This window comes from Chryseobacterium sp. BIGb0232 (assembly GCF_024810195.1).
GTDB lineage: Bacteria > Bacteroidota > Bacteroidia > Flavobacteriales > Weeksellaceae > Chryseobacterium > Chryseobacterium pennae.
Genome location: NZ_JANUEH010000001.1, coordinates 115,343 through 173,013 on the forward strand (window position 1 = coordinate 115,343; position 57,671 = coordinate 173,013).

General features: G+C 34.9%; 57 protein-coding genes and 1 tRNA gene (1 of these 58 cut by a window edge). 15 read left to right on the forward strand and 43 right to left on the reverse strand.

Annotated features, from left to right (window positions below; translation table 11 throughout):
• Positions 1-38 precede the first annotated feature (38 nt).
• Positions 39-1,562, forward strand: a complete 1,524-nt coding sequence (locus tag M2372_RS00520) for a hypothetical protein (protein ID WP_123318814.1) — start codon at positions 39-41, stop codon at positions 1,560-1,562.
• Between the two features lie 198 nt (positions 1,563-1,760).
• Here the strand turns inward: M2372_RS00520 and M2372_RS00525 are convergent, their stop codons facing one another.
• The 10 genes from M2372_RS00525 to M2372_RS00570 all read right to left on the reverse strand — a co-directional run bounded on the left by M2372_RS00525 (position 1,761) and on the right by M2372_RS00570 (position 12,309).
• Complete coding sequence (locus tag M2372_RS00525; RefSeq protein ID WP_185018740.1) at positions 1,761-1,934, reverse strand: bacteriocin-like protein; 174 nt, start codon at positions 1,932-1,934, stop codon at positions 1,761-1,763.
• Positions 1,935-2,051: 117 nt separating this feature from the next.
• A complete protein-coding gene (locus tag M2372_RS00530; protein WP_123318813.1) occupies positions 2,052-2,702 on the reverse strand; it encodes an NAD(P)H-dependent oxidoreductase in 651 nt (216 codons plus the stop codon).
• A 77-nt stretch (positions 2,703-2,779) separates the two neighbouring features.
• Positions 2,780-3,604, reverse strand: a complete 825-nt coding sequence (locus M2372_RS00535; RefSeq protein WP_123318812.1) for a helix-turn-helix domain-containing protein — start codon at positions 3,602-3,604, stop codon at positions 2,780-2,782.
• A 67-nt stretch (positions 3,605-3,671) separates the two neighbouring features.
• Positions 3,672-3,965: an SH3 domain-containing protein gene (locus tag M2372_RS00540; protein WP_185018738.1), complete on the reverse strand. Its 294-nt coding sequence runs from the start codon at positions 3,963-3,965 to the stop codon at positions 3,672-3,674.
• Positions 3,966-4,861: 896 nt separating this feature from the next.
• Positions 4,862-5,278 (reverse strand): hypothetical protein, encoded by a 417-nt coding sequence (locus M2372_RS00545; protein WP_123318809.1) that lies wholly within the window; start codon positions 5,276-5,278, stop codon positions 4,862-4,864.
• A gap of 226 nt (positions 5,279-5,504) precedes the next feature.
• Positions 5,505-6,197: a hypothetical protein gene (locus M2372_RS00550; protein WP_123318808.1), complete on the reverse strand. Its 693-nt coding sequence runs from the start codon at positions 6,195-6,197 to the stop codon at positions 5,505-5,507.
• Positions 6,194-7,135 carry a hypothetical protein gene (locus tag M2372_RS00555; RefSeq protein WP_123318807.1) on the reverse strand — a complete coding sequence of 314 codons (942 nt, stop codon included), beginning with the start codon at positions 7,133-7,135 and terminating at the stop codon, positions 6,194-6,196. Before M2372_RS00555 ends, M2372_RS00550 begins: the two co-directional genes overlap by 4 nt.
• A gap of 212 nt (positions 7,136-7,347) precedes the next feature.
• Positions 7,348-7,419, reverse strand: a tRNA-Arg gene (locus M2372_RS00560).
• A 75-nt stretch (positions 7,420-7,494) separates the two neighbouring features.
• Positions 7,495-9,273, reverse strand: coding sequence for a TonB-dependent receptor (locus M2372_RS00565; RefSeq protein ID WP_123318806.1), 1,779 nt, complete (start codon positions 9,271-9,273; stop codon positions 7,495-7,497).
• A gap of 72 nt (positions 9,274-9,345) precedes the next feature.
• Complete coding sequence (locus M2372_RS00570) at positions 9,346-12,309, reverse strand: tetratricopeptide repeat protein (RefSeq protein WP_123318805.1); 2,964 nt, start codon at positions 12,307-12,309, stop codon at positions 9,346-9,348.
• A 258-nt stretch (positions 12,310-12,567) separates the two neighbouring features.
• Here M2372_RS00570 and M2372_RS00575 point away from each other — a divergent pair, with 258 nt between their 5' ends.
• The 3 genes from M2372_RS00575 to M2372_RS00585 all read left to right on the forward strand — a co-directional run bounded on the left by M2372_RS00575 (position 12,568) and on the right by M2372_RS00585 (position 17,063).
• The gene (locus M2372_RS00575) at positions 12,568-14,808 is read left to right on the forward strand and encodes a CocE/NonD family hydrolase (protein ID WP_123319100.1); all 2,241 of its coding nucleotides are present in this window, start codon (positions 12,568-12,570) and stop codon (positions 14,806-14,808) included.
• Positions 14,809-14,912: 104 nt separating this feature from the next.
• The gene (locus tag M2372_RS00580; protein ID WP_115972205.1) at positions 14,913-16,595 is read left to right on the forward strand and encodes an APC family permease; all 1,683 of its coding nucleotides are present in this window, start codon (positions 14,913-14,915) and stop codon (positions 16,593-16,595) included.
• A gap of 132 nt (positions 16,596-16,727) precedes the next feature.
• Positions 16,728-17,063 carry a DUF962 domain-containing protein gene (locus tag M2372_RS00585; protein WP_123318804.1) on the forward strand — a complete coding sequence of 112 codons (336 nt, stop codon included), beginning with the start codon at positions 16,728-16,730 and terminating at the stop codon, positions 17,061-17,063.
• Positions 17,064-17,298: 235 nt separating this feature from the next.
• Here M2372_RS00585 and M2372_RS00590 read toward each other — a convergent pair whose 3' ends face one another.
• Genes M2372_RS00590 through M2372_RS00600 form a run of 3 tightly spaced genes read right to left on the reverse strand, consistent with a single transcriptional unit; the run spans position 17,299 to position 19,052 of the window.
• Complete coding sequence (locus M2372_RS00590) at positions 17,299-17,763, reverse strand: hypothetical protein (RefSeq protein WP_123318803.1); 465 nt, start codon at positions 17,761-17,763, stop codon at positions 17,299-17,301.
• 24 nt (positions 17,764-17,787) lie between these two features.
• Positions 17,788-18,249, reverse strand: coding sequence for a lipocalin family protein (locus M2372_RS00595; protein WP_115972202.1), 462 nt, complete (start codon positions 18,247-18,249; stop codon positions 17,788-17,790).
• On the reverse strand, positions 18,246-19,052 hold the full coding sequence (locus tag M2372_RS00600) for a hypothetical protein (RefSeq protein WP_123318802.1): 807 nt from the start codon (positions 19,050-19,052) through the stop codon (positions 18,246-18,248). The genes M2372_RS00595 and M2372_RS00600 overlap by 4 nt, the downstream gene beginning before the upstream one ends.
• A gap of 278 nt (positions 19,053-19,330) precedes the next feature.
• On the opposite strand from M2372_RS00600, the gene M2372_RS00605 reads away from it, so the two are divergent.
• Complete coding sequence (locus M2372_RS00605) at positions 19,331-19,942, forward strand: DUF4377 domain-containing protein (RefSeq protein ID WP_228455663.1); 612 nt, start codon at positions 19,331-19,333, stop codon at positions 19,940-19,942.
• A gap of 206 nt (positions 19,943-20,148) precedes the next feature.
• Here M2372_RS00605 and M2372_RS00610 read toward each other — a convergent pair whose 3' ends face one another.
• Both M2372_RS00610 and M2372_RS00615 read right to left on the reverse strand, forming a co-directional pair.
• The gene (locus tag M2372_RS00610) at positions 20,149-21,087 is read right to left on the reverse strand and encodes an SPFH domain-containing protein (RefSeq protein ID WP_123318801.1); all 939 of its coding nucleotides are present in this window, start codon (positions 21,085-21,087) and stop codon (positions 20,149-20,151) included.
• A 160-nt stretch (positions 21,088-21,247) separates the two neighbouring features.
• The gene (locus M2372_RS00615; protein WP_115972225.1) at positions 21,248-22,603 is read right to left on the reverse strand and encodes a deoxyguanosinetriphosphate triphosphohydrolase; all 1,356 of its coding nucleotides are present in this window, start codon (positions 22,601-22,603) and stop codon (positions 21,248-21,250) included.
• Between the two features lie 160 nt (positions 22,604-22,763).
• Here M2372_RS00615 and M2372_RS00620 point away from each other — a divergent pair, with 160 nt between their 5' ends.
• From M2372_RS00620 to M2372_RS00630, 3 genes are all read left to right on the forward strand, one after another.
• Positions 22,764-23,390 (forward strand): bifunctional 2-polyprenyl-6-hydroxyphenol methylase/3-demethylubiquinol 3-O-methyltransferase UbiG, encoded by a 627-nt coding sequence (locus M2372_RS00620; RefSeq protein WP_123318800.1) that lies wholly within the window; start codon positions 22,764-22,766, stop codon positions 23,388-23,390.
• 194 nt (positions 23,391-23,584) lie between these two features.
• Positions 23,585-24,319, forward strand: coding sequence for a DNA-formamidopyrimidine glycosylase family protein (locus M2372_RS00625; RefSeq protein ID WP_123318799.1), 735 nt, complete (start codon positions 23,585-23,587; stop codon positions 24,317-24,319).
• Between the two features lie 575 nt (positions 24,320-24,894).
• Positions 24,895-25,551: a glycosyltransferase family 32 protein gene (locus tag M2372_RS00630; protein ID WP_123318798.1), complete on the forward strand. Its 657-nt coding sequence runs from the start codon at positions 24,895-24,897 to the stop codon at positions 25,549-25,551.
• Here the strand turns inward: M2372_RS00630 and M2372_RS00635 are convergent.
• Positions 25,548-25,883, reverse strand: a complete 336-nt coding sequence (locus M2372_RS00635) for a multidrug efflux SMR transporter (protein ID WP_123318797.1) — start codon at positions 25,881-25,883, stop codon at positions 25,548-25,550. The two genes, M2372_RS00630 and M2372_RS00635, sit on opposite strands and share 4 nt — an antisense overlap.
• 1,003 nt (positions 25,884-26,886) lie before the next feature.
• On the opposite strand from M2372_RS00635, the gene M2372_RS00640 reads away from it, so the two are divergent.
• The 4 genes from M2372_RS00640 to M2372_RS00655 all read left to right on the forward strand — a co-directional run bounded on the left by M2372_RS00640 (position 26,887) and on the right by M2372_RS00655 (position 29,056).
• Complete coding sequence (locus M2372_RS00640; RefSeq protein ID WP_123318796.1) at positions 26,887-27,606, forward strand: AAA family ATPase; 720 nt, start codon at positions 26,887-26,889, stop codon at positions 27,604-27,606.
• A complete protein-coding gene (locus tag M2372_RS00645; protein ID WP_123318795.1) occupies positions 27,603-28,352 on the forward strand; it encodes a YggS family pyridoxal phosphate-dependent enzyme in 750 nt (249 codons plus the stop codon). The genes M2372_RS00640 and M2372_RS00645 overlap by 4 nt, the downstream gene beginning before the upstream one ends.
• 6 nt (positions 28,353-28,358) lie before the next feature.
• Positions 28,359-28,790 carry a hypothetical protein gene (locus M2372_RS00650; RefSeq protein ID WP_123318794.1) on the forward strand — a complete coding sequence of 144 codons (432 nt, stop codon included), beginning with the start codon at positions 28,359-28,361 and terminating at the stop codon, positions 28,788-28,790.
• A gap of 92 nt (positions 28,791-28,882) precedes the next feature.
• Positions 28,883-29,056 (forward strand): hypothetical protein, encoded by a 174-nt coding sequence (locus tag M2372_RS00655; RefSeq protein WP_185018736.1) that lies wholly within the window; start codon positions 28,883-28,885, stop codon positions 29,054-29,056.
• Between the two features lie 68 nt (positions 29,057-29,124).
• Here M2372_RS00655 and M2372_RS00660 read toward each other — a convergent pair whose 3' ends face one another.
• Positions 29,125-32,676: a T9SS type A sorting domain-containing protein gene (locus M2372_RS00660; RefSeq protein ID WP_123318793.1), complete on the reverse strand. Its 3,552-nt coding sequence runs from the start codon at positions 32,674-32,676 to the stop codon at positions 29,125-29,127.
• 248 nt (positions 32,677-32,924) lie between these two features.
• Between M2372_RS00660 and M2372_RS00665 the strand changes: the two genes are divergently transcribed.
• From M2372_RS00665 to M2372_RS00675, 3 genes are all read left to right on the forward strand, one after another.
• Entirely contained in the window at positions 32,925-33,332 is a 408-nt protein-coding gene (locus M2372_RS00665) for a helix-turn-helix domain-containing protein (protein WP_115972190.1), read from the forward strand.
• A 586-nt stretch (positions 33,333-33,918) separates the two neighbouring features.
• Positions 33,919-34,557, forward strand: a complete 639-nt coding sequence (locus tag M2372_RS00670) for a Crp/Fnr family transcriptional regulator (protein ID WP_123318792.1) — start codon at positions 33,919-33,921, stop codon at positions 34,555-34,557.
• 78 nt (positions 34,558-34,635) lie between these two features.
• On the forward strand, positions 34,636-34,887 hold the full coding sequence (locus M2372_RS00675; RefSeq protein ID WP_123318791.1) for a hexameric tyrosine-coordinated heme protein: 252 nt from the start codon (positions 34,636-34,638) through the stop codon (positions 34,885-34,887).
• A 91-nt stretch (positions 34,888-34,978) separates the two neighbouring features.
• Here the strand turns inward: M2372_RS00675 and gcvP are convergent, their stop codons facing one another.
• The 26 genes from gcvP to M2372_RS00805 form a co-directional block, all read right to left on the reverse strand.
• The gene (gcvP, locus tag M2372_RS00680) at positions 34,979-37,837 is read right to left on the reverse strand and encodes an aminomethyl-transferring glycine dehydrogenase (RefSeq protein ID WP_123318790.1); all 2,859 of its coding nucleotides are present in this window, start codon (positions 37,835-37,837) and stop codon (positions 34,979-34,981) included.
• 611 nt (positions 37,838-38,448) lie between these two features.
• Complete coding sequence (locus M2372_RS00685; RefSeq protein ID WP_123318789.1) at positions 38,449-39,096, reverse strand: J domain-containing protein; 648 nt, start codon at positions 39,094-39,096, stop codon at positions 38,449-38,451.
• 447 nt (positions 39,097-39,543) lie between these two features.
• Positions 39,544-40,191 carry an alpha/beta hydrolase gene (locus M2372_RS00690; RefSeq protein WP_123318788.1) on the reverse strand — a complete coding sequence of 216 codons (648 nt, stop codon included), beginning with the start codon at positions 40,189-40,191 and terminating at the stop codon, positions 39,544-39,546.
• Between the two features lie 171 nt (positions 40,192-40,362).
• Positions 40,363-40,620, reverse strand: coding sequence for a hypothetical protein (locus M2372_RS00695; protein WP_123318787.1), 258 nt, complete (start codon positions 40,618-40,620; stop codon positions 40,363-40,365).
• Positions 40,621-40,711: 91 nt separating this feature from the next.
• Positions 40,712-41,044 carry a hypothetical protein gene (locus M2372_RS00700; protein ID WP_123318786.1) on the reverse strand — a complete coding sequence of 111 codons (333 nt, stop codon included), beginning with the start codon at positions 41,042-41,044 and terminating at the stop codon, positions 40,712-40,714.
• 11 nt (positions 41,045-41,055) lie between these two features.
• A complete protein-coding gene (locus M2372_RS00705) occupies positions 41,056-41,610 on the reverse strand; it encodes an RNA polymerase sigma factor (RefSeq protein WP_228455662.1) in 555 nt (184 codons plus the stop codon).
• An 827-nt stretch (positions 41,611-42,437) separates the two neighbouring features.
• Positions 42,438-44,444: a S9 family peptidase gene (locus M2372_RS00710; RefSeq protein WP_123318784.1), complete on the reverse strand. Its 2,007-nt coding sequence runs from the start codon at positions 44,442-44,444 to the stop codon at positions 42,438-42,440.
• Between the two features lie 171 nt (positions 44,445-44,615).
• Entirely contained in the window at positions 44,616-45,071 is a 456-nt protein-coding gene (locus tag M2372_RS00715) for a hypothetical protein (RefSeq protein WP_115972182.1), read from the reverse strand.
• Positions 45,072-45,146: 75 nt separating this feature from the next.
• A complete protein-coding gene (locus M2372_RS00720; RefSeq protein ID WP_123318783.1) occupies positions 45,147-45,605 on the reverse strand; it encodes an SRPBCC domain-containing protein in 459 nt (152 codons plus the stop codon).
• Between the two features lie 47 nt (positions 45,606-45,652).
• The gene (locus tag M2372_RS00725; protein ID WP_115972180.1) at positions 45,653-46,081 is read right to left on the reverse strand and encodes an SRPBCC domain-containing protein; all 429 of its coding nucleotides are present in this window, start codon (positions 46,079-46,081) and stop codon (positions 45,653-45,655) included.
• 68 nt (positions 46,082-46,149) lie between these two features.
• Positions 46,150-46,983: an SDR family oxidoreductase gene (locus tag M2372_RS00730; protein WP_123318782.1), complete on the reverse strand. Its 834-nt coding sequence runs from the start codon at positions 46,981-46,983 to the stop codon at positions 46,150-46,152.
• 48 nt (positions 46,984-47,031) lie between these two features.
• A complete protein-coding gene (locus M2372_RS00735; RefSeq protein ID WP_123318781.1) occupies positions 47,032-47,898 on the reverse strand; it encodes a VOC family protein in 867 nt (288 codons plus the stop codon).
• A gap of 244 nt (positions 47,899-48,142) precedes the next feature.
• Positions 48,143-48,400 carry a DNA-directed RNA polymerase subunit alpha C-terminal domain-containing protein gene (locus M2372_RS00740; protein WP_165852265.1) on the reverse strand — a complete coding sequence of 86 codons (258 nt, stop codon included), beginning with the start codon at positions 48,398-48,400 and terminating at the stop codon, positions 48,143-48,145.
• A 17-nt stretch (positions 48,401-48,417) separates the two neighbouring features.
• Positions 48,418-48,831 (reverse strand): SRPBCC family protein, encoded by a 414-nt coding sequence (locus M2372_RS00745; protein ID WP_123318780.1) that lies wholly within the window; start codon positions 48,829-48,831, stop codon positions 48,418-48,420.
• 74 nt (positions 48,832-48,905) lie between these two features.
• Positions 48,906-49,337, reverse strand: a complete 432-nt coding sequence (locus tag M2372_RS00750; RefSeq protein ID WP_123318779.1) for a VOC family protein — start codon at positions 49,335-49,337, stop codon at positions 48,906-48,908.
• Between the two features lie 103 nt (positions 49,338-49,440).
• Positions 49,441-50,226 (reverse strand): alpha/beta fold hydrolase, encoded by a 786-nt coding sequence (locus M2372_RS00755; RefSeq protein WP_115972175.1) that lies wholly within the window; start codon positions 50,224-50,226, stop codon positions 49,441-49,443.
• A 3-nt stretch (positions 50,227-50,229) separates the two neighbouring features.
• Positions 50,230-50,754, reverse strand: a complete 525-nt coding sequence (locus tag M2372_RS00760; protein WP_123318778.1) for a DinB family protein — start codon at positions 50,752-50,754, stop codon at positions 50,230-50,232.
• A gap of 195 nt (positions 50,755-50,949) precedes the next feature.
• Positions 50,950-51,411, reverse strand: coding sequence for a hypothetical protein (locus M2372_RS00765; protein ID WP_115972173.1), 462 nt, complete (start codon positions 51,409-51,411; stop codon positions 50,950-50,952).
• A gap of 28 nt (positions 51,412-51,439) precedes the next feature.
• Complete coding sequence (locus tag M2372_RS00770; protein WP_123318777.1) at positions 51,440-51,850, reverse strand: VOC family protein; 411 nt, start codon at positions 51,848-51,850, stop codon at positions 51,440-51,442.
• Between the two features lie 77 nt (positions 51,851-51,927).
• Positions 51,928-52,518, reverse strand: a complete 591-nt coding sequence (locus tag M2372_RS00775) for a Crp/Fnr family transcriptional regulator (protein ID WP_123318776.1) — start codon at positions 52,516-52,518, stop codon at positions 51,928-51,930.
• A gap of 306 nt (positions 52,519-52,824) precedes the next feature.
• Entirely contained in the window at positions 52,825-54,036 is a 1,212-nt protein-coding gene (locus M2372_RS00780) for a DUF763 domain-containing protein (protein WP_123318775.1), read from the reverse strand.
• An 84-nt stretch (positions 54,037-54,120) separates the two neighbouring features.
• Positions 54,121-55,251 carry an NAD(P)/FAD-dependent oxidoreductase gene (locus M2372_RS00785; RefSeq protein WP_123318774.1) on the reverse strand — a complete coding sequence of 377 codons (1,131 nt, stop codon included), beginning with the start codon at positions 55,249-55,251 and terminating at the stop codon, positions 54,121-54,123.
• A gap of 49 nt (positions 55,252-55,300) precedes the next feature.
• Positions 55,301-56,134, reverse strand: coding sequence for an AraC family transcriptional regulator (locus tag M2372_RS00790; RefSeq protein ID WP_123318773.1), 834 nt, complete (start codon positions 56,132-56,134; stop codon positions 55,301-55,303).
• Positions 56,135-56,165: 31 nt separating this feature from the next.
• The gene (locus M2372_RS00795) at positions 56,166-56,570 is read right to left on the reverse strand and encodes a glyoxalase superfamily protein (protein ID WP_123318772.1); all 405 of its coding nucleotides are present in this window, start codon (positions 56,568-56,570) and stop codon (positions 56,166-56,168) included.
• 101 nt (positions 56,571-56,671) lie between these two features.
• A complete protein-coding gene (locus M2372_RS00800; RefSeq protein ID WP_123318771.1) occupies positions 56,672-57,019 on the reverse strand; it encodes a VOC family protein in 348 nt (115 codons plus the stop codon).
• Positions 57,020-57,174: 155 nt separating this feature from the next.
• Positions 57,175-57,671: the end of a serine hydrolase gene (locus M2372_RS00805; protein WP_123318770.1), read on the reverse strand. 1,156 nt of this gene lie beyond the right edge of the window; only the last 497 of its 1,653 coding nucleotides appear in the window; its start codon lies off the right edge, out of view; it ends in the stop codon at positions 57,175-57,177.

The window sequence follows — 57,671 nt, forward strand, 5'->3', positions numbered from 1 at the left end:
GTATTAAATCCTCCAACAATAACCAAAATCAATTTAAAATGGGGAAAGAATTTATACTCTCAACATCTGAAAAAAAGACCAATATAGAAAACTATCCCAGTTTAAAAAACTGCCTGACAGACATTAAAGGTTTCAAAAACAGACTGCTTCCTGTCATAAAGCTGGATGGTAGCGTAGTTGCCGAAAAGTGGAAAGATATTCCCTTCACATTCATACTTCATAATGACGATGTGAGCCGCATAGATTTTCAGTTGGTAGACGGCAAATATCAACTGATTACTCCACTTACCAAAAAGATGTTGGATCAATATCAAAGAGTGAAAAGACTCGAAAAACGCGAATATCTACAAACATGGGCGGAAGATTATATTGAATATCCTAGCTATGAACGGGTGGATAAGTACACCAACGACGGGCACCTCATTCAATCAGGTTCGGATAGGTATCACCCTAATGATCGTGCTGTCTATGATTATGAAATGATCAACGGAACATCTATGCCTGTTACGAAAACTGTACAATATTATCTTGGCAATAGAAAATGGCAGAGCTTGGAGTTTTTCAGGTATCATTATGATGCCAATGGCTTTCTGAAAGAAATTACCCTGCATATTCCGACATGTGAAGTAAAGATAAACGAAAAGATACTGTATAAAAAAAATAGTAAAGGATTCACAGTATCCAAGAAGATGGCTAAACATCTTATCCCCATAAAAAAAATCAATTCTTACAGCAAACAAAAATCTTTCTCCGCTGTATTTAACAAAAATAAAGCTGATTGGAATGTTAAAGTAGACTATTGGTCTATACATGGCATACAAGATGAAAATGTCACGGCTGATGTGGGAGAAGTAATCAAAAAGTTTGCTTTTGAACATTTTTACAATTCATATAGCGGCATCAATTATAACTTTACAAAAGAAAGACGTGATGGAATACATGTTAAGATCAGCGAAAAAGAAGGATTACCCGATATGTTTGAGTTCACTCTTAATTGTCTTGAAAAGAATGACATCTGCTCTAAAAATTATATTGAAAAAAGCGATGATAAAGTTATTTTAGATTGGGGCAACGGAAAATTTACTTTTGAGCATTTTGGGTATATAATAAAGATAACGAAAGAACAGTATTTTCGTTCTAAACGGTTTTCCATCTCGGGGCAATATACATTGCAACAAGCCGTCATGATGCTGGTGACTCAAAGCTACCTGTGGTGGCATGATTTTGAACAGAAAAGAATTCTCGATGGTTTAATGCATCCGTATGGCAGTGATCCTATATTGCTAAATTTCAAAAATAGTAAAACCAAAAATGGTATTCACCGCATTATAGAGGCAATATCAATAGATCGTGAAGGAGATGAAGAGGATGGAGAGCCCTTCGACAAATTGTGGATAGGGGAACAGGCAGCCTGGGAAAAGGATGATGAAACTCCACTTGATCCTGACGGGCAAAAAATGAAATTTGTAGCACAGTTTTACCGTTACCACTTGTTCGGAACACTATATCTGTTTTATTCGGAGAAACACCAGATAATATCTCAGATATTTCAGGATACTTAATCAATCCTGTCCCGCCCTAAAATAAGTTGATCTATATATTTTTATCATACAAAAAGACTACACTTTAGTATAGAAGCACCAGATAAAATCCAAAAAAAATCCGAAGAAACAAAAATGTTCTCCGGATTAAATATTGTTTAATATGTGTCAACCTATTTTAGGACAACTCATATAATCAGAATATTCTGAAAAAGTTAGTTAGAAATTTCTTATGACAGGAACACATCCGCAAGCACAGTCCCAAATGTCCTGCTCTGGAATACATTCATAAATAGAAGCACACATATAGATATATCCCACTCTGCAATAAGTTGGACCTGCTCCTTTGATAGACTTCATACTGTCTCTTGTGATTTTCTTAAGATTTTTCATAATTGTTTATTAGTTTGTTAGTTTTTAGAACATATCGTTCTCATTTCCAAATATAACTAAATAAAACTAATTTCAAAATATTAATATATTTTATTACCAATAAAGTTGGTTTGTTCATTATTGAGTACCTATTGTTTTTTGTGATTGTGGCATTTCTTTTTCTATTTCCTCTTGCATTTTATCATTAGGTTTGCTAATGGCAAAAGCATCAACTATTGCCGTTTTCCATACTTCTATAATCTCTGCAGTTGCACGGTCAGCACGGTCAAAGAAGAAATGCTGCTTAATGTCGAAGCCGCAATACGTATAGACACCTGTATCCAAGGTAAGCTTTAAGGCATTATTCATTCCTATTTCCTGATATTCTGCTTTTGCTTTTCCATGCGAATTGATAATATAAGCTGCTTTGCCAGCCAACAGTCCTTTTTGTACACCATTGTCATAACGATAGGCAAATCCATAGCTAAATACCCGGTCAATATACCCTTTCATAATGCCCGGCATACCCGTCCACCATATCGGATAAATAAACGTTACTACTTCCGCCCAGGCAATATATTCCTGCTCAGTTCTGATAGCTTCACTAACAATGCCTTTGCGTTGTCCGGCAATATCTTCAAGGGATAACACCGGATCAAAATTAATCTGGTACAAATCCCTGATGACAACTTCATGCTTTTGTTGCAGTAATGTTTCTTCAACCGTTTGTTTAAATAGATGATTTAAACTTGCCTTATTAGGATGAGCATAAATAATAAGATGTTTCATTTTGTTTGTTTTTAAGTAATTGAACAAAACAAAAGTAGGATGATCACAAACGGGAAAATTGTAAGAAAACGAAAAGTCTATTCAGCTGAAGCCTGGCAAATATCTTGCTGGAACCTTACAAAATGTTTAGGAGAAAGATTGATGAAATGCTTAAAATCGTGGATAAGCTGGCTTTGGTCATAATATCCGCATTGATCTACAACTTCAAACCAATCCACATTCTTCGATGACAAAAGAACTTGTTCTATTTGTCTGATTGCTTTTACAAAACGTTTGTATCGGCTGACTTCTTTGGCACTATATCCAAAATGCTTTTTGTGCATCAATTGTACATTCCTTTCAGTTTGTCCAGTTTCTTCTGCAATAGATTTGATTGGATTTAGGGTATCGTCTTTAAAATTGGCCAACAAATTGGAGGTAGGGTCCTGCAATTTTAAATAGGGTCTGCAAAAATCGAGAATACAATCTACCTTATCTGAAATGTTTGGGATGTCATTTAATTGATGCCATAAATAGGTAAAACAATTTTCTTCCATTGCTTCATCAGGATGTATTGGCAGGTGGTCAGAAAGAAATGCTTGGCCAAAAAAACGATAAAAAGCATCATCTTTGAAATTAGCCACTAAAATTTGCGCTCCGGGGGTAAGCGTATATTCAAAAGCAGACTTTATAGGACCAAGGACGATACACTTATCTACTCCAATTTCGCTTTGTGCACTGGAAACCAACCGTACTTTAGTCCCGAAATTAAACACCATAATAGTCTGAAAAGATGGCAGCAAAGTTTTGGTTATTGAATTTGTTGAATTGTTCCTGGCAAAATAGAAATGAGAAAACACCGTCTCAAATTCTTTTGGAACAGGCAGTCTATAATGATGATAGGTTTGGTCGTCTGATTTCATTATTTATACACCATCAATTTAGGAAAAAATAGACCAAATTAGATCTCACATCACCATTTTTCAAATTTTACTTTGATTTTACCCTGCTGTTATGAATATACCCTTCTTTTCCATCTTTAGTCTTTACTAAAAACCAATCTCCGGTATTATCCAAAACCTCAATATGCTCTCCATATTTTACTTTTTGTAGAATCTCTGAGGACGTGTTTTTATCTTTTCTTAGGTTTGTGTAACCATCTGGGTCAATTATAGTGGCTGAAGACGGGGTAGCTGTTTCTTCAGAATTAATTATATATCCTTTTAATGCATTTTGAATATTTTGATTAAAATATTTTTTTTCAAATACATTAAGTTTTATCAATAGTTCTTCCCCAAAAAGAGGACTAATATCTATGAAATTTATTGTTTTATTTTGCCATGCAGTATATAAGCTTGGCGAAAAAATACACTCTTCAGTACTAAATTTAGATATTCTTCTTTTAAAAGACTCACTAAATTCTTTTTCTTTATCTGGGAAGAGAAATAATTGCCCATTCTTTAAATCAATTTCACCTCAATTGTCCTTAAAAAAATATTTTTTCACCAAAAATTCGTCTAATTGTGGAAAAATTGAATTTAATAAGGTTGTTTCATGATATTTAGCTCCTTGTTGTATAAAAAATAATGGATTCTCTATAAAAAATTTTGTAAGTTTCTCATCATATAATTCAACGCCATTATAGACTACATCATTATCTTTGGAAAGTTCGGATAAGATGTAAAATGCATTTACATCTGACAATTGAACCATTCTGATAGTCAATAATTGAGAGACTAATGTTGATTTAAATTCATCATCTTCAGTTTTTGTCTTTTTTAAAAATTTTATAAATTTAGTCCTAAAACTTTTGTCTAATAAATCTTTAATTTCTATATCTTCAATATACTGATTATTGTATTGATATTTTCTGAGGTCTATATCATTTTTTTGAAAAATTGTATTATCAATAGTAATACCATCTATTAATTTTTCATTAGTATTTTGAGATTATTTCAGCAGATTGAATGCCTTCTTTATAGCTCTTTTTTTGGCAGCTAAATATTGAAAAGACACAAATTAATAAACTGATTAAAGATTTCATACTTGATAACTATTTGTAATACTATCCTTTAGTAATTTCATGGGCAATATTTGGATTGGAAGTATCATAAACTAAAATTTTACCATTTTATTTGTTTGCATTTTTTGAATTTATTAAAGTTTTTTAATAAACTTTATCACTTATATGCTTCCTTTTTCAAAATATATGTTTCCTTTTTTCCATCTGTAAAACGTTCATCAATGTATGGACATTTCCAAAAATATTTACTACCATCAAAAGTAATTATTCCAAAATCTTTGGTTTCTTCCAAAAACACTTGATTTTCAGTATTATCAAGTGCTGTCGAAAAATTCAAATGTATAGCAGCTTCTTTCTTTTCCTTTATTTCTAATTTATAAAATTCATAAAGTTGGAATCCTGCCGCCTTATAAGTAACCGAATCTTTTGAGATTTCTAATGTAATTTCATGGATATCTCTCCAGTCTTCACTATCTTCATTTAGGCTTAATGAATATTTACCATACCAATTTTTAGAAATGGAATTAACTTGTAAATTCAAATTATCCTCTTTTGAAGTTGTGTTATGTACCATAGAGTTTAACTCATCAATACTTATCACAATTTCTTCTCCTTCTTCGATTTTTTTTTCTCCTATATATTCCCATCTTTTTTTAACATCATCAAATAGATAATATTTTTTGATAAATGGAAAAATGTAATTATTTTTTTTAACATACTGAGGATCAATACATTCAGATAACCTGTAATAATCATTTGTCTAGTCCTGATAATCTGTATCAGATTTTCAGGACTAGTCATTATGCTAATTTTCTTGCTATTACGCTTTCAATATACGGTTGTATATTTTGAATTGTTTGTTTTGTAATTGGGTAAACTGAGCAAAAGCCTGAACATAAATATTCAATTGGGGATATTCGTTTTTTATATGTGTTATATAAATTCCAGTCTAACTCTGGATAGTTTTTCTCCGTTTCTTGCATTGCCCAAATATCATAATGCCCGATAATACCTTGACTATCCCAATCATTTAGCTCAAAATATGAATTATCAATATCTGTCACTACATTACTTAAAACATTTATACAAAATCCTACACATGTTGCAATTTCAGGCAATCCTGATAAACTCATATATCTTCCATCATTTCCATACGTTGAGTTATCAAAAATAAATCCATAGGTTAAAGTACTCTTCTCACAAATCATTTGGCAATGCCATAAAAATGATCCAACATCTGAGTCATCTTCAGTATCAAAATTATCAAGTACTTTATAAATCAAATTTGGAGTTAATTTTCCTGTATAATTTTCAATAACCGGTGGCATATTACCAGGAAAATGAACCATATAGTCACTTTTTCGATACCTAATAAAAATTACAGCGTGCTTTGCTTTTCCATCATTATCTAACTGTACACCAATTGACACAAAAGCATTTGGAAGATCTTTTTCATTGTATTTTACTAATTGGTTTTCAAAATCTAAACTCATATCTTCCCTGTGTTACTTCGTGATCTAAATGTTTTTACTAAATCTTCATAATGTGGCAGAAGACCAACCTCTCTATTTATAATAGGCTTTAATGTCATTAAAATAGTTCTAATAACTCCTTTTTTAGTAAAATGATTATTGTACAAACGTAATATCTTAATAATTTCTTCGTTCAAAGTTTCATCATCATTGATAATATCCACAATGTGTTTATATATTAAACCATATTTTTCTAATGAATCATCCATTGTAATCCTTTCATGTAGATTTTTATAATAATGATAATTTTCTTCCCTCAAATAACTATCAATATACCTATATTCAATATCTGTTTCTGTTTTTGCAATTTTACGTACAGATAAAAAAACTTTACTATATAATCGATCGTTCAGATTTTTAGCTTCTGGCCGTTCACATTCTACTTTAAATTGCTTACCTAATGTTTTGTTCTCAATATGAACGTTCGCATTTACCCTTCCACCAACTTCAAACAATTCGCCTTCTATAAATTCAATTGAAAATTTTCTATCAAACTTTTGTTTTGATTTACGAAACTTTTTCTCTTTAAATATTTGAGTAATATCACGGTATGACTCTTCTTCTTTTTTTATATAGACACCATATTCAAGCCCATTCATGATGATTTTTTCCTGTATCCTTTTAAAAGCATCGACTTTTTTAGGTTCACTTACTTGAAGGGATAGGATATTATCTATATCTCTGGACACTTGCTCATCAGGATAGATGAGACTTGTTTCTATGCATCCGTTATCCAGCATAAGCTTGATTTCGGATGTATTTTCGTATGTTTTTGCAAAATCAACCATCGAGTCAATGAATACTTTCAAAGCATCTGCAGCCTCAATGGTAATATTGCTAAGATCTAAATCATTGCCTTGGGAATCCCTAATGATTTTTATTTTAAGTTCATTGCTCATTATATGGTAATTTTGAAAGGGTTAGAAAAACACTCTCATCAGAAGGAGTCCTACTCCGGATAAATTTCGTTTTCATTATTATTAGTTTATGGACAAATATACACTTATTTACAAAATGAAAATTACGGAAATCCGTAATTAGATAAAAACTCACTACTGTGTACAAAACAGTGTATATACCAATAAAAAAGCCCCTTAAAAAGGAGCTTTTGTGACCGCAGAAGGATTCGAACCCTCACTGTTGGAGCCGAAATCCAAAGTTCTATCCATTAAACTATGCAGCCGTATTCATTAGTAATAAATGATAAGTAATGAGTAATACTTAAATTACTTATCATTTATTGCTGATTACTTATGATTTAGAACGTAATCTTCACACCACCCAGAATCTGTGGACCTAAGACTTTATAAGCCTTGTAGGTTTGGTATTTTGAGCTTAGAAGATTATTTCCGAGTGCGAAAATACTGAAATTTTTGTGAATTTTATACTCTGCAGAAAGATTTAAATCGGCATAACCACCAACTTTATCGTTCGTATTTTCTAATAAACGGTAAATCACCCCATTAGGAGCTGAAGCATCTGCAATTCCTTCAATGGAAAAAGAGTTCGTTGTTCTGTCGCTTGCGAAAATCCCTTTGAAACCTAGCAATAATTTCTTGTCAAGCATAGTATATTTAGCGCCAATACTTGCGTTCACTAATGGAACGTTGTAGATATTATCGTAATTCTTCAAGTTATATTTTGTAAACCTTACTTCCCCGTCAATCATTAAGTTTTCTAATGGGAAATACTGTACACTTCCTTTAATATCACTTACATTTCCATCATCATAGATCGCTGAGAATGTATTGGCATAGTCGTAAGCAGCACGGTTCAGTGTGTAGTTATTATCAAAAAGGCTGTTTGCTCTGAAGAACATGATGTCTTTCATCTTTCCGAAACCGGCAGAGATGTCATATTTCAGTGTTTCGTCAATATCACCTCTCAATCCTACATAAAAATGATATTTTGTTTCTGTAGGCTTTAAATACTGGTCAGAAAGCACATAAGGATTCTCCTGAAGAAGATCTCCGTAAGTGTTAAGTTTAAGACCTCCATCTACCCCACCATAGAATTTAAATTCTTTGGCAGCAGCCACCTGGAACTCAGCTTGTGGAAACCAGTACGTTTTATTGTTCTTCACCTGATCCATTAGTCTGTTTGAGTTCTTAGCATTCAGGAAAGAAAATCCTGATCCTAGCATCAAATAAGACTCTCCTTTTCTGAAAGTCACTTTTGGAGTTAAGCTGGTATTAAAGAAATTGGAAGAGTTCTTGTCTATCATTTCAAAATCTGTTTTCACAGCTTCTAACCCTACCCCTAAATCTGCATTCAGATTGATCCCTGATTTTCCTAACTCAACAGCATGCTTAGAGAAGTTAGCCAAAATAGAAACCTGGTTTTCCTGAGCATCAAAATGATCTTTCAGGAAGGATGATTTCACTCTTACATCATTCAGAATTTCATTGGAATAAAAATCATAGTATCCATTTACTTTGAACTGATTGACTTTTTGCTTTAAATCAACATCTGCTGATGGTGCTAAAGCATAAACCCCATAATAGTTATAGTTATTCAATCCATATTCAGCATTGATATTGAATTTCCCTTTATCTCCATAAGAGTTAAGGAAAGCACCTATCGTTGCGGATGTTTGTTTTGATTTCCAGTCGTAATCATTTTTAAGACCACTTGTAGACAGCAAATGTACATCTGCTCCTACTTCGAACTTATTTTGAAGGGTTTTGGATACATTTCCATCCAACAGAATCTTCCCATAATTTCCCATTCCAAACTGGACATAGTTATTCTGAGCGGTCCCGTCAAATTTCGGAGCCACATCCTCTCCCTGAATGGTAGAAGTTTTGAAATCAGAAACTGCAGGAACATCTGTAATGGTATATCTTACAGGAGTCTGGGATTTCTCTTCCGGCGGATAGTTTTTAATCGTTTCCACGGAAGTCTTCTTTTTCTCGATCTTCTTCACTTCCGGTTCTCTCTTTTTGTTAAGAACCAGTTTTTCCTCTTTGATCTGGGAAAACGCAAACTGCGAAACCCCTAAAAATATGATGGATAATAATTGAATTTTTCTGTTCATTACTACTTCTTGTATTTATGTATCCATGTAAAATGTACTAATGACTGTTTACATGAACAGGATACTGCATTTTTACTTTTTAATCTGATTTTTAACTTCTTTCGCTTCTGCTACGATATCCGGGAAGCTCTTATAATTGGCAATAATCTGGTCACAAGTATAACTTGCCTGGTAATTATCTTTTAAGCCAATATAGTTTTTAGCCATCATTACCAATGCTTTTGCACCCCAATATTCTTCTGATGCATAATTATTCGCAAGCTTAAAGATCGTTTCATTAGAAGATTTGAAAGCTTTTCCTTTATTCTGATAATAAGCTTTTGCATACAGAGCTTCAGCAGCTACCGAAGTATTAGATGATTTTTCAAGAGATGTATAAGCTGTTTGGGCATCTTTATCTTTTCCTGAATTCATCAGACTTCTTGCTTTGATTACTTTTGCGGTTTCTATTACTGCTGCTGAGTTTTTGGAGTTTGCAATGACTGCATTGGCCAGTTTTTCTGCTTCAGAAAAATTCTTTTCACCTGCATACAGCTTCATCAGCTCAACATTCGCATAATTTTTAATGCTGATATTGGAAGAATTTTTAATTCCTTCAAGATATTTTTTAGCTTCAGCAGTATTCCCCTGTGTAATAAAGATCTGTGCTAAACGGGTTTGAGCATCATCCTGATAATCATTCTGAACTCCGGCTACCTCTTGTAAAACAAGTAAAGCTTTCGTTGAGTTATTGGTTTGATAATAACTTTCTCCCAATTCATATTTAGCCTGATAAAGACCTTCTCCCGTTGGATTCTGCGTTAGATATTTCTCATAATAAGAAATTGCATTTTTGTAGTCTTTCTTCGCGAACAACTGTTTTCCGGTAGACAGGTTGATCTCATCAATTTCAGAAGCATCAACATTTACTCCAATAGTTCTTGCAAAATTTTCATAGCCTGCAACATCACCGTTTTTCGTGAAAACTGGTTTTGCAGCCTGAACGATCTTTTGAGCATACGCTGTATTTTTATACTGCTCTCCCAACGATTTCAGTTCAGAAAGAGCTTTATCATTCTGGTTCTGATCAATATAATTTTGTACTCTGTAAATAGAAGCATTAGCGATCAGGTCTTTGTCTGAAGATGTTTTAATAACTTTTCCAAAATAATCATTGGAATTCGCAAAGTCATCCTGAGCCGCATAAGCCGTTCCTATTTCATACTGTGCATCATCATAATATTCAGAATCCGGATATTTAGATAATAAGTTTTTCAGATTTGTAATCTTCGCCTGAGTATCTCCTTTAAATCCTAAAGCCATCGCTTTCTGATATACCGTATAATCTGTAGCATCTGCATTTTTATCGTAGATCGCAATCGCTTCGTTCAGGTCATTATTCGCATAGTGAATATCTGCCAGACGAAGTTCTGCATCATTTTTAAATTCAGGTTTAGGATTGGCTAGGTACTGCTTGAAATAAGTAGCAGCCTGATCGAATTTTTTGGATTTAAAATAAGCATATCCTAAATCATAAGGCAGCTGCTGCTTTTCCGGGAAGCTTTCATTAAGAAGCTTTTCATAACGGGCAATCGCAGACGGATAATTTCCTTTCTGGTAATATACCTGAGCTAACCAATATAAAGCTCTGCTGTTAAATTCTTTATTGATATTAAATCCTAGACTTCTCAGGAAATACTTCTCCGCTTCATCATAATTCCCTTTATTGAATTCTTCTGTTCCCAATAAATAAGAAACTTCCTGATCCACTTTATTGATGTCCGGTGTTGAACTTTGTAAGCGGTCAATAGCATTCAATGTTTCCTTATAGTTTCCGGAATACAGATATGATTTCACCAATAGAGACCTCATTTCTGAAGCATTGGAAGCATTCTGGTTATCATTGATGTAGCTTTGAAGAACAGTAGAAGGATTTTCAAACGGGTTTCCGATATCGTATCCTAATTTCGCATACTGTTCGTGTGCCAGCTTTTTCACTTTTGCATCGTAATCCATCTGATAAGAAGAACGGAATGCAGAAAGAGCTTCCTGCTTTTTATCAACCGCTAAATAAGCATTTCCCAATTGATAGTAAGCATTCTGTGCCAACGCTGAATTGCTGTTAACAAGCTGGTTATAATAAGAAACCGCTTCATCATACTTTTTCAGCTGAGCAGCAACAAATCCCATTTCGTAAAGATCATTTTCAGAAGGGTTCTGCTGTACATTCAGATAATCTTTCAAATGCGGATAGGCTGAACTGTAATCCCCTTTCATGAAGTAACTTTCCCCAATGATCTTGTGTACTTCTGCTTTATAAGATTCTGAAATATTTTCGTTCAATAAAGCATTTCCTTCAGATATAGCCTTATCATAGTTTTTATCATTGTAATACATCTGTACATAATACGGACGTACCAGTTTCGAGAACTTATCCTGATCCTTTATGGAATCAAAATACTGGAAAGCCTTATCATTTTGTCTGTTGCTGTAATACAGGTGACCAAGCATATAAGCAATTTCTCCTTTCTGAGACTGATCTGCTGTTGTATAAGCTTCTTCCAGAGCATCAGTGGCCCCTTTAGAATCACCCATCATAAACTTGGCATAGCCCAATTTCAAAATATACTGGGTATTCTCCTCTTTTGATAACTGATATTGGTTTACCTTTTTCAAAGTTTCCAATGCTTTGTCAAAATCTTTTTTAGCCAGATAATAGTCAGCTAAAGGAAGATTAGCCTGTGCAAAATAAGCAGAATTAGGATATTCTTTCATGAAAGCAGTCAATCCTTCTTCAGCATGATTTTTCTGAAGAATCACACCGATCACATTATCAAAAAACTGAGCCGCCTCCTTCTTTGAACGGGACAAATTCTGATTGTAGAAATATTGTCTTGCGTATTCGTATTGGGAGGCGTTGTATATTTTAGTCTGATAAAGATTTTCAGCTAGATTGAATCTATAATTTTCTTTCTGGGTAAAATATTGGGACTGTTGAGCATCGGAGATTCCGAAGTAAATGACCGCAGCCGCTAAAAGTATTTTTTTTGATTTCATTCTTCTCGATATAAGAAAATTAGTCTAAATAAGTTAACGAAAATATTAAAAACTTATTGTTTAAGCAAGTTTTAACAGATTTAATGCCATAAAGCAAAGAATTCACAACAGTAAAAAACATTTCACTATCGCATGATAAAAATTCTTAATTTCGTCTGATAAAATGTAAACAATTTCAGTAAACAGTTATCAAAAATACATTTTCGACCTGATACTTTTTCAACAGCAGCTAAAAACATACCATAAATGCACTACAATATGAAATTTAAGATACTTTTAGCATTAATTTTTGTCAACCTGATACAGGCTCAAAAATTTTATTTTCCGCAAACCGCTGTAACCGACTCTGTTGTTTTCGAAAAACATATACCCGGTCTTGCTCTGCAAGTAATTTCACAACTTCAGACAACGAAGAACAAACCTAAGAACAATGTAGACCTTTTAGACGACCTTTCCCGTCTGCAGGTTGTTGCTAAAGACTACAAAGGCTCCATTATTACTTTAGCGGAGCACCGAAAGGAATTTGCGGAAAACAATATGGCGGGTTACAAATCTCTGGCTTACGAAGTCTACAGTATGGCCAAGCTGAATGAATTGAAAAACAAAATGCCTTTTCCAAAAGCATTCCAGGCTGCTTTCAATAAAAAATACGAAAGTATGGACGAAAAAATAATCCCAAGAGTCAGTATTGTTCTCAAAGGAGATGTAAAGAACTTCAGAAAACTACTGAAAACAATAATGGATAAACAAAAAGGGAAAGACAGTATTGGATATGGCTCTGCCCTTGCCTTATGCAAAACTTATCTGAACTATAAAGTATTTTCAAGTATTCAGCCGTACGTTTCACAGGCGATCGCTGCAAAAGATAAGGAGAACTTCATCATTGAAACCCAGGATCTAAAAACAAAGGCCGGAAGTACCCTGACCATTACTATTGTCAGAAAAAAGGAAAATAAATCACCACTTCCTGTTATCCTCGCCAACAACATCTATGCAGGTCCATTTGACGACTATTTTGGAAAGAGAGCGGCTATCTATAATTATGTAGGCGCCGTAGTCAATACCCGGGGTAAGAGAAACAGCAATGACATCAACAACCCTTTTGAGCATGAATCACAGGATATCTATGAGGTAATAGACTGGATAAGCAAGCAACCATGGAGCAATGGTAAAATAGGTATGATCGGTGGAAGTTATCTGGGTTTCAGTCAATGGGCTGCCGTAAAGAAACTGCATCCGGCACTGAAAACGATTGTCCCTCAGGTTGCTGTAGGAATCGGGATAGATTATCCGGCACAGAATAATGTATTCATGAGCTATATGCTGCAATGGATACAATATGTTACAAACAATAAATATACTGATGAAGCAGACTTCAATAATGCTGCAAAATGGGATTCCATCAATACTGCATGGTATAAAAGCGGAAGATCATTCAGATCTCTGGACACTATCAGTGGAAAGCCCAACAAGATATTCCAAAGATGGCTGGATCATCCGGGATATGACCAATACTGGCAAAAAATGGTTCCTTATAAAGAGGATTTTGCCAGGATCAATATTCCTGTATTAACGACTACAGGATATTATGACGATGATCAGATTGGTGCTCTTTATTATTTCAAACAACATTACCAGTACAATAAAGATGCTGATCACTATCTGGTAATAGGTCCTTATGATCATAGAGCAGCACAAAGTTTCGGGACGACCTATGTGAATGGTAACCCTATTGATCCCGTTGCCAGAATAAGCATTGATGAGCTTGCCTTCTCATGGTTTGACTATATTCTTAAAGATGGAAAAAAACCAGAGCTCTTAAAAGACAGGGTTAATTTCCAGGTGATGAATACCAATACATGGAAACATGTTCCTACTCTTGACAGAATGCATACCTCTACTCTTAAATTCTATCTGAAAGACCATAAGAACAGCGCATCTGTTTTTACAAAACCCGAAAGTCCTGACTTTACCAAACAAACTGTTGATTTCAAAAGCAGAGATGATAAAGATCTTTATTACAAGATAAGTAAAACAGACAGTGCAAAGGTTAATAATCTCATTCATTTTGAGAGTGAACCTCTTGATAAGGATATTATCATCAGCGGAAACCTGTCAGGATTGCTTAATATATCCATCAATAAAAAGGATATGGATACTGATATCTATCTGTATCAGGTACAGCCAAACGGAAAACTTTCTTTACTGTCTACCCATAAGACAAGAGCCAGTTATTCAAAAAACAATGAGGTCCGTCAGCTTCTTGAACCGAACAAGATGGAGCAAATCCCTATCAGACAATCGATGTTTACCAGTAAAAAGGTTGAAAAAGGAAGTAAACTGCTTTTATTTGTAGGCATTGGCAAAAGTCCGAACTGGCAGATCAACTATGGAACGGGTAAAGATGTAAGTGAAGAAACCATACAGGATTCCGGGGAACCGCTGGAAATAAAATGGTATAATGACAGCTATGTGGAAATACCTGTTTATAAAGACTAAAGGCTTTTCGTTAAGTATTTTTACTTAAATGTTCTTAACGACTGTTAACATCAAAATAAAAAATCATTACATTTGTTTTTTTCAAATCAAATATAGTTTATTGAATGAGTCAACTTTTTAGAAGGAAAGTCTATTCGGATACAGATACTTCAACAGGACTTTTAAGGGTATTAGGTGTATGGGACATCGTATTTTTTGGTATTGCGGCAATTATAGGAGCTGGAAGTTTCAGCAGTTTGGGAGAAGCCGTTTTCAGAGGGGGGCCCGGTGTTATACTTCTATATTTGATATGTGGCTTTGCCTGTGGTTTTACCGCTTTATGCTATGCTGAGTTTGCCAGCAGGATTCCTACAGCAGGATCTGCCTATACGTATGCTTATGCCAGTTTTGGGGAATTGATTGCCTGGATTATTGGCTGGGCACTGATTATGGAATATTCTTTTGGAAATATTTACGTAGCTTTTTCATGGTCTGATTATTTCACCAGCTTTTTAGGGCGTATCGGAATGCATATTCCTGATTATCTGACCTGCAGTTATACAGAAGCTAAAAAGGCTTTTTTGAATGGCTCTGAGAATAAAGAACTTTTAAATGCATGGAAATCCGCACCGCTTATTGGGAATCTGAAATTCATCGTTGACGTTCCTGCATTGGTCATCAATGGCTTAATTACATGGCTCTGTTATGTTGGAGTAAAGGAAAGTAAAAACTTCAACAACTCCCTTGTTATCTTAAAACTGGGAGTAATTATATTAGTTATTTTAGTAGGTTTCGCTTATATCAATACAGACAACTGGACACCAATAAGTCCTACAACAGGTACTCCATCCTTTATGCCTAATGGGTTTACAGGAGTTATGAGTGCTGTTTCAGGAGTTTTCTTTGCTTATATTGGTTTTGATGCCTTAAGTGTTCTTTCTGAAGAAACAAAAGATCCTCAAAAGACCTTACCAAAAGGAATGATCATCTCTCTTGTATTATGTACAGTGATCTATATTGCTCTTACTTTGGTATTAACAGGGATGGTAGATTACAAAAAGTTTGACGGTGTGGGAGACCCGCTTTCATTCATTTTTGAAAAAACCAATGCCAATGTAGCCTGGATGGAACTTGTGGTTTCTTTTGTAGCGATTGTTGCCATCACCACGGTATTATTGGTTTTCCAGATGGGACAGCCAAGAATCTGGTATGCGATGAGCCGTGACGGATTGATGCCTCAGAAGTTCCTTAAGATTCACCCAAAATACAAAACGCCATCTTTTGCAACTATTGTTACAGGGATTGTGGTAGGAATTCCTATCTTATTTACAGATAAAACTTTCATCCTTGATTTTACAAGTATTGGAACTATATTCGCATTTGTTTTGGTTTGTGCCGGAGTTTTAACTCTTCCTGCTAAAGAAAAAATAAAAGGCAGATTCCACCTTCCTTATGTCAACGGTAAAATTATTTTCCCGGTTATTTTCATTGGTGGACTGATTGCTTTCTACTATTGGCAACCTGAGTTTTTCCAAACATTGATGAATTGGAGTGATCCTAAAGACGGTGAGTTCAGAGCCTCTATTTTCTTCTTTATTATTATTAACCTAATCTTATGTGTGGTTACTTTTATCAAGAACCTTTCTCTTATTCCATTAATAGGATTAAGCTCTTGTTTATACCTTCTTACCGGAATGAGCCATGAAAACTGGTTCTGGTTTGGGATGTGGTTCCTGATTGGAATGTTTATTTACTTCTTCTACGGTTATAAAAACAGTAAACTTGGAAAGGAGCTAAAGAATAGCTAAGACAATACATACAACGTTAAAAAAGGCAAAATAGCACAATGAGCTATTTTGCCTTTTTCTTTTTTATTGCTTATTTAAAAATCGGCAGAATTATTGCTACAAATTCAACAGAAACAATAAACTAATGCCACTATGTCTGAAAGAATCAAAACATACAAGGAATTTTATCAGTTTTATCTCACGGAACACAGTAAAACGGGAACCCGAATTTTCCATTTTATTGGTACATTGCTCATATTTGTTGTCATAGGATATGTGATCAGTTCAGGAAAAGAAAGATTTCTATGGTACATTCCGATTGTTGGATATGGGTTTGCCTGGTTTAGCCATGCCGTGATTGAAAGGAATAAGCCTGCCACTTTTAAATATCCGTTGTGGTCACTGATCTCGGATTTCAAGCTTTTCTTTGAATTATTAATCGGCAGACAAAAATTTACAGGAACTGATAATCAAGTACAGAATCCGTAACGATACACCATTCTATTTTTGCTTCCAACATCATGTTTTTTTAATTATTAAGAGGAATTAAAATGGGAAGAATACTAATATTACAGCCTCCCTTTAAGGATAGTATACCATTCTGAATGTACAGAGTGAAATAAAGAATCTCAATTATGAATGAGATCCCTCCTTTGTCGGAAATCGAAGATTCGACGTAGTCAATGACAAATACCCTGTCACTCAAAAACACTTAACATTCAGGTTAAATTTCTTCAGATGAAGTTGAATTTTTCGGTGCAATCATTCTCCCAATCCAATACCCTAAGGATGGTAGAATAAAAGACAATACGAGTGGCAATACAAGGGAAAAACCGGTTCTTTCCAGTTTTACAATCAGCGGAAATAAATAACCGTTATAGGCTATTAAAGCTAAGGTAAAAATAAAATTATCATTCCCCATTGACAAAAGATTAAAATTATTTCCAAACTGATCAAACAACCCGGACATTGCAAAGAAAACAACGTTTACAAAAAACATCCACAAGACAGATCTATACGTCATTTTTTGTTTTGCGTTAACGTATCCGGCAAGAATTAAAAAAAACGACATAGCTGCAGAAATCGAATAATCCACAATGGTAATAACCTCTTCACTACTCCCCTTTCCAAAGAAATAAATGGCATATAACAATAAGTTGACCAGATAGATTACTGTAACAAAATTCATAGGATTTCAATTAAATTTTTAGATTCAATACTGTTTTTCAAGAATATCATAATGAATGGTATTCGTCACTTTTTCCGCTAATGCATCTCCGTCAAGCTTAACAAAAACCGGTTTATAGTCCGAAAATGTCATGGTTTTATCTTTATTGAAAGTCACAACAACTTCTTCAAGAATATTTTTATCATCTACATAAAACTGGACCCTGTTGTCCACAATCTTCCAAAAAGAAAGCCTTGGTTCTGATGGGGTACAATCTCCTACTTTTCCTCCTATATAGTTATACACAGCAAAACCATCTTCTCTTATAGCATAGTTACGCATCAGTCTGCAGTTATCAAACTCTTTCACCACCTTCTTCTTCCCTTCATAAAACCCAGCTTCTTTCAGCTTCCAAAAGCCTACAACATCTTCCTTCTTAAGTTTCTGTGCGCTTACCAAAGCGCTAAGAACCAAAGCAGATGAAAACAACAGTTTCTTCTTCATCATTTTTTCTTTTTCTTTTTAACATTAGGGGTCTTGGGAGCTTTATCCATTTCTTCTCCCACTTCAATAAGTCCCATAGATAACATAGAAGCCGGATCACCATGTTTCTCTCCTTCCTTCCAGATTTCAAAAGCTTTTTCCCGAAGTCCTAAGAGGTGATAATAAGCTCCAAGAACATTATATCCTTCCGGTTCTCCAAGGTCTGTTATTTTTTTGGAAAGCTCTATCAGCTCCGGATGGGGCTTGAGCTTTTTATCTTTGATTTTTTCAAGGTCACCAAAGAATCCGGGAGTATATTCCATCATCTTTAATCCAAAGGCATTGAGGCATGCTTTGGCTAACCCCTGATTACAAAAGTCTTCACTAATCCTGGTATAATCGTTAGCATTGGAGAACAACGCATCCAATCCAGACATATTCTTCGTCTTATCATAATACCCTGCCAATAAAACTGCTCTTTTCTGAGATTCTACAGGATTCACTCTGTTATTAACCTCAGTACTGTCTTTTTTACGAACCCAGACTCCGTTTTTAACCCAGTCTGAAATACCGATTAGTTTATCTTTTTTGATTTTAAAAACAAATACATCTTTATCTGGAATCACAATTAAGCTATCATTTCTTGTAAAATAATAACTGCTTTTAAACCCATCCACTATTTTACCATTCCCGTCAAAATTGAAACTTTTATAAAAAGTCTCGTTTCCCTGTTCTTCAAAATATCCCTGCAATGCATTATCTACCTTTTGGGCATATGCATTACCAGTTATAAAAACAGCAGAAATTAATACTAGTAATTTTCTCATCAATTCAAATTCTTTCTTACACTCTAAATACCTCAATTATATCTTTAAGTTTATCATAAAACAAGATTCAATTCAGGAGCTTTTTCCTGTCTATAATTTACTGGCATCCAATATCTCGTACCTGAATTTCATTATATTTAACATATCATTCTTCCTGTCTTCACTTATTAGAGTCCTCAAATTAAATGATTAAAAAATGAAAAAACAATCCCGGAAATCCGCTAATTCCAGAAAATTTCGGCATGGTAATTGTGAGGTAAGGTTTTAAAATCAAGTTTATGAAAAGTATAGCAACAATTCTAAAAGGGGCAGCACCCGCATTAGCATTATTCGCAATGACGCAGTGTACAACAACAGCTGGAGTATCTTCCGGAGATGAAAAAACTTTCATCGTAGGGCCACAAACAGCAGACTGTACAGGAGTAGCTCCTATGAAATGTTTGCAGGTAAAAGAAAAGGCTTCAGAAGACTGGACTAATTTTTACACAAACATCGAAGGATTTACTTATGAACCAGGGTATGAATATGTTTTAAAGGTAAAAACAGAAAAAATTGCAAACCCGCCAGCTGACGCTTCTTCAATAAAATATACATTGATAAAGCAGGTTTCTAAAACTAAGAAAGATGCAGCAGCAGGTGAAAAAACACTTATCATAGGAGCACAAACCGTAGACTGTTCTGCAGGAGCAGGTCGTATGAAATGCCTGCAGGTAAAAGAAAACGCTTCTGAAAACTGGAGTAATTTCTACAGCAACATTGAAGGCTTCACTTATGAACCGGGTTACGAATATGTTTTAAAAGTGAAAACAGAAAAAATAGATAATCCACCGGCAGATGCTTCTTCAATAAAATACACATTGGTAGAGCAGGTTTCTAAAACTAAGAAATAAAACAAAAACGCTTCAGAAATTTCTGAAGCGTTTTTTGTTTTATTGTATGGAAGCCTGAAGCTGAAGGCTGGAAGTTACCATCATCCGGTGAACATATTTTTATCGTATTGTATAGATATTACCCTGAAAGTAGTTTAAAATAACCCTTCATCCCTACTTTCGGTAATCACAACTTCCATCATCCAGCTTCCATCATCCTTTCCTTATTAATATCCCCCTTCTTTTCGTGGTGGTTCAGGGTATTTTCCCTTGCTCGCTTCTCCCACTGTATTGGCTGTTGTCATGGCTACAACAAGATCATTCAGCATACTGCTTGCTGCTGTTGGTGAATTGGGAAGAAGAACAAGATTACTTCTGTTACTTGCTCCTACGGAATGTAGAGTGTCATAATGCTGTGTCACCACGATAAGAGCTGATGCTTCATGTGAATTGATTTCTACATTATTCAGCATTCTTACAGATTCTTCAAGTCCTTTTGCAATTTCCCTTCTTTGGTCTGCGATTCCCTGTCCTTGTAGTTTTTTCGATTCGGCTTCAGCTTTTGCAACGGCTACGATTCTGATTCTCTGAGCCTCAGATTCATATTCTGCAGCAGTTTTTTCCCTTTCTGCAGCATTGATTCTGTTCATGGCATGTTTTACCTGTTCATCAGGGTCAATATCTGTCACCAATGCTTTGATAATATCATATCCGTAACTGTTCATCGCTTCCTGAAGCTCACTTTTTACAGCAATCGCCACATCATCTTTTCTTACAAAAACATCATCAAGTTTCAGCTTTGGAACTTCTGCTCTCACCACATCGAACACAAATGAAGTAATTTGATTTTCAGGATTTTCCAGTCGATAATAAGCATCTCCTACCTGGCTTCTGATGACCTGGTACTGAACAGAGATTTTCATCTTGATAAATACGTTATCCAGTGTTTTAGTATCAATCATCACGTCCAGCTGCTGAATTCTGAGATTTAATCTTTTTGCAATCTGATCTATGATGGGAATCTTAAGATGAAGCCCTGAATGTTTTACTCCCTGGAATTTTCCAAAACGCTCAATGATTGCTGCCGTCTCCTGTTTAACCACAAAAAACGATGCAAATAAAATAATTAACCCGAAAATAATAACGGGAGCCAGAAAAATACCCATAGTTTAGTTTTTATATTGATTCTTATAAAGATAGACATAATATTTAAACCGTGGATATTTAAGGCGGGAAGTTTGAGGCGGGAAGCAGGAAGTAATTGAAGTGTGAAATAGTAACATCCAGCATCCTTCCTTCCCGCTTCCAGCCTTTAATCTAATAGGTTTATACCGTCATTCCGATATCAATTCCTTTGATTTTTCTGTAAAGGTCGGTAGCGTAATTATCTGTCATTCCGGAAACGAAATCTATAATTCCCAATACCTTCTGGTAATCGGTTCCGTTTTCATAGACAAACTGTCTTGGAAGAAGCTTTAATGCCTTTTGATCGTAAGATTTTCTCTCATCATCCGGTTTCAGGATGGAAGGAATGAAATGATCCAGCAATTCATACATTACATTGTATCCTGCGTTCTCAATTTCTACAACAGCTTTATGGTTGTAAATTTTTTCGATAGAGAATGATTCTATATCCTGTAAAGCATTGTTTTCGGATTTGTAGACATCCAGAAGCCCTTTGTCAAGATTTCCTTCCAGAATGGTTTCAAAATTCTGCTTATAAATCTCAAGTGATTTGTTAATCAAGGCATTGATTGCTTTTGCTCTTAAATAAGAGATTTTTTCATTTTCATTGGAAATAGAAGACAGCTTATTTTTAACCTTATCAATATCGTTACTTTCTGATTTTACCAGTTCAAAGAAAAGATTTTCACAGTCAGAAGTGGATACGATTCCCAATCTGTGGGCATCTTCCATATCGATAATATTATAGCAGATATCATCAGCAGCTTCTACCAGCCATACAAAAGGATGCCTTTTGAAAATATGTGGTTCTTCACATTCGGAAATCAGCTGGGTTCCTTTTGCAATTTCAAGGAATATATCTTTTTCATTCTGGAAAAAACCGAATTTCTTACGGTGAATAATTCCTTTTTTCTTGGCTACTGCCTCACACGGATATTTTGCAATACTCGCCAGAGTAGAAAATGTAAGCTGAATTCCACCGGCATCTTTCCCTTGTTGTTGCTGAGCCAAAACCCTGATAGCATTGGCATTTCCTTCAAAATTAACCAGATCTGCCCATTCTTTTTCATTGAACTTGAATTTCAGGTCTTTTTCATTTCTTTCAAAATAACTTGCAATAGCATCTTCTCCTGAATGTCCAAAAGCCGGGTTTCCAACGTCATGACAAAGGCATGCCGCCGCAATTACATTTCCTAAATTATATAGATAAAAATTTTTTGAATCTTCGGTAAGTTCATTTTTATAGTCCTCAGCAATAAATTCACCAATAATACTTCCTAAACTCCTTCCCACAGATGATACTTCCAGAGAGTGCGTCAGCCTGTTGTGCACAAAAACACTTCCGGGAAGAGGGAAAACCTGGGTTTTATTCTGCAGTCTTCTGAATGCAGAGGAGAAGATAATTCTGTCGAAATCCCTTTGAAAATCAGTTCTTGAAGCTTTAGTATTTGGATTATTTCCTGTACGTTGATTGGTGAAAATCTGGTTTAAATTCATCATTTTTCAAAATTACTCCAAATTTTAATTTTACGGAATAGTATTTAGATATTTATTAAGCAGACATTATCATTCAAAAAATCTATTAGCATCAGAGTTTTTTCCGTTGATTAATACAGATGAAAAGGTCTTACATTTGATAGAAATTAAACTATTAAAAATGAAAGACAGCACATGGCTTGACAAATGGAATGAAAGGTATACCCACGAGGAGTTTGTATATGGAACAGCTCCCAATATCTATCTGGAAGAACAGCTCAGCAAATTAAATCCCGGCACTATTCTTTTTCCTGCCGACGGTGAAGGAAGAAATTCTGTTTATGCAGCATTAGAGGGCTGGAAAACATCATCTTTTGACATCAGTGAGCAAGGCAGATCTAAAGCTTTGCAACTTGCAGAGCAGAATGATGTAACTATAGATTATCAGATTGGCGAGCTTCAAACCTTAAATTATCATGAACAGCAATTTGATGTAATTGCCCTTATCTACGCTCATTTTCCGGGGGATATTAAATCATCCATCCACCAAATGCTTGACCAATATCTTCGTAAAGGTGGATTTATCATTTTCGAAGCCTTCAGTAAAAAGCATCTTGATTACGTCACAAAAAATGAAAAAGTAGGTGGACCTAGGGATATAAAGGATTTATTTTCCATAGAAGAAATTAAGGCCGATTTCCCAAATTACTCCATTATAGAACTTGAGGAAACAGAAATTGAACTTAAGGAAGGATTATTTCACAACGGAACAGGTTCTGTGATCCGTTTTGTGGGACAAAAGCAATAAATATAAACGTTTATTTTTTATTCTGTAGGAATCTGATTTTGGATTTTGAAAATACTTTATTGAGATTCCTACGGAATGACAAGTGGATGATGAATTCATTATTTTAAGTTCCTGATACACCCGGATGGATTAATCTGAGTTCTACATTTTAGTTTAACGGAACAGTATTTGAACTTTTATTGAAAAGTAACATCATGCCTGAAGGTCCATCCATTATTTTAATGAAAGAAAGCCTGCAGCAGTTTGTTGGCCATAAAGTAACAGACGCATCAGGTAATGCAAAATTCGATAAAGAAACATTCATTGGCCAAACACTTCATGAGATCCGCACTTTTGGAAAGCAAACCTATCTGGTCTTTGAAAAAGCAGCCATCCGTATTCATCTCCTTATGTTTGGATCTTACAGTATTAATGAACAGACAAAGCCGAAAAATACCTTAAGGCTAGCTTTGCTTTTCTCAAACGAAGGAATGTATTTTTATACCTGCTCTGTAAAATCTGTAGAATTAGAGTTTCTTTCTACGATCGATTGGGAAGCAGATGTGATGAGCAATCTCTGGAACCCGGAAAAAGCAGAAAAGAAACTGAAAACCAATCCAAATATGATGGTATGTGACGCTTTAATGGATCAGAATCTATTTTCAGGAGTCGGAAATATCATCAAAAATGAAGTTCTTTTCAAAATTGGTGTACAACCGGAAAGCTTAACAGGAAATCTACCCGCTAAAAAGCGTAAGGAACTTATTGCAGAAGCCAGAAATTACAGTTTCCAGTTTTTGGCTTGGAAAAGAAAATTTACCTTGAAAAAGCACTGGCTGGTTCATACAAAATCCACCTGTTCGATCTGTGGCCAAAAACTTATTAAGAAAAAAACAGGAATCGGAAAACGAAGAAGTTTTTATTGTGAAAATGACCAGAAACTTTATTAAAGAATCGAAATCCATTTATCATTTTATTAACGGCACAGATCATTCAGATTATCACTTATTAATTTCTTACAAAGATCTACGAGCAGTTTAAAAAGCACCATATATTTTTCATCAAATCAATTCCACCAAGTGATCTACAGGATTATTCGGAATGCAATTATCTCTAACCCCCTCTTACTTTCTGTGCTGCTTATTTTCCTATATTAATTTCTCTTAACAATTTTCTAATGTCATTTTAATCTCCTTAATGATATTTTAATCCCATTCCAAAGAAATTCTAATTTGGTCACTTTAGTTTTGTACCAAGCAGAAAAAAATTTAAAAAAAACACAACAATAAAAACACAGCTATAACAACTTCAATAATAGCGAATTAATTTTTTAAAGAAAGCAAAGCTTTAAATGCAACATTTAGAACATAAGCTTTAACCTTTTTTTAAAAAAAAAAATCAAAAAACACAAACAAAACTATTCCATTAAAACCATCATTCTCTTTAGCGAAAATTTATCAAAACATGAATCCCATTGATAAAAAGCAATTTCATGCTTAATTAATAATGATGATAAAAAAAGAATATGGCTATACCCAAACAAATATTTCAGACTTTTAAAACAAAAAAGCTGCCTTTACTTACAAAATTTCACATTTGGAATATGAGAAGGAAGAATCCTGAATATCAGTATTTTTTCTATGATGATCATGATATCGTAAAATTTTTGTCTGAAGAATTTCCACCACAATATATTGAATGTTATAGCAGGCTCACCATTGGTGCAGCAAAAGCAGATTTTTTCAGATATGCCATTTTATACAAAAAAGGAGGAATATATCTGGATATAGACAGTACAATCACCAAACCTTTCAGGCGTCTTATAAAAGATGAAGATGAAGCAGTGATCTGTAAAGAAAGACATGAAAATCTATATGTTCAATGGGCACTTATTTTTAGAAAAGACCATCCTTTTTTAAAGAAAACATTGGAACTAATGCTTTACAATATAGAAAACCACTGCTATCCTAATAATGTACATGCTACAACAGGTCCTAGTGTATTCAGCGAAGGGATAAAACAGTCTTTAGAAGAAAATCAGCATATTTCCTACACTTTATTTAATGGAATTGAATTCCGCGGTTATTTACAGTTTAAATATAAGCTGGGAAAATTTTTTCTGTATAAAAATAGATCACAGCACTGGAAACAGCTTCAAACCACACAGGATATTATTATTTAATGAGTTCCCATCTTTGAAAACACATTGATTACGATTACCCCCAAAATAATCAATGCTATTCCGATGATGGCAGGTAAATCCGGAACCTGCTTAAATGCGACAACCCCAATTATTGTAATAAAAACTATACCTACACCAGACCAGATCGCATAAGTAATCCCAACCGGAATCTGACGAAGGCTCAGACTTAAAAAATAGAAGGCACAGGCATATCCTATTACCGTAACAACGGATGGCCACAGCTTAGAAAACTCTTCTGATTTTTTCAGAAAGGTTGTAGCTATGATTTCAAATACGATGGCCAAAGCCAGAAAAAGATAACTGCGTCCCATAAAGTATTATTTATGCAAAAATAACAAAACCTCTTCCCTGTTCCCAAAAAGAAGTCTTCAACTTCTATATTTCGTTTTCTTAATTTACATTTAAACCTCAACAAGCTGACAAATGAGAGAGACATTTCCGGTTCTGGCACAAAAAGGATGTCATAGAATCTGACAGGCAATAAAAAAATTCAACGCAAAAAACACTGATAAAAATAAATTTTCTTAACATAGAAATCTGTTTTACGCTGAAATTTTACACATAAAATTCTCATTTCACATCAATACTATGCATCACATTACTTATTGTTTGTTTTATCAAGTCTAATATAGAAGTCTACAAACGCTTAACATTTTCATATTTTTTTAAAGACAGAATAATAAATATATTAATAAATTCACAATAATACATTAACAAAATGTAAACAAAAAATCTCTTAAAAATTAAATAAAACACCCATAACACACTGATATACATCATAGTGATTTGCTTTGGCACGTGATTTGAAAGCTGTAATATTGCAATTGAAAGATTGATAAAAAAAAGTCAAATAATTAAAAATAATACAAAATGGTAACTTATATCGGTATCGCAACATGTTTAGTCGTATTCTCATCATATTTCATGACAGCAAGAAGAGAAAGAAACTAATCACTCAAATAAATAAGCCTATAGCAAAACTATACTAATTATATTGTTTTATGTTTTTACTCTGAGAAATCAGATTGCTCTTTTACCTATGAGGTAAAAGGGCCCAAAAACATAAACAAAAAGATCTTAGTTTCATAACAAATTTTTATATCCAAATGATGAATCCGAACATTAGTTCGGATTTATTTTTTATAGTAATTAAGCTTAATATTTAAATTATCTGCTAAAACCACCTCATTACTTATTACTCATCATTAATCACCCATACTCATCCCTGGCCTACCCGCTTATTCTCAATCAGGATGTTTACGTCATTTAATAAAGCCTTATCTTTGTTAGAATCTAGAACCATTAATTGCTACTATGAATCTGTACAATCTCATTATTCAAGATAAAGAACAGGTAAACCTTAACGATGTATTTCTCAGTAAGAACAACAGGGAACAGCTTGTACAGCTTATTAAGGAACATACCTACAGCAAGGAACTGCAGGAATACGGTCTTCCGGTGAATCATAAGATTCTTCTTCAGGGAAGCTCAGGATGTGGGAAAACAATGACTGCCAAAGCAATTGCAAGTGCTCTGGGGAAAAATATTATCATTTTAAATTTAAGTAATATTGTTTCATCCCGAATAGGTGAAACTTCTCAGAATATCAAAATGATATTTGATAAAGCCGGAAGGGAAAGATCTGTTCTATTTCTTGATGAGCTGGATCAGATCGGAAAAGCAAGAGGCAGTGATGATAAAGATGTGGGCGAAATGAGACGATTAGTCAATACTTTGCTTCAGCTTATTGATTATTATCCTGAAAACGCACTTTTACTATGTGCCACCAATCATCCTGAGATTATTGATACAGCTCTACTGAGACGTTTTCAGCTGAAAATCAATTATGAAATGCCTTCTCCAGAATTTCTGGATACTTTTTATGACACTCTCCTTAATCGATTCCCTGAAGATATGAGATCCATTGAAAGGAAATACTCCATTTCTTTTGCAGAGGCTAAGGATTATGCTTTAACGGCTGTGAAAACAGCTCTTATTCAAAAGCTGGAAGCTAAAGAAACCATCCGATCATGAAAGAAGACATCCTTCACAACCTGAAAGTCATCGATACCCGGATTCAGAATGCCTGTAAAAAAGCAGGAAGAAATCCTGATGAAGTTAAACTACTATTAGCAACCAAAACAGTTTCCGCGGAACGTATTAAAATTGCTTTGGAAAACGGACAGACTCTCATTGCAGAAAATAAAGTTCAGGAGCTGAAGGAGAAATATGAAGATCTTAAGGAAACGCCTCACATCAATCATTTTATAGGACATCTCCAGACCAATAAAATTAAAGATATCCTGAAATACGACATAACCTGTATACAGTCGCTTGACCGCCTGGATCTGGCAGAAAAACTGCATCAAAGGCTTTTAGCTGAGAACAGAACAATTGAAGTTTTGATTCAGGTCAATACTTCGAATGAGGAAAGCAAGTTTGGAATAGATCCCAGCCAGACCATTGAATTAACCCGAAAGGTTTCAGAATTCTCTACATTAAAAGTAAAAGGATTGATGACTATCGGCTTATTCAGCACAGAAAGTGAAAAAGTAAGACAGTGTTTTAAAATTCTTAAAAACCTGCAACAACAAATCATCCGTGAATATATTCCCAACATCGAAATGAAGGAATTGTCAATGGGAATGAGTGGTGACCTTGAAGCCGCCATAGAAGAAGGAGCTACTATTATACGTGTTGGAACGGCTGTATTTGGAGCAAGAATCTATCCGGACAGTTATTATTGGGATGAAGGAAACAATGATAAGAGTAAAAAATGACGAAATATGTTCTATACATTTAAAATAAAAATAAAAGAGGGAACAACTGCAAAAAATGTCACTGATGCTGCACGCGATTCATTTATGGAAAGAGAAGTAAATGATATACAAATTCATGACAATATAATTACAGGAAAAGACAGTCTTTTTAAACTCGATTTTTCAAAAAGATCTCCCCTGATCCTATCACCCGGCAAAGAATATTTTATTTACAATGAAAGTGCAAAAACTCTAACGTATAAGGTTGAAGCCTTTTATCCCATCCTATTTAATCTACTGTATGCAGGTATTCTTTTCCTAATTTTATATTTCTTCGTTCAACATTTGATCATAGAACTTGTGGTTCCCTGCTTATTTTTTATTATTCTTACCACTGTTGATTATTTCCAACATCAGGCAGTGATTGCTAAAGTCTCCCGGAAAATAAATGGAAATTAAATGTTGCAGTTCCTAAAAACCACTTTACATATAGTCTACAAAATCGGTATACTTTTTGATGATAAAACATTAATAACCAAACAAATGCAATTATGATCAGAAAATTACTATCGAGCTGTCTTTTATTGACAGTATTATTCTTTTATTCATGTGAAAAAGAAAACACACAGATGAAAAGTGGAATCTCCATTGAAACTATTTCAATGATAACTGTTCTTACTATGGGAGTAGCCATTCTGTTGGCTTACAGCTATAAGAGAAGATAATAGAATTAATATATTAAAAAAACACCTCTCAAAAATGAGAGGTGTTTCTATTTTATTGATACCGGATTTTATTTCTTTACAACTTTAGCTTTAGTCACCTCTTTATTCTTTGAAGTAATATTCAGCATATAAATTCCTGTCGGAAGCTCCGTAATATCGATTTTGTTTACATCCTGAAATTCTTTCACCTTTTGTCCTGCCATATTATACACTTCCACCTTTTCATAAATAGCCTGGGTATTGATTGTAATAATTCCAGTAGTTGGGTTAGGATAAATCCTTAAACTATTTTTCAATTGCTCCTGAGTTTCTAATGTCTGATTAATAATCTTAGTTGAGACCACATTAGTAGCAATTGCCGGATTATAATCAAAATAGATATCAGCAGTATTATTAATGATATCATTTACCTGAACATTTGCTTTAGGCTTCACTTTATAAGTAACAAACCCATGTGAATTTGGTTCATCATTAGACCCTGGAAGATAGATCCCATTGAAATTAAACTCTATATCATGTCCATCAGTAATTTTTACCTCATTTGCATGGCTATAAGACTCCAAAACTAAAGTAGAGCTATCTAGTTTGGAATCTAAAAGATTATGAATCTTTACTTTTTCTGCAAAATGGTTTCCTGTATTCTGAAAACGGATGATATAATGCAGATATTTGTCAACATCCTGTAAAAGCACTTTCGGACCTTCAATAACTGTTATATCATTTGGATCATAAGACCCCACAATAGTTTGCAGTAAATTAAATTCGTTATCAGATGGATTTATATCACCAATGACATTGGCTGCTCCATGCACACCAAGCTGTTCACCAATATTGTTTGCCGGCATTGGAAGAACATTAAATTTCAGCTCAATTGTTTTTGTTTGAAATGGTGCCAGATCCTGATAATTAAAGATTATATTCCCATTATTTTGTGATGCCGGTACGGTAGAAGCCTGAAGGAAACTGATCTTTGCATTATTATAGCTGAACGAAATATCTCCACTCACTTTCTGGGTTCCTTTATTTATGATTACCATTTTGTATTTTGTATCAAATCCTGGTCTAGCTGTTAAAATCGGATAGATACTCATTTCTATGTCTTTATATACCTGATTGGGAGCAATACAAAAATCGGCAGTACGTGTCATTCCGGTTGCTGCAAAATTATAGAAATCATTTTGAGGGTTTATACTATAATCAGGAAGAGCCTTATCCACAAACGTGTTATACTGCCCCTGTTTTGCTACGAGCGAATATTCACCGTTCCCATTGGTAAAAGTGGAATATTTATGAGCAGGATCCTGTGTGGAGACCATCATCATAGTCGCTGAAATATCATTCACATCACAACCGTTATTATCAATATCATACCGTACTTTTCCTTTTATTTTATTTTGGAAAGCAGCTCCCGTTTCAAACCATGAGATCATGTATTCTTTATCATTAGCCAAGTATTTTGATCCTACCACTAATTCCTTATTTCCGTCTCCATTTAAATCGGTACTCAGCAAAGATGCTGCAATTCCCATATTATTATTGGTAATTAATTTCGGAACGTTATCATAAATTCCATTGCCGTTATTTTTATACCATCTTAGTTTTGGTTCCGTTTTAGAGTTAGTGACAATATCCTTAAGTCCATCACCATCAATATCAATTGTAGTGAGTGCAAATGGTCCTATTGCAGTTCCGGCTCCTACAATTTTTCCCTGTCCGAAATTCCCTGCTCCATCAGTATTTTCAAACCAGCTTATTTTATTTCCATTATCATTTACGTAAGAAATATCATTATCTCCATCACCATCCAAATCCGCTATATGAAGTTTGATATATCCAAACAAAGAGCTGGCGACAACATGTTTTACCGTAAAACTTCCCTGCCCGTTTACATTTTCATACCAGATAATGCTACCATCTAAAAGAGCGATAACAAGATCCAGATCTCCATCTCCATCCATATCAGCATTTTTAAATGAAGTAGCATAACTTGTTATGCTATCCAAAAATTCTGTAGGAGCACCAAAATTCCCATTACCTGTATTCATTGATACAGTCAGTTTAGTGGCATTTCCTATATAAGCAAAATCTTTCTTACCATCGCCATTAAAATCACCTACTGTATTAAGATGGCCCAGGCTATTTCCTATCGTATGTTCTGTATTAAAATCTCCTGTTCCATTATTCTCAAGCCATACATATTTGTATGTTGTAGGACTGGTATCCAATTCTTTATTAAAAATAATATCAGTATCCCCGTCATTATCAATATCAGCCAACGACATATCAGAAACATACTTCATATTATTTTTTATTATTTTCTGCTGATCTGAAAAGCCACCCTGCCCATCTGTATTTTTAAACCACGAAATTTTACCTGAAGACATTGCTACAATATCTGCGTCCCCATCCCCATCAATATCTCCTGTTTCTACTGATGAAAGCCCGTAAACATCTGTTGTAAGAATTTTCTCAGAAGAAAAATTGCCTGTCCCGGTAATTCCTTCGTACCAAGCAACTTTACTGTCTCCTGAAGAAACGGATACTAAATCAATTTTTGAATCATTGTTATAATCCGCAGCATCAAACTGGGAAATTCTTATTGCATTTTGAGAAACAATCTGTTCAGCTCCGAAAATACCGTTCCCCAGGTTCTTTTTCCATGATAATTTATTATCCCAGAATACACAGAATACAAGATCCTCCATACCATCTGCATCAAGATCAAACATTTTCACTCCAAACCTTTTTACATTTTGCACAGTATACGGTTTATAAGGAACATTGGATATTAAGATAGAGGGAGAGAAAGTACCTGTCCCATTTGTATTTTTATACCATTTAAACTGTTTAACATTTCCATTTTCAAATAGGTGAATGATATCCAAATCTCCGTCGCCATCCACATCACCAAGGTCAAAAAACTCTCCTAATGCAAAATCATCAATCTCCTGTTTGAAGGTAAAGCTCCCATTCCCATTATTTTTGTACCACCTTAATATCCTTGTTGCATTAAATCTAACCAGAAGATCCGGTTTGTTATCATTATCCAGATCTTTCAGAATAACAGAATCTGGTTTTTGAAGAGAGGTAAAAATAAGTGCTCCCTGAGTAAATGTTCCATTTCCGTTATTTATCAACCATGTACCTGAAATAGGCTGATGAAAATAAATATCCAGATCTCCGTCACCATCCATATCTCCAACCCTGAAAAGAGAAATACTCTCATCTACCAACTTAACTGGCTGACTGAAAGAAGCAGCAGCTCCAGTTCCAGTTCCTTTCATGAGAAACAGACCTTTTGCGGTACTAAAAATAATATCAGCTTTTCCATCCCCATCAAAATCTGCACTCTCAAAATCATTAATATATTCAACAGGAGACGCATAAATAAGTTCCGGATGTTCAAATCCATTGCCTTTATTCTTTAACCAGAAAAGATTGCGGTAATAGGTTTTAATCAGAATGTCTTTTTTGTTATCGTTATTCAGATCTCGTGAGAGCATATCTTCAGGATCCGGGATCCCAAAAGTTCCGTCAATAACTAAATTCTGAGGTAACCCCGTTTGAGAAAATCCCATTAAAGATGCCAGGGAAAAAGCTAAGATGATTATTTTTTTCATCCAAAAGTTATTTGGTTATTAATTTTAATTTTCAGCAAAAATAAAAAAAATAGTAAGTATTTATTAAAAATATACATAACTATCATTAATACTATAAAAAATCACTAAAATTCAATAATACAACCATAGAATGTGCTTACTCATTATTCGAAAACAAAGTTTCTATTGAATTGCAAAAGCAACCTCACGCTTCCATATATTTTTTTATCTTTACTATCCGAACCATCAATTAAGCTTAAAAACCACAAATGGAACAGAAAATACATCAGGGAAGAAACGTAAAAAGATTCAGAGAAATGCTGGGCATCAAACAGGAATCTTTAGCATTGGATTTGGGGGATGACTGGAATCAAAAGAAAGTCTCATTATTGGAACAGAAAGAAACTATTGAAGACCCTCTTCTTCAAAAGATTTCCGAAGTTTTGAAAATTCCTGTGGAAGCATTCCAGAATTTTGATGAAGAACAGGCTATAAATATTATCGCAAACACCTTTCAAGATGATGCCGTGGCCTATGCTGAGCAATACAAATGTAATATCAATCCATTGGACAAAATTATCCAACTTCATGAGGAAAAAATTGCTCTTTACGAAAGAATGCTGACGGAAAAGGATGATATGATGTCTAGATTAGAGGCATTAATTAAAGGCAAATAAATAAGATTATCATACATAACGCTTTACAAAGTCAGGAGACTTTGCAGAATTACAAAAAATACAAATCCCTCTCATCACTGAAAGGGATTTGCTATATCTAGAAAAAGGTCTGATTATACGTTATTAATTTGCTCAAAATCGGGAGACTTTGCGCAGCTATGCCACATCATTTCAAAACTAGAAGAATTGATTAAAGGAAAATAAATAAGATTATCATATATAACGCTTTACAAAGTCAGGAGACTTTGCAGAATTACAAAAAACACAAATCCCTCTCATTACTGAAAGGGATTTGTTATATCTAGAAAAAGGTCTTATTATACGTTATGTTAATTTACTCAAAGTCAGGAGACTTTGCGCAGCTATGCCACATCATTTCAAAACTAGAAGAATTGATTAAAGGAAAATAAATAACATTATCATACCAACGCTGCGCAAAGTCTTCCGACTTTGCGCAGCTATGAGTCTTTGTCACATTTGCGTTAAAGATATTACCGATCAAAAACAGATTCAAAAACAATAGAAATCCTTCTCATTATTTGAGAGGGATTTATTATATTCAACAATACAAAATGTTTTCCGACTGATGAATCACAATAATATTCTTGAAAAATGCCTGCCCGATTTTGGAAAAGAACTGATTGCAGAAATTGAAAAATCCGGGATTATCAAAGTATTCTCTACCCATGAGTTTATTGTAAAACAAGGACAGCTTATCCGTTATTTACCTATTGTTTTAGAGGGAAATGTAAAGGCATATAGTGAAGAAGATGGACAGCAGTTTTTATTGTATTATATCCAGCCGGGGTCTTCCTGTATTTTTAGCTTTGTCCATCTATTCAATCAAAATCCTATTGATTTTTCGGCTGTTCCAGAAAATAAATCTACTATTCTGCTGATTCCGATTGATAAAGCAAAAGAATGGCTCATTCGCTTTCCATCATTCAATCATCTTATCATTGCCGAATTTCAGAAACATTATAATGATTTACTGCATACTACCAAACAAATCATCTGCTATAAACTTGAAGACAGGCTTTGGGATTATTTAAAGACCAAAGCAAAAATCTCCGGGACTCATGAACTTTCCATATCCCATCAAAGCATTGCTAATGATCTTGGGACCACCAGGGAAGTTATTTCAAGATTAATGAAAAAGCTTGAACTGGATCAAAAATTAATACAGAATAATAGAAAAATAAAGGTATTGATCAGTGACTTTTGATACTGATATTAAAAATACTGATATCTATTTTTGTTTTGTACAATAAATCAAATATTCAAAATTTAAAAAATCAATACAATGAGTGAACAAATCCAATTAGTCCCAAACAATTCTTTACTAACAACAACCCCAGAAGAGGGCCGACAACTGGCCGTAAAAATGGCCAGATTAATTATTAAAGTAACACAACCTGATGCAGCAGTTCGTGAAAAACTACGTCCTGTGTATGCAGACGATGCCTCAATGCTAATTGCCATCGGGCAAACAGTTGCTACCGAATTCGCAACCATTGCAGCAGCCAATAATTATTGGAAAGATTCCAAAGAATAAACAGAGGATTGCTTCCCTTTGCCCGCAATGACCAATAAACAAATCCCTCTCATTACTGAAAGGGATTTGTTATATCTAGAAAAAATTCTAATTACATATAAGCTTCAATCGGCTCACAAGTACATACTAAGTTTCTGTCTCCGTAAGCTTCATCTACTCTTGATACAGAAGCGAAGAATTTGTGGTCTCTTACCCACTCTAATGGATAAGCCGCCTTTTCTCTGCTGTATGGTTTATCCCAAGAATCAGAGATCACCAATTGTTCTGTGTGAGGAGCGTTTTTCAATACGTTATTTGCAGGATCAGCCTGTCCGTTAGCAATCTCATCAATTTCATGTTTGATAGAGATTAAAGCCTCTGCGAAACGGTCAATTTCAGACTTGCTTTCAGATTCTGTAGGCTCAATCATTAATGTTCCAGCAACCGGGAAAGAAACTGTAGGAGCATGGAAGCCATAATCCATTAATCTCTTCGCCACATCAGCCACTTCAATTCCTAAAGATTTGAACTGACGGAAATCTACGATACATTCGTGAGCCACTCTTCCGTTTTCGTTTGAATATAAAATTGGGAAATGCTCAGCTAAAATTACCTTAAGGTAGTTAGCATTCATAATTGCATGTCCGGTAGCTTTTTTCAGGCCTTCAGTTCCTAACATCTTGATGTAAGAATAAGAAATATTCAGGATTAATCCTGAACCGTAAGGTGCTGCAGAAATACCGTCGATCGCTTCTTTAGTTCCGATTTTGATGTTTGCATTAGAAGGAAGGAATGGTACTAAGTGTTTAGCAACACAGATTGGACCTACTCCAGGACCTCCACCTCCGTGAGGAATTGCAAAAGTCTTGTGAAGATTTAAGTGACAAACGTCTGCTCCGATGTTTCCCGGACTTGTAAATCCTACCTGAGCATTCATGTTAGCACCATCCATATACACCTGTCCTCCATGCTCGTGGATCAGATTAGTAATTTCCTTGATGTTAGCATCAAAGAATCCGTAAGTAGACGGATATGTAATCATTACAGCTGATAAGTTCGCTGAATGTAATTCTGTTTTAGCTTTAAGATCTTCGAAGTCGATTTCTCCGTTTTCAAGGTTTTTCACAACTACGATTTTCATTCCTGCCATTGCAGCAGAAGCCGGGTTGGTTCCGTGTGCAGACTGAGGAATCAATACTACATTTCTGTGGTGATCTCCTCTTGAAATATGGTATTCTCTGATGACCATTAATCCTGCATATTCTCCCTGAGCTCCGGAATTTGGCTGTAATGAAGTTCCTGCGAAACCAGTAATTGTTGCCAGATCTTTTTCAAGTTCTGCAATCATCTGCTGATATCCTCCAGCCTGATCTACAGGTACAAATGGGTGTACACTTCCCCAATCTGCCCATGAAAGCGGCAACATTTGAGTCGCAGCGTTCAGTTTCATTGTACAAGATCCTAAAGAAATCATTGAATGTGTCAACGATAAATCTTTTCTCTCAAGACGCTTGATGTAACGCATCAATTCGGTTTCTGTATGGTATCTGTTGAATACTTCTTCTGTAAGAATCTGATCTTTTCTCAGGTTTTCTTCAGGAATGCTGTATCCTTCTTTGATTTCTAATTTGAAAGTCTGCTTGTCTTTGAACTGAGCAAAAGAAGCCATCAGATAGTTTAATTTCTCTAATGTAGTACTTTCGTTGATCGCAACACTTACCACCCCTTCTGTGAAATAGTTAAGGTTAAGTCTGTGATCCTGCATCATTCTCATCAGCCTTCCTTTTTCTTCTTCAGGCATTGTGATTTTCACTGTATCAAAGATAGGCTCTTCTACTACCTGATATCCTAATGCTGCAAGCCCTCCTTTCAAAGCATTTGCTTTAAAATGGATTTGATCAGCAATATAGTTCAGTCCTTTTGGACCGTGGTAAACAGCATACATACCTGCCATTACCGCTAAAAGAACCTGAGCAGTACAGATGTTTGAAGTTGCCTTCTCTCTCTTAATATGCTGTTCTCTTGTCTGTAATGCCATTCTTAATGCACGTCTTCCGTACATATCCTGAGAAACCCCAATGATTCTTCCAGGGATATCTCTTTTATATTCTTCTCTACAAGCAAAGAATGCCGCGTGAGGACCTCCGTACCCTAATGGAATACCAAATCTCTGAGAAGTTCCTACTGCACAGTCAGCACCCATTTCAGCCGGTGATTTCAATTTCACCAATGCCATAGGATCACATGCAACAGCTACCTGAAGGTCTATTTTTTTATATTCTACAATGTTTTCTGTATAATCCAGAACAATTCCGTTTTTACCAGGATATTGTAATAGAACACCATAATAAGAAGCATCAAATGCATGCGTCTTGTGGTCACCCACAACCACTTCAATTCCTAACCCTTCAGCTTTAGTTCTCAATACGGAGATTGTCTGAGGTAATACAAGGTCAGAAATAAAGAACTTATTAGCTTCTCCTTTCTTCTGGTCTTTCGTTCTGTTGTTAAAGAACATGTGCATTGCTTCAGCAGCTGCAGTAGATTCATCCAACAAAGAGGCGTTAGCAAGACCGAATCCTGTAAGATCACACACTACAGTCTGGAAATTAAGAAGAGCTTCCAGTCTTCCCTGTGCAATTTCAGCCTGATATGGTGTATATGCAGTATACCAGCTAGGATTTTCAAAGATATTTCTCTGAATAGCTGATGGTAAAAGGGTATTGTGGTATCCGAAACCGATATAACTTGTATAATCAGTGTTCTTTGATGCCAACTCTTTAGAGTGATTCAGCATTTCGTACTCCGAAAGCGGTTCTGAGATCTCAAGATCTTTTTCTAAACGGATGGAAGAAGGAATGGTCTGAGAAATTAACTCTTCAATACTAGAAACGCCAAGTTTTTCCAACATCGCCTGTTTATCGGCTTCATTTAAGGAAATGTGACGGCTCACAAACTGTTCTGTATTCATTTTTATTTATTAGATTTTGTTTGTAAAAAGATGGGTAAAATTACAATTTTTTACACGATTGTACAACAGCATATCTGCAATGATAATTCACTAAATAGTTTAGTTACGACAACCTTATCAGCTTTTGATAGCTATTAAATATAGTTTAGTTTATTTTAAACAACTATTGTCTCAATATTACAAATAGTATTCAAAAATACAGGCAGTTTATTATTAATAAAACAATGAGTTATTCCTTGAAAATTGAAAAAAATTTTAAAATAGGATTGAAAATATCTTTATTTATAACAGGTAAAAAGTATATGTTTTGGTATGAAAATGTGAAAATTTAAATTCAAAATACAGTCCGATTTTAAAGTAATCTGAGATTGTAAAAAGGAACTCAGTCTGCTATTCATCAGGTTTTAAGAATTTTATGAAATTTTATTAATTATATTTATTCTAAATTAATATATTTGCAGCATGAATATGATTGTCCCGTTTAAAGTTCCACCTTTGGCTCCAGTATACTCATTCAGCAATGAAGAAATGTTTTGCGAAAAGAAATCGTGCTGCAAAAAATTCAAGAAAGGGAAAAGATGTAAAAAGTGCCCCGGAAGAAAGAAAATGGCTTAAAAAACTTCTTTTATCAGGAAATATAAAGCAACTGCCAGTACAATAACACCCCAAAACAGTATAACAATTTTGGGCTGACCGGATTTGTTCATCACTGTTCTAGGCTGTGGCTTAAACATTTCATCCACTGTATTTTTGAATTTGTCCGAATCATTTTCAAAAACCTCAGTAATCGTAATTCCCTGAACTACGGTTTTATGCAATAATGAATTGGTTGCATGAAGCAGTAACTGGAATTTTCCGTCTTTAAATTCTGTAATCTTAAAAACTCTTTCACCGTAAGGTTTTTCAAGTCCGAAAGGTAAAACCTTCACCACATCAGCATTGCTTGTCTGCCAGCTGATAATAATTTCCTCCCCTTTTTTTGCATGAATCTTATTAGCTGTAAAAGTTTTAATGGCAGGTGGAATATTATATCTGAAACTTCGTTGATGACTTTCTAAATTCTGATCATAACTACGTCTGCTTACAGGATTATTCAATGTTTCATAGGCTTCCTGAATTTCACGAAACCGGTCTGCAAAAAAATCATCATTCTCATTTTTATCGGGATGATACTTCAGAGAGAGCTTGCGATAAGCCTTTTTGATGTCTTCTTCTGAAGCATCCTGCGATATACCGAGAAAATAGTAGTAATCTTTCATTGAGCAATACAAAAATAAGGATTTATTTTTCTTTTTACTTTGTATTCAACGTAAATAATAAGCTGTTGTTGCTAACAAATATCAATATATCATAATGCTTAACTCTATCCATTTTTACAATTGCGAGCAAGCAATCTTAATGTTACATATGACATCAGTGTTGGAAAGCGTAAAGATGCAAGATTATTGATAAGCATTGTGTTTTATTTTATCTGCGGTAAAACTGAATACTACATGTTTGATGGCCACGAATGCACGAATGAGTTTATTTGCATAAAACCTATGTTCCTATGTGGTTTAAAAAATTACCACATAGGAACATAGAAAAGACTTTTTTTAATTGATATTTAAAGAATTTTTTTTTATTCGTGCATTCGTGGCAAAAAAATCTGTGCTCTTATGCTTCTCAATAAACCATACGAAGTTAATTACCTGTATTCTCCATAGTTATTTACGATTGATCCATTCTTTTGTTGGAATAATCCAGGCATCAAGAGCTTTAAACAAAAATCCGTGGTTCAATCCTGTATTAAGCTCAATCTCTTTAAAATCTTTGATATCTGATCTGATAAATCGCTGCTCCTGCGATAGAGGAACATGTCCGTCATCCGATTTTTCTGTAATGGAAAGTATTCTTCCATACAATCTGAAATTTTCATCTTTCTCTAAAGAATCATCTTTAAAACTAGCACCAATAAAAACAAATTTCAGCTCCGGATTTTTTTCATACCAGGAAATATATTGTGCAATATAACCGCCTTGAGAGGTTCCTACAACTGTAATATTTTCAGCTTTAACTCCCTTTTTAATAAGACGATCAATCTGTTTCTTTATTTTCAGAGCATATACTGCCGGATCAGTATTAGGTTTTCTTTTCTCAAAAAGAATAACATTACTGCTGTCTTTCAACTGATGAAGGACTTTTTCATACTCTACAATACCATATTTAGGATGCGCTTCATCCGCTGAATGGCCCTCCAGAAATTTGTTGTGCAAAAAGAAAATATATTGCTTATTCTTCAATTCAGATTTCTGTCCATATACAACAATAGAAAAAAAAGCAAGTATGATGATGAAAATATTCTTCGGTATCATGATTGTAAAATGAAAGAAAAACAAATTTAGTCTTTAATCAATACATTCACTGCCAAAACATTCTTAAATTCTGCAGAATGACCTGATTGGCTTAAAATAAAAAAATTCGGGCTCGGGAAGCTTTGCTTCCCCGAGCCCGAATTAAACAATTTCAATTTAGTTATTTACTTTTTATGCTTCGCAGGTATTACCCTTTCTGCAGCATCTTGAACTGAATTCTTTTTTGAATTTTCCTTTCAGTTCCTGATATTGATCATCATTCATTTCTCTGATTTTATCGGCTAATCCGAAAGGGGATTTTTCTTTGATTCCGTATTCATCAAAAATACCTCTGATAAATCTTTTTCTTTGTACTGCTTTTTTAGCGATTAAGGCTACACCCACAACGGCTAGTGCTCCAAGAGCTCCTTTTAATGCTGAATTTTTCATTTTTTCAAAATTTTAAATTTTACTACTTCTTGTTTTTTATAAAGACGAATGAATTTTAATTTTACTTTACTACTTCTTTAAAATTTTCAAATTATTCGTTATTTCTGTTGAAGAATCCTCCGGTACATCTGTTTCTCCAGGCTTCTTTAAATTTCTCTTTTTCTTCGGGCGATAATCCTTCCATTTTCTCTCTCATTTTTCGTTCTTTGAAATCTCTCATCCCTTTTCCGAAATGAAAACCTCCGAAAAGAATCTTACTTAAGATCAGGATTCCCATCGCCTGCCAGTATGTAATGGATTTTACCCCTAAAATTTCAGGAAGAAGGCAATTCCACAGCGACATTACGATCCAGGTAACGGCCAGGAGAATTAATGGTGGACATAACAATAAAAAAATCCAGCCCTTTTTGTGTTTATAATTCATAATTTCTTTTTCTAACTTTTTAAATCTTCGTATAATCTTCTCAATCTGTTTCTCAGATGCTTCACAGCATAGTTTTTTCTACTGATGATGGTTTTGATGTTTTCTCCCTGTTCATCGGCAATCTCCTGGAGGGTTTTGTCGTTCAGTTCATTTTCTACGTAGACCAGCCTTTGTTTTTCGGGAAGTTCATCAAGCGCTTCAAACAGTTTTTTCCATATCTCATCCTGAAACATTTTCACTTCAGGCCCGGCACTTTCATCCATCAATAAAATATCTTTGATGGAAAAGCTTCCGTCTTCATCTTCATAGACGAAATCTTCCAGATTTTCTGTTTTCTTTTTACGGTAACGGTCTGTAATCTTATTCGCCGTTACCCTGTACAACCAGCCCCCAATATTCACAATCTCGGAAAGATTGGTAATACTGCTGAACTGATACCACACTTCCTGCAGAATATCTTCCGCATCCTCCGTATTTTTCACTTTGGGACGAATATAGGACATCAGCTTCCCTCCGTAGTTCGAAACGGTTTGTGAGATGATACTTTCTTTATCCTTCTGTGGCATTGTTATTTTTTCGACAACCTCCATACTGCTATGACGGCTATCCTTTTTATTTTACTTTAATAAATTTAAAATATTTTTCCGGAATTTCTGTTTTTCTTTTATTCATCAGGCTTTTATTTCATCTGTTTATATATTCAGCCACTCATTATTTATTACTATTCATTTTTTTCAGGAGCTATTTCCTGCTATCCGCTCATACTCCTCGCGCCGTACTTACGCCAATATACGCTGTGAGGTAACCGCTTCTATGACTAATTGTGGAGAAAAGACGAACCTTGACAGGTTTTGAAAACCTGTCAAGGTTTGGGGGAAACCATTCCTTAATAAACTATAAAACCTGTGTAAGATCATTATTGAGATTCTTCATTACGTTTTGCTTCATTCACAATGATAAAGAAGCTGTTGATTTTTTTATTTATTTCGCGGATTTAGCAGATCTAACAGATGATTGAGGCTTAAAAATTATATGAAATATTTGAGAGACTATTTACACTTCGTTTCGCTCTGAATAACAAAATTCGTTATTCTATCTATTAATCTATAGAAGAACAACTTTTACCATAATATAAAACTCGCTAAACAATAGATTACGAATTAAGAATCTGCATTATCTGTGAAATTCGTGAGAAAATATAGGCATCATTCAATTTTATCGCAGATAAAATCCTTGCGCCTTAAAAACATAAAGCAATTCAATAAATTTGCTTCCTTGCGTTGTCCAACCTCAGCATCCAATTCTATAAAGATTGCTTCGCTACGCTCACAATGACAAAAAAGAAACGGAAGACATTACATCCTCCGTTTCAAAAATTATAAAAATTGCCTGTTTATTTTTTATTGAAATTCTCAGCAAAGAATCCCAGCATTGATTTATACAGTTCGATTCTGTTAGGCTCTTTTCCAAATCCGTGTCCTTCATCATATTTTACCATGTAAGGAACTTCGAAACCTTTGGCACGCATTGCTTTTACAATCTGATCAGACTCATTGATATTTACCCTAGGGTCATTGGCTCCCTGTACCACAAATAATGGTTTCTTGATTTTATCAATCTGAAACACCGGTGATACTTCTTTAGCAATTTTAGCTTCCTCAGGATTATCCAGGTCATACCAGATCTGTTTTACCATTTCTTTATAGGGCTTCCAATATTCAGGGAAAGAAGCAAAGAAGGTAAAAATATTAGATACTCCTACATAATCTACTCCACACGCATATAGATCCGGAGTTTTAATTAAGCCCATTAAAGTAGCATATCCACCATGGCTTCCTCCATAAATTGCTATTTTATCTTTGTCTATCCAACCTTGGCTAATAGCATATTTTACTCCGTCTTCCACATCATCCATAGCTTTTCTTCCGATTTGCTTATATCCAGCTTTCTGGAACTCTTTTCCATAGCCCCCTGAAATTCTGAAGTTCACCTGAAGCGTCGCATATCCTCTGCTTGCAAACAACTGCGTTTCCGGGTTGAAGCCCCAATGATCTCTTATTCCCTGAGGACCACCATGAGGATTGACAATCAGAGGAACTTTTTTCCCATCCAATGCTGCTTTAGGCAGCGTAATATATCCACGAATGGTTAATCCGTCTCTGCTTTTGAATTCGATAGGTCTCATTTCAGCCATATCTTCTTCTTTCAGCTGTGGCATAAGATTGTAAAGAAGTTTTGTCTGCTTGGTTTTGGTATCATACTCGTAATAGGTTCCGTATAATTTATCACTTCCCACCACTACCAAAAGCTTCTCATTATTATCATCAGAGGAAACAATACCAAATTCTTTATCTTTAAACTGCGCTTTTAATTGATCATCAATTTCTTTATAAAACTTACTTACAGGAACTGTTTCTCCTTTTAGCCCTTCATAGCTGACATAATCCAGTTCGTAATTTCTGTTCTTACCCGCAACACTTATTGAGCTTACGTCATATACAAGGTTAGCATATACTTCTTTGATCACAGCATTTTTTTTCAGATCGTACAAAACAATTCTTGCTTTATCACCATCTAAATTGGTCACTACATAAGCTTCATCCTTATTTTTAGAATGATCATTAAACCTGATAATACTGAAGGTATCTGACCAGTCTGCAGATTTCAGAAGATTAAATTTTCCAGTCTGTAAATCTTTGTAATACGTTTTCGTAGTCAATCCGTTTTCAAGAACGCTGTATCCTCTTAAATTTCCGTCTTTATCAAAAATATACCCGTCAATAGGACTGTTGACATCTTTATTTTCATACAGCTGAGTCATTTCTCCTGTTACAAAATTGATTTTAAATGGCTCGAAGATCTGCTTATTGTTCTTATTCATCGTAACCACAACGAAGTCGGAATCTTTTATAGGAATAATTTCTCCTAAGGTGATTCCGTCAAATGGTGTTAAATCTTTAAGATTCGTTCCATCTACATCCGCAGCGTATAAGTGGATATTTTCATTTCCACCTCTATCCTGAGTGTAATACAGACGGCTTTTATTCAGCCAGCCATAGGCTTTTATCAGATCATCTTTTTCAACAATAGCTTTAGTAATCTTCCCCGTGTTCAGTTCTTTAACGTATACATGGTTTTTGCTGTCCTTATCTTTTTCTTTGTAAGAAAGGTATTTTCCATCAGGAGAAATTTTAAATGCTGAAGCTTTGGGCCTTGCAAAATAATCTTCTACTTTATATTTGAAGGTTCCTTTATCGTAGGATACCAGTTTTTCAAGATTAGCTTTGGTAGATGGAAGCGTAGGATCTCCCGGAAGTTTATTTGCGGAATTTTGTGCGTTAATCATAATAACAGAAAGTACAATATAAGCTGTACCGAAAATTTTGGAATTTAGATTCATAACTTACGTTTTTAAAGTTAAAAACAGAGTCGTCAATTCAATATCTCATCAATAAAAAATCAGATTCTTTACAGATAAGACAGTCAAAAAGCATAAAACGTTACAATATTTAACATTTCTTTTGAATATTTCGAAATAAAAAAGCAGTCCCGAAGACTGCCTGCATGTTCATTATAAATACATTCCGAAGTACCAGGTCCAGGCTATTAAAATAATCTGCATGGGAATTCTTTGAGTATAAAGGTATTGCATTCCCGGCCCTGTGTAATCTGCTTTAAAAATATTAATATTCTTTTGGGATGAATTGATATTGGCAATAAAAACCAATATATAAAAGATAATCAATAAAACTGCAGTTGTTTCACGAATAGCAGGGATCATCAGCCCTATTCCAGCGGCGATTTCCAAAAAGCCTGTAAAATACACCCAAAAGATTTTAGCAGGAATAAAACCGGGAATCATCATTGCCATTCCCTTCTGGAATTTAAAATGGGAAAATCCTGTAAATACAATAAAGACTGCCATCCCGAGATTTCCCGAAAATAAAAGATCCGGCTTTCCCTGAAATACCATTGTTCCCAGTAAAGCTAATATAAATGTACCGAAAAGAATTACTAATAATTTCATATTTTTCTGAATTGATAGATGAAAGTTAATACAAGAGACATCAATTACAAAGCCTACAACTTTGAATATCGAGCTCTACACTGAACTAAGATTAACTCCTTCTGCCAGACTCTTCACCACCATCAATCCTTTTGTAAAACCTGTATCCATGTGATCCCGCCATTCTTTATCTACCTGAACTTCTGTATGAAGCTTTGTCTTTCCATCAAAATCAGTCAGAAAATATTTCTCAAAGCAACCGCTCCACTCCATAACCTCTTTGCTTTGTGTATCTTCTACTCCATTTTCGGTCATTCCTAAGTGCTTAAAAACAATTTGACGGGGTTCGTCCATGCTGTCTATGGTAGAAACCATTCCATCACCTTTTTCATTAAGGAAATAGGTCTTTCCACCAACCTGCCAGTCGGATTTCATAACAGAAGATCCGGCACCAAAGTATTTTGTCCACTCACTGTATGTTTTAGGATCCCAGAGAATATCCCATACTTTTTGGAGAGGAGCATCTATTATTGTTTCGTACGATAGAGTTTCCATATTATAAATTTTTGTGGTTGATTTGAATTATTTTTATCACTACAGCTTTAAAGCTGATTTTCAGAAAGATGTTTAATAATATTAAGAGCTTTGGGGAATTTTTCTTCAAAAAATGTTTTAAACTCAGCTGGAGTTTTAATGACTGTTTTCAACAATGTTCCTTCGTCATTTTCTTCCAGGATGTAAGACTCCGTTGCATCCCCCCATTCTTTAGCAACTTCAATTCCTTCATAGATCTCCCCTAAATGCAGAAATTTTATTTCCTGATTGGGAATCATTTTTTCAACCCGACTGTACATTCCATTATGTTTGGGGTCAAGAAATTTTATGATATTATTTTCTTCCAATACTCCTTCATAAAAAGACCCTTCTGTAAAAGCAGTCGTCCATTGTCTGTAGGTAATACCTCCCCAAAGGACGCTCCACACTTTTTCTGGTTCTGCATTAATTTCTATTTCATATGATAATTGTTCCATAATTTTTTTAATGTATTAAGTGGTATAAATTTGAGGATTTGAAAGTATAAATATGATAAAATACTGAACTAGCCTCCGACAAAATCTCCACCGTTGATATGAATCACCTCACCTGTGATATAATCAGCATCTTTAGAGGCAAGGAAAACATATGCCGGAGCTACTTCTGATGGCTGACCGGCCCGTTTCAGCGGAGTATCTTTCCCAAAGGTTGAAAGGTCGTCAAAGGCTTCTTTTACGAGCGGTGTCCAAATAGGACCTGGCGCAATGCCATTAACTAAAATCTTCTTTTCTGCAAGATTATCAGCCAATGAACGGATAAAAGACAGTACAGCTCCTTTTGTTGCTGCATAATCAATCAGATGATTGCTTCCACGATAAGCTGTAACAGATGTTGTACAGATGATTCTGCCTCCTTTTCCCATCAGCGATAGAAAATTCCTAGTAAAAGAGATCATAGAAATGATATTGGTCTCAAAGGTCTTTTGAATCTGTTCGTCAGAAATTTTTTCCAAACTGTTTTTTGAAGTGTGAATACCTGCATTATTGACTAAAATATCAATATTCTTCCAAGCTTCTTTAACCTTATCAATACACTTATTTCTGAATGCTTTCCTGGTAAGATCTCCTTTGATCAAAAGGCATTTTCTGCCCTCTTTTTCTACTAATTTTTGGGTTTCTTTAGCATCATCGTCACTTTCTTTATAAACAATAGCAACATCAGCTCCTTCTCTTGCAAAATGAACAGCCACCGCCTGTCCTATTCCACTGTCTCCTCCTGAAATAACAGCTTTTTTATTCAATAGCTTTCGGCTTCCCTGATAGTCATTCCTGATAATTTCCGGGAATAGCCCATCTTTAGGGACTTTAGACTTAGATTGTGATTTGTTCTGTGTTTTCATAAGCAAACCTTTTATCTAAACAACATCAAACAACAAGCCGAAATATCTTTAAGAACTATAAGCGTCTTCTAAATCCTGAATAATAATTTTCTGCATTTTCATCATAGCCTGCACCACTTTATATGCTTTTTCCTGATCAGAATCGTTCATTAGCTGAATCAGTCTTTTAGGAACGATCTGCCAACTGAAGCCATATTTATCTTTTAGCCAACCACACATACTTTCCCTGCCTCCGTTTGCAGTAAGGGCGTTCCAATACATATCCGTTTGTTGCTGATCATCTGTCATAACCACCATTGAGATTCCTTCATTAAAATCAAACTGATGATCATAAGAATTATCCATACAGAATAATGAATATCTGTCAATTACAAAATTGGCATGCTGAACATTTTCTGGCGGTTCCGGTATAGGATGCCCTTCACTTCCCTCTCCATATTTCAGGATGTTTCCAATGCTTGAATTGGGGAAAGTTTGAGTATAAAGCTCCATTGCTTCTTTTGCTTTACCATTATTTTCATGAATAAACATCAAAGTAGGAACTATTTTCTGTTCCTGTGCTTTTTCTCCTAAAAACAGTTGCCATGTCACTCCATATTTATCCTGCACCCAACCATATTTTTTACTCCATGAATAAGAACCAAGCTCCATCAGGGCCATCCCTCCATCTACTAACTGATCCCAATATTTCTGCACCTCATCTTCTGTATCACAGATGACCATAAATGAGACCGAAGGGTTCTTTTTAAATTGAGGTCCTCCATTAAGAAGCATTAATCTTTGTCCGAACAAATCAATATTCATTACTACCGGAGTATCTGCTGTAATCTCACCATCAAAAACCTTACAGTAGAATTCTGCGGATTGTTTGGCATCTCCGTCATACCAGAGACACGGGAAAATATCGTTATTCATAAGTTTAAATTTTATAGTTGATTTTGTATTGTTTATAATTTTCAGAAAATGTTCTGGCTATATTGAAATTCCTTATTACACTTTGTTTTATTCAGAATGGCAAAGACACTTATTAATTTCATGGTAAAAAAAATCATAAGTATAAAAAACATGAAGCAAAAGAAATCTTATGTCCTTGCGTTCAAAGAAAATTACATTCATCTATCTGCAACGACACGATAAAAAATCCAGGTGTTTTTTACTTTTATGCTTCTTTAAAACACATTTGATGCTCCTTCATATGATCTCTCAGCTTCATCATCGCATTTTTTCCGAAACCATGTAACTGTAGAATTTCCTTTTCAGAATAATCTGACAGCTTTTCCAAAGAATTTATCTTTTCCTTTTTCAAGGCCTTTCTGGCGGGTACTGCAATTACTCCCAGAAGAAAATCGTCTTCCGGATCATAGCTGACCGTATAGATGGAATTCAAACTCTTTGACATGATAACTAAATTGATCATGGCTACAAAAAATATTTTTAGTGATTCTCAACATACTTATGGAAATTGTTGAGAATAGCATACCAGCCTTCTCTCTGCATTTCCACAGAATTTTGTTTCTCCGGATCGAAGATTTCAGTGACCTTTGTGGTATTCTCATCAATCATATCAAAGATCACTGCCACATTACGGCCATCTTCCATGTGATATTTTATAAGTTCATGCGGGTTTACTTCATCATACACCCCTTCAAAATCAAATGCAAAGCTTTTATCTTTTGCTTCCATTTTATTCTTAAATTTCCCTCCTACTTTCAGATCATTTTCAGAACTGGGACAATGCCAGCTTTCATGAGCAAAATTCCATTTTGTGATATGCTTGGGTTCATTGAAGTAATTCCATACTTTTTCTACCGGCGCTAAAATGGTAATGTCTATTTTAATTGGATCCATAATTTATTTTTTTAATTGAACAAAAGAGCTGCCCGAAAACGGGCACCCCTTGTTATAATTAGTTAAATATATGATTATTTCCCGTATTCTTCATTATAATTTACCATCCAATGAACACCATATTTGTCCTGAAAACTACCAAAATAATCTCCCCAAAACTGGTCTTCAATAGGCATTTCTATGTTTCCGCCTTCAGAAAGGCCTTTAAAAATTCTGTCTGCTTCGTCTCTTGAATCCGGGAAAATAGAAACATAGTTATTATTCCCTATATTTAACTTCTGTCCGAAGCTTGGAACAATGTCGGAAGCCATTAACAGATCATTCCCGATTGGAAGTGCAATATGCATTACTCTGTTCTTTTCTTCCTCAGAAAGGTTTTCAGTTCCCGGAGCATTTCCCATTTTATGAACTTCTCCTACGAATTCACCTCCAAAAACAGATTTGTAAAAACTGAAAGCTTCTTCAGCTTTTCCATCGAAATTCAGGTACGGATTTAATTTTGCCATGATTTTTAATTTTAAAATGTTATTTATTGTTTTATTTAAACGCAATGACACAAATAATTTTACAAATAGCACCAATGTCCTGGTGTGAAAAAAATGAGTGTAATTAGTGATTATGGTGATTTAAAAATATTTCTACTTCTTTGGTTGTAAAGTCGATTAAATTCTCGTTGAGGCTGCCATCAAAATCAGCCATCATATACGTTCCATGGGTTGCAGGAAGGATCATCAGCTGTGAGTTTTCTACCAGACGCCACATTGCTACGGTATGTTCCGGTTTCATTACATCTTTATCTCCACTGATGAATAAGGTTGGTGATTGTATAGAACTCACTACCTCATCACCCCAGTCTACAAAGGTTTGCATTCTCTTACTATCCTTCTCAAAAAGGTTTTCCAACTTAGAAAAGTCAGGATTCAGGTTCAGAAAGTTAATTTTGAAGGGCTCCGGCATTGAGTCAAAGGTTGCTTCATCCATCATTTCAAAAAAGCCATCCATCATTCCGTTTCTTTTATAAAATGCTGAAGCCACTACCAGTTTTTTTACGATTTTGGGATGGCGATTCCCAATCTGCATCACGGTATTCCCTCCATTACTGAATCCCCAGAATGAGGCTTTCTCAATATTAAGGGCTGCCAAAAGCCCTGCTACATCATCAGCATCCTGTTCAAATGTTTCAGGAATATCGCGGTGCTCACTTCGTCCATGATTCTGGAGATCAATACCAATAAGCTGGAATCTACTTTCCAGTCTTGTAATAACCTCTTTAAAGTCATACAGAATGGAAGAACCTCCTCCGTGAATTAAAACCAAAGGTTGACCGGATCCATAAATTTCATAATACAACTGAATTCCGTTAACCTGCTTATATCCTTTTTCTACCGGATTCATAGATTAGTATTTAATGTTTTCATCCACACCATACTTCATTCCCGGATAATCTAAAATTCTACGCATGAGACCAATCTGTCCACAGAGATAATCTTCACGCCCAATACACATTCCAGCAAAGTTGAGTTTGGTTTCTTTAACAAAAGGAATATTCATTCCGATTTCGAAAATTTCATCCAGCTCTTCGTCTGTAACTTCCAATAACTTTTGATATACTTTTGAAGAAATATCATGAAAGTTTTTCTTCAGATCAGCTAACGTTGGATATTTAAAACTTTCGTCCAAGGCCTTTCCCTGAAAGAACAAGTCATTATTAGGATCCTGTTCCTGAAGACCAAGTACTCCGCCTAAGCCGTAGCGCATATTCACAAAGTTTCCTGCCATCCAGACAATATGGTTGGTTTTGTTTTCAATTCTTTTCAAAGCATCTTCTTCCGAAATGCCATCCAAAACATTGATAAAGCCTTGGGTGTGCATTCTGTAGGCCGGAATAATGACTTCTATTTTTTTTGATTTTGGCGTGTCCATTATTTTATTTTTTGAGATTAAAGGTTGGAAAGGCGCAAGATTATTGATAAGCGTTGTGTTGTAAGGCGCAAGGATTTTGCCTGTGATAAAATTGAATGACGCAGATATTTTTCTCGCAGATTTTACAGATTACGCAGATTTTTTGGAGTAACCATGTTATTTTTTAACTTTTGTGTCAATCTTTGAGCTGGCATGCTATTTTATGCCTCCGGATTTCCCTAAGAGTCTACGAATATAGCCCAGCTGCCCCGAGTGATAGTTCTCATGAAAACAGAGCGTTCCAATATCATTAATATTTTCAGGATTAAATTTTTCGAGGGTATTTAATTTCGTTTCCAATTTTTCCTGAGATTCTTTCAGATAGGATTTTAATTCTTCAAAATCTATAAATTCATCTTTCTTTTCTAAAGCAGTAACTCCTCTTTTGTAAGCTGAAAATGGATCTCCATTCCATAGTGATTCTTCTCCCAGAATATTTAACAATCCATTTCTTACATCAATCAGGTGCCCTAATACCCAATTCATACAATTAGCTTCACCATTAGGGAAAATCATTGATTCCTCATGGGTAATTCCCTCAATATTAATAAGAATCACTTTATAGGTCACTCCTACCTGATGCTTCACCAATTCTATTTCATTTGATTTTGTTTCCATTTCTCATATGATATTTTGGATTAATAGACTATTCGGAAGGGATTTGAGAGGCATCTGCATACATTACTTCCCATTGATGTCCATTTAAATCAGCAAAAGCATTTTGATACATCCATCCATGATCCATAGGCTCGCTGTATTTGGAACCTCCATTTTCAAGAGCAGCTTTTACCATCTGATCTACTTCCTCTCTGCTTTCTACACCAATAGCAAGAAGCACCTGGGTGGTATCTCCTTTGGCAAAAGGTCTGTTGGTAAAGGTTTGAAAAAAATCTTCTTTCAGAAACATGGTGTAAATATGATCTTCTTTCATCACTACACACACTGCTTTATCATCTGAAAACTGTTCGTTAATAGAAAACCCAAGCGTTGTCCAGAATGCTCTGGTTTTCTGTACGTCTTTTACGGGTAAATTGACATAGATCTGATTGATTTTCATTTTGTATAATTTTGGTGTTAAACTTTTAACCAAAATTACCAAGGTGTTATGAAAATCTACTTGTCATAGGGCAAGATTTAAATTTTCTTAGGATGAGAGACCAATTCTTTGCGAATTCTGCTCAGGGAAGTGTCTGTTACTCCAAGGTAAGACGCAATCTGTTTTAATGGAGCAAATTGAATGACTTTAGATTTCTGTTCCAACAGATTCAGATATCTTCTGGTAGCTGAGAGAGTGAACATTTCCACGGATCTTTGTTTGTAATCAAAAAGCTCTTTAGACATCCATGCTCTTCCCCATTCTCTAAGGTTGGGAATTTTGTGAAATAGTTCCTCAAAAGTCTCATAATCCAGCTTCCAGCATTCACAATCTGTGATACATACAATATTTTCCTGTGTGGGTATTCTTTGAAACATGGATAAAACTTCAATAATCACCTCATTTTCAACAAAAAAGTGGGTTGTGACTTCATTTCCGTTAAAATCATTTACAAATGAACGGGCCAGCCCTTTATCCAGAATATAATACTCATTGGCCATTTTGCCTTCCTCAAGAATAAAATCACCTTTTTGGAAGGATGTTTTTTCGTGAGCCTGAAATATTTCATCAAGTTCTTCCTGAAGAAAAAACGGAAAATCGTAGCATACTTCTAAGGATTTATAGGTCATCAGGTCATTTTTTTAAGTCTTTAAAATTAAAATTTTTAATTGAATTAAGGGTAATTATTATTAAACAAAATATTTTTTAAATAACATACCATATTGAATTTAAAATGATTTGATAAACATAAATAATTAAACAAATGTTTTAAATATTTATGAAAAGGAAATGATTGGGAGAGAGAACCACCCCGTCAAATCACAGATCTGACACCCCTCCACTGGAGGGAAATGGTTATACCAATATTCGTTGTTATGGTGAAAGAAGGTTAGATTTTGGATAGAAACTAATAGATAGCTCTCTAAATTTTCGTATTAAAATAAAGAAAGCTGAATCGGTTTAGGAGGATTAGGCTTTTGGGCATCACCCATCACTGTTTTTCCACCAAAGCGCCATGAGTTCTGGCGTTCCTCTTCAATAACTTCCTGAATATCAAAATCCGGAGTGAAATCTTTTTCAGCTTTGGTTACTATCTGATGAAGCTTATTTAAAGTATTCAGCTTATCTGAATTACCCAATTTTGACTTTTCGATTCCTTTTCTGAGAATACTGATGCTTTCATCATATACATTAACCGGAACCGGGAATGGATGCCCATCTTTTCCTCCATGAGCAAAGGAAAACCTTGCAGGATCTATAAATCTTGACGGAGCTCCATGAATGACTTCACTCACAAGAGCCAGAGACTGCATGGTTCTTGGCCCTACTCCTTCCAACATCAGTAAATCTTCAAAATTCTGTGGCTGCTGTTCACGGGTAACATACAGAAGAGCACCCAAACGCTTGAGATCTACGTCTGAAGCCTGAACATCATGATGAGCAGGAAGAATCAATCTTGAAAAATCTTTCATGACATCTATAGAATCCGTGTGAGAAATATCAAGAATTCCCTTCCGGTTTTCTGCTGCCCCGGAATCGGTCAGGTTTAATATACTGCCTCTTGAAATTCCATTGATTCCAGTGTGAGGTTCTTCAACAAATGAGGTTATATTTTCAGAATGCCAATGATAACGTCTTGCCGTTCCGTCAGAATCGTGCATTCCCTGCTGAATGACGCTCCAGTTTCCATTGTCGGACAGGATAAAATTATGCAGATACAACTGATATCCATCCTGAATCGCTGTATTATCAACCTTAGCTGATAATTTACTGGCTCTTACCAGTTCGGTTCCGTTTAAGCCTGTTTTTTCTGCAATCTGAATGAGTTCTGATGGCGTTTCTCTTGAAAATTTTCCTTTTCCGCCACAGATATAAAGACCCAATGATTGGGAATTGGGATTAATGGAACGTTTTAAAGCTCCCATTACCGAAGTGGTTATTCCTGAAGAATGCCAGTCCATACCCATAACAGCACCAAAGCTTTGAAACCAAAACGGATCAGCTAATCTGCGAAGCACCTCATCTTTACCATAATCTTCAAGAATAGCTTCTACAATGGAAAGCCCAAGAACAGACATCCGTTCATACAGCCATGGCGGTACTTTGCCATAGTGAAGGGGTAAATCTGCGGTTCCTGAACGTTTCATCTATATTTTGAAAACGTAAAGGTAGTATTATTAATCTTAAATTTTAATGATTTGAATCAGTAATCAAACCGTTAAAACGATCAGCTATCTGATGAATTTTGTAAATGAAAAGCCTGGATCACACATCTCTATTTCATTTTTATCAGACTGTATTTGCGCTTCTTTAGCATAGATGAACATTTTTTGCTCATAATCTGCAATAGCATCTTCTATGGTTTCAAATGTTCCCCCGGTTAAATTATCGGATAAGATTACTGCATCCATCAATCCTGTATTAACTCCCTGTCCTGCAAAAGGCGGCATTACATGAGCTGCATCTCCGATAAGTGTTACTGGTAAAATACGGTCTTTCTTCCAGGGTTTGTCTAATGGAATTATTCTTGTTGGCAGTCCGACAAAAAAGGAAGTTGAGCGAAACAGTTGTTGATAACAATTATCCCACTTCGAAAATCTCTCTAAAAGAAACTGAACCACCTGATCTTTATTTTGAAAATCAGGAATATTGCCGGAGGTCCATTCATCTGGCTTTTTGAATATCACCCCATAAGTAAGTGCTCCATTATTATACGGATTTGCCACTAATAAATTCCCCTGATAAGCCACCATAGGTCTTTTTCCATCACACCATTGATAAAATTCCGGACAGTTTATTTCAGGCTGGGGAATATCTCCCTGGATAATAAAGGTTCCGGTCTCTTCTATCTGGGTTTCTGTTACGTATTTTCTTACTTTCGACATTCCACCATTCGCTCCGATGACCAGATCCGCAATACTGTCCGGTTGATTCTCAAAATGCAACAACCATTGCCCTTTATATTCTTCCATACCTGTGAAATTTCTGTCCCAGACTACAGTATTGACTGCCAGCTCATCCAATAATATTTCTCTTAAATGGTTTCTATTGATTTCAGGATTGTCATATTGATTCTCAGGAGTAATGTTTTTGGTGAATAACACATTACCATGTTCATCGGCAATGTTTATTCCCATAGGACGTGCCATAGCATAATACCTTTCAAGCAACCCTACCTTGGCCATTGCTTTCTGTCCAGAGGCCTGATGGAGATCCAGTGTACCTCCCCAAACTCTCGTCTCGGCATTTCTATCTCTTTCGTAAACGGTTACATCTGCTCCTTTCTGCTGGAGTAAAACAGCCATTGTTAATCCAACAGGTCCGGCTCCGATGATTGCTATTTTTTTATCTCTTAGTATCATAATTTTGTAGTGTCTTGATTGCTCTACAAAATTCACTAATATCTATTGGCTATGCTTGTATAAATGCGACAAAATCACTTTTCAGTATTTTCTTTCTTTTTCTTACTTCCCTGGCGAATACTGCTGGCGTTATTCCCGTATACCGCTTAAACTCTCTACTTAAATGAGATTGATCAGTATAACCCAATTCCCGAGCCAGTCCTGCAATATTAGAGTCCGGATAAAGCCAAAGGTGATTTCTTACCTGTTCAAAACGCATAAGCCCTGATACATCTTTAACCGTATGTCCTGAAGACTGTTTAAACTTTCTTTCCAATGTCCGAACTGTTGTATGAGCGGAAGCAGCAATTTGATTCACAGGAATACTTCCATTTGCTTTTTTCAGAGCCTCTCCTGCCTTAAATAACATACTGTCTACAGGTACATGCGACCGTATTTCCATAAAACATTCTTTTACCATCATTATTGCATCGTCTATTCTACCTGCTGCAATATGTTCTTTTAAAATATTATGAAGCCCGGCAACAGGATGTTCAAACAGATGAACCCCATTTTCACTTTTACCTGGCACCAGCCCCAACAGATCAAAAACAACCCAGGGATAACATCTGATTCCAATAATCTCCAGACGATGCTCCCCATGAAAAACAGCAGGTTGATTGAGAAGTCCCATCATGAATGGAGATGGCAATTCTTCTATATTTCCATGATGAGAAATACTACATCCACCTCCAAAATGGAAAATAATTTCCGCATAACCATCAGGAAGCACTTCAAAACTTGATAATGATTCTTCGCAATCCCGTCTGTTATACCAAAAGCACTTTATACTGTCCCGAAGTTCTTCAGGCGGTTCAAATTCCTGATGTATTGCTGATAACATAATATGAATACATTATATTAATCGAATGAGATTATTCAATCACATCAAACTTTAAAGTCCCATGTTTTGCTTCATCAAACTTTTCATTGAAAATAATTTTATTTCCAAAAGGGTCATTTACAGTGAAGGAAATGGCATCATAGAACGTTTTTTCAAGTCCGGGGCGATTGTATTTGTAATTCTTGTCAATGAGTTCCTTATGGTAATCTGCAACACCTTCTCCCCAAATAAAAACACTGCTTCCAGGACTTGCGTCTCCATGGTGTTCCGTCAGATGAAAAATCATATTCCCTTTTTTAACTTCTATATAAGCGGGCATATTTTCTTCAAAACGGTGCTCCCAGGCAATTTCAAAGCCTAGCCAATCCTTATAAAATTCAAGGGCTTTCTGATAATCAAAAATTCTGAGTACAGGAATAATATGTTCTGCTTTCATAATTATTAAGGGCTATATATTATTTAGGTTTTGGCTAAAGCCAGATGATTATATTTTTTTTCATGAAAACGGACTAAAGTCCGTTCTTATTGAATATACATTTACTGATGGGAAAGAATATTAATCACTTTCCCAAATGGATCTTTTACAAAGAATCTTCGGACACCCCAATCTTCATTCGTAATATCATAAACAATCTTAAAACCTGATTTCTTCATTTTATCATAAACTTCATCTACATTATCAACTTCTATAGACAAATCCGGAACTTCAGTTTCATTACCGCCCTGTTCTGCAAAACTGATCTGAACCTTTGCATCTTCATCAGTTCCAAGGGTTTTGATCCAGCCATGATCCATTAATAATTCAAGTTCTAAAATATCCTGATAAAAGAGGTTTCCTTTTGAAAGGTCCTCGGTTTTTATATTGGCTACAATTCTTTTTACCATTTTATAATAATTTATATCATTAAAAAGCCTTGTGAAATTACACAAAATTTCACAAGGCTTGATCAATATTTATATATGAAGTGGTCTTGACTTTTGAAATATCATATTTAATAAATGAATGAATCTATGTAGTAGGCTGGATTTTTAGTTTAAGATTATTTTATTTTTTTAAATTCAATATTTAAAATATTTGCCCCGGACAATATAAATTTGGTGATCTCATTATTTTCACCATAATTGAAATCAAGTTGCCCAAAATATTCTTTTGTTGAATAAAAACTTGTAGAGTCTAATGGATATAACTCAATATCACCGTTCATAGGATGTCTGGCTACCAGTTTATTATTCTCAATGAGGAGTTGATAGGTGGTATCAAATTCTTCGTTTCTATAAAATCCGACCAATTTATTCAACCTTATTCTATCTACTTTAGGGGGATTCAGGATTATTTTTTTTGCAAAATATGTAAAATCAGCGATTCTGAAGTTAATCAATCCATCATGGAAAGTAAACCTTGCAATAGGGAGAGAGGTAATCTTAAATTTATTATCACCTATTACTTCTAAAAGCTCCTTCCCTTTCTTATTATATGTACCCACATAAAGATCTTTTCCTACCGCTGATACTTCAAGATAATTTCCAGGATTAAATT

Bases quoted from the DNA above. Each gene is read 5' to 3' on its own strand.
- M2372_RS00645 (WP_123318795.1), top strand. From the start codon at position 27,603: ATGAAAGAAGACATCCTTCACAACCTGAAAGTCATCGATACCCGGATT.
- M2372_RS00790 (WP_123318773.1), bottom strand. From the start codon at position 56,134: ATGTTATCAGCAATACATCAGGAATTTGAACCGCCTGAAGAACTTCGG.
- M2372_RS00785 (WP_123318774.1), bottom strand. From the start codon at position 55,251: ATGATACTAAGAGATAAAAAAATAGCAATCATCGGAGCCGGACCTGTT.
- M2372_RS00740 (WP_165852265.1), bottom strand. From the start codon at position 48,400: ATGATCAATTTAGTTATCATGTCAAAGAGTTTGAATTCCATCTATACG.
- M2372_RS00660 (WP_123318793.1), bottom strand. From the start codon at position 32,676: ATGAAAAAAATAATCATCTTAGCTTTTTCCCTGGCATCTTTAATGGGA.
- M2372_RS00655 (WP_185018736.1), top strand. From the start codon at position 28,883: ATGATCAGAAAATTACTATCGAGCTGTCTTTTATTGACAGTATTATTC.
- M2372_RS00745 (WP_123318780.1), bottom strand. From the start codon at position 48,831: ATGGATCCAATTAAAATAGACATTACCATTTTAGCGCCGGTAGAAAAA.
- M2372_RS00610 (WP_123318801.1), bottom strand. From the start codon at position 21,087: ATGGGTATTTTTCTGGCTCCCGTTATTATTTTCGGGTTAATTATTTTA.
- M2372_RS00615 (WP_115972225.1), bottom strand. From the start codon at position 22,603: ATGAATTTAAACCAGATTTTCACCAATCAACGTACAGGAAATAATCCA.
- M2372_RS00715 (WP_115972182.1), bottom strand. From the start codon at position 45,071: ATGAAATTATTAGTAATTCTTTTCGGTACATTTATATTAGCTTTACTG.
- M2372_RS00705 (WP_228455662.1), bottom strand. From the start codon at position 41,610: ATGCCACAGAAGGATAAAGAAAGTATCATCTCACAAACCGTTTCGAAC.
- M2372_RS00530 (WP_123318813.1), bottom strand. From the start codon at position 2,702: ATGAAACATCTTATTATTTATGCTCATCCTAATAAGGCAAGTTTAAAT.
- M2372_RS00520 (WP_123318814.1), top strand. From the start codon at position 39: ATGGGGAAAGAATTTATACTCTCAACATCTGAAAAAAAGACCAATATA.
- M2372_RS00585 (WP_123318804.1), top strand. From the start codon at position 16,728: ATGTCTGAAAGAATCAAAACATACAAGGAATTTTATCAGTTTTATCTC.
- M2372_RS00625 (WP_123318799.1), top strand. From the start codon at position 23,585: ATGCCTGAAGGTCCATCCATTATTTTAATGAAAGAAAGCCTGCAGCAG.
- M2372_RS00730 (WP_123318782.1), bottom strand. From the start codon at position 46,983: ATGAAAACACAGAACAAATCACAATCTAAGTCTAAAGTCCCTAAAGAT.
- M2372_RS00690 (WP_123318788.1), bottom strand. From the start codon at position 40,191: ATGATACCGAAGAATATTTTCATCATCATACTTGCTTTTTTTTCTATT.
- M2372_RS00665 (WP_115972190.1), top strand. From the start codon at position 32,925: ATGGAACAGAAAATACATCAGGGAAGAAACGTAAAAAGATTCAGAGAA.
- M2372_RS00675 (WP_123318791.1), top strand. From the start codon at position 34,636: ATGAGTGAACAAATCCAATTAGTCCCAAACAATTCTTTACTAACAACA.
- M2372_RS00605 (WP_228455663.1), top strand. From the start codon at position 19,331: ATGAAAAGTATAGCAACAATTCTAAAAGGGGCAGCACCCGCATTAGCA.
- M2372_RS00590 (WP_123318803.1), bottom strand. From the start codon at position 17,763: ATGAATTTTGTTACAGTAATCTATCTGGTCAACTTATTGTTATATGCC.
- gcvP (WP_123318790.1), bottom strand. From the start codon at position 37,837: ATGAATACAGAACAGTTTGTGAGCCGTCACATTTCCTTAAATGAAGCC.
- M2372_RS00620 (WP_123318800.1), top strand. From the start codon at position 22,764: ATGAAAGACAGCACATGGCTTGACAAATGGAATGAAAGGTATACCCAC.
- M2372_RS00735 (WP_123318781.1), bottom strand. From the start codon at position 47,898: ATGAATAACGATATTTTCCCGTGTCTCTGGTATGACGGAGATGCCAAA.
- M2372_RS00725 (WP_115972180.1), bottom strand. From the start codon at position 46,081: ATGGAACAATTATCATATGAAATAGAAATTAATGCAGAACCAGAAAAA.
- M2372_RS00695 (WP_123318787.1), bottom strand. From the start codon at position 40,620: ATGAAAAATTCAGCATTAAAAGGAGCTCTTGGAGCACTAGCCGTTGTG.
- M2372_RS00650 (WP_123318794.1), top strand. From the start codon at position 28,359: ATGTTCTATACATTTAAAATAAAAATAAAAGAGGGAACAACTGCAAAA.
- M2372_RS00755 (WP_115972175.1), bottom strand. From the start codon at position 50,226: ATGAATCCGGTAGAAAAAGGATATAAGCAGGTTAACGGAATTCAGTTG.
- M2372_RS00545 (WP_123318809.1), bottom strand. From the start codon at position 5,278: ATGGTACATAACACAACTTCAAAAGAGGATAATTTGAATTTACAAGTT.
- M2372_RS00580 (WP_115972205.1), top strand. From the start codon at position 14,913: ATGAGTCAACTTTTTAGAAGGAAAGTCTATTCGGATACAGATACTTCA.
- M2372_RS00775 (WP_123318776.1), bottom strand. From the start codon at position 52,518: ATGACCTATAAATCCTTAGAAGTATGCTACGATTTTCCGTTTTTTCTT.
- M2372_RS00555 (WP_123318807.1), bottom strand. From the start codon at position 7,135: ATGAGCAATGAACTTAAAATAAAAATCATTAGGGATTCCCAAGGCAAT.
- M2372_RS00570 (WP_123318805.1), bottom strand. From the start codon at position 12,309: ATGAAATCAAAAAAAATACTTTTAGCGGCTGCGGTCATTTACTTCGGA.
- M2372_RS00575 (WP_123319100.1), top strand. From the start codon at position 12,568: ATGAAATTTAAGATACTTTTAGCATTAATTTTTGTCAACCTGATACAG.
- M2372_RS00710 (WP_123318784.1), bottom strand. From the start codon at position 44,444: ATGAATCTAAATTCCAAAATTTTCGGTACAGCTTATATTGTACTTTCT.
- M2372_RS00700 (WP_123318786.1), bottom strand. From the start codon at position 41,044: ATGAATTATAAACACAAAAAGGGCTGGATTTTTTTATTGTTATGTCCA.
- M2372_RS00630 (WP_123318798.1), top strand. From the start codon at position 24,895: ATGGCTATACCCAAACAAATATTTCAGACTTTTAAAACAAAAAAGCTG.
- M2372_RS00780 (WP_123318775.1), bottom strand. From the start codon at position 54,036: ATGAAACGTTCAGGAACCGCAGATTTACCCCTTCACTATGGCAAAGTA.
- M2372_RS00565 (WP_123318806.1), bottom strand. From the start codon at position 9,273: ATGAACAGAAAAATTCAATTATTATCCATCATATTTTTAGGGGTTTCG.
- M2372_RS00765 (WP_115972173.1), bottom strand. From the start codon at position 51,411: ATGGAAACAAAATCAAATGAAATAGAATTGGTGAAGCATCAGGTAGGA.
- M2372_RS00595 (WP_115972202.1), bottom strand. From the start codon at position 18,249: ATGATGAAGAAGAAACTGTTGTTTTCATCTGCTTTGGTTCTTAGCGCT.
- M2372_RS00770 (WP_123318777.1), bottom strand. From the start codon at position 51,850: ATGAAAATCAATCAGATCTATGTCAATTTACCCGTAAAAGACGTACAG.
- M2372_RS00760 (WP_123318778.1), bottom strand. From the start codon at position 50,754: ATGGACACGCCAAAATCAAAAAAAATAGAAGTCATTATTCCGGCCTAC.
- M2372_RS00635 (WP_123318797.1), bottom strand. From the start codon at position 25,883: ATGGGACGCAGTTATCTTTTTCTGGCTTTGGCCATCGTATTTGAAATC.
- M2372_RS00795 (WP_123318772.1), bottom strand. From the start codon at position 56,570: ATGAAAGCAGAACATATTATTCCTGTACTCAGAATTTTTGATTATCAG.
- M2372_RS00525 (WP_185018740.1), bottom strand. From the start codon at position 1,934: ATGAAAAATCTTAAGAAAATCACAAGAGACAGTATGAAGTCTATCAAA.
- M2372_RS00720 (WP_123318783.1), bottom strand. From the start codon at position 45,605: ATGGAAACTCTATCGTACGAAACAATAATAGATGCTCCTCTCCAAAAA.
- M2372_RS00800 (WP_123318771.1), bottom strand. From the start codon at position 57,019: ATGGTAAAAAGAATTGTAGCCAATATAAAAACCGAGGACCTTTCAAAA.
- M2372_RS00550 (WP_123318808.1), bottom strand. From the start codon at position 6,197: ATGAGTTTAGATTTTGAAAACCAATTAGTAAAATACAATGAAAAAGAT.
- M2372_RS00535 (WP_123318812.1), bottom strand. From the start codon at position 3,604: ATGAAATCAGACGACCAAACCTATCATCATTATAGACTGCCTGTTCCA.
- M2372_RS00600 (WP_123318802.1), bottom strand. From the start codon at position 19,052: ATGAGAAAATTACTAGTATTAATTTCTGCTGTTTTTATAACTGGTAAT.
- M2372_RS00685 (WP_123318789.1), bottom strand. From the start codon at position 39,096: ATGAAAGATTACTACTATTTTCTCGGTATATCGCAGGATGCTTCAGAA.
- M2372_RS00670 (WP_123318792.1), top strand. From the start codon at position 33,919: ATGAATCACAATAATATTCTTGAAAAATGCCTGCCCGATTTTGGAAAA.
- M2372_RS00750 (WP_123318779.1), bottom strand. From the start codon at position 49,337: ATGGCAAAATTAAATCCGTACCTGAATTTCGATGGAAAAGCTGAAGAA.
- M2372_RS00640 (WP_123318796.1), top strand. From the start codon at position 26,887: ATGAATCTGTACAATCTCATTATTCAAGATAAAGAACAGGTAAACCTT.